Raw genomic sequence first — 57,671 nt, forward strand, 5'->3', positions numbered from 1 at the left:
AATTTGTTAAATTCCCATCGATTCCTGTAAAAGTAACTCTTAACGAATATTTAGAGATTGCAAAAGAGTATTCTACTCCAAAAAGCAGTATTTTTATCAACGGAATTTTAGATAATCTGGTAAAAGAGCTTACAGCTAATAAAAAGATGCTGAAAACTGGAAGAGGATTAATGTAAAAGTGAAGAAATTCCAATTTTAGAAAAGACAAATTCCAAAAAATATTAATTATAAATCAAAAACAAATTTAAATTATGGAACAATTAACTCAATTTGCGCCATTTCTTTTAATGTTTGTGGTTCTTTATTTTTTCATGATCAGACCACAGCAAAAAAGAGCGAAAAATGAAAAAGAATTCGAAAACAGCCTTAAAGTAGGTGACAAAATAGTGACAAAAAGTGGTTTCCATGGTAAAATTGCTGAATTAGCAGAAACTACTGTTGTAATCGAAACAATGTCAGGAAAATTAAAATTAGAGCGTTCTGCTATTTCTTTAGAATTGAGTGCTGCTTTGAATAAAAAAGCATAAATTTTAAATTACAATATTTTAAAAATCCCAAATTCCAAATAGGAGTTTGGGATTTTTTTTGTCTTGTTTTGTCATCCTGACGAAGGAAGGATCACGCTCGGGAGTCTACAAAGATTTTCTGCCATACTTTGCGGAGTTTCTAGTGTGATCCTTCCTTCGTCAGGATGACAAAAAAAGAAATTCCTTGTCAAAGTTTTAAACTTTGACAAGGAATTTCTTTGTATAGATTGGAATTTGGAATTTTAAAATTTGGAATTTCAATTACCTATATTTATCATTCAGTCCAATATTCTGCAAAATCATTGGAACAACTTTCTCGATTCGGGCAAGTTTTGTTTTTTCCTGTTTAGCCGATTCAATATATTCTAGAAACTCATATTGTTTGTAAGGTTTGAAATTTTCAAAAGCTTCTTTTAAGGCAGGATTTTGTTCCATTTCTTTATTTAGCAATTCAGAAATAATAGCTTCTTTTTTAGCAGGTTTTATTACTTTTCCCTGTTTTTCGTTTTCAATGGCTTCATAAATATATTCTAAAACTTCTTTTTCATTTACTTCCTCTTTAGAAGTAAAACGCCATTGTCTTAAAGATTTTGTTATGTCTTCCTGAGCATTTACCAGTTTCTTTTTAGGGTCTTTCAGGAAAACGCCGTTGAAAAACCAAATGGTAAAATAGTCTTTAAAACCACCAATTCCTACGACATTCTTTTTTCCGTATACATAAACCGGACCGCCCCATTTTGTGGTTTCGGTTAGTTCTGTTTTGTCAAGGATAGCTTTAAGAAGAAGTAATTCTTCTTCCCATTTCTCACTGTACTTCCAAATGCCTTTATTTTCGGATTGATTTCCCAAATTATCTTCTTTTTTTAGTTTTTTCTGGTGCGTCAAAAATACCCGGAATCGCAGTTAATTCAGCAATTTTTACAATTACATCAGTTGCTTTTTGGATGCTTTCTGCCGGTACATATTCGTATTTTCCATGAAAATTATGTCCGCCCGCAAAAATGTTCGGACAAGGTAATCCCATAAAAGATAATTGAGAACCATCAGTTCCACCTCGAATAGGTTTAATGATTGGCTTGATGTTTAATTCTCTCATTGCTTTTTCTGCAATATCAACAATATGTTTTACAGGAAGAACCTTTTCTTTCATATTGAAATATTGGTCTTTTACGATAGGAATTACAATATCTTCACCGAATTTCTTGGCAAATTTCTTATTGAATTTTTTAGCAATTTTATGAATCAGTTCTTTTCGTCTTTCGAATTTCTTTTTGTTGTGATCACGAATAATCAATTCTAAGACAGTTTCTTCGATATTTCCTTTGATATGGTGAACGTGAAAAAAACCTTCGTAACCTTTTGTTTCTTCAGGAGTTTCGCCTTTCGGAAGTTCATTAATGAATTCGTTAGCCAAAAGCATCGAATTGATCATTTTTCCTTTGGCATAACCAGGATGAACGCTTTTTCCTTTAAAAGTAATTTTTGCTCCGGCAGCATTGAAATTTTCATATTCTAATTCACCAATCTGACTTCCATCCATGGTATAAGCCCATTGTGCTCCGAATTTTTCAACATCAAAATGATGTGCTCCGCGTCCGATTTCCTCATCTGGAGTAAAACCGATTCTGATTTTTCCGTGTTTAATTTCCGGATGCTGGATTAAATATTCCATTGCTGAAACAATTTCTGTAATTCCGGCTTTATCATCAGCGCCTAACAAAGTTGTTCCGTCAGTAGTGATGATCGTTTGTCCTTTATATAGTAATAGGTCTTTGAAATAGTTTGGAGACAAAACAATGTTTTTTTCAGCATTCAAAACAATATCTTTTCCGTCGTAATTTTCAACGATTTGCGGTTTCACATTTGCACCGCTGAAATCTGGTGAAGTATCAAAATGAGAAACAAAACCAATTGTAGGAACTTCATGATCTACGTTGCTTGGAAGCGTCGCCATGATATACGCTTTATCATCTATAGTTACTTCTTCAAGTCCGATTGCTTTTAGTTCTTCAACTAATTTATTGGCAAGATTCCATTGTTTTTGAGTACTTGGTGTTGTTTGTGAATTTGGATCTGATTCAGTATCAATTGTTATATAACTGATAAAACGATCTATGATATGTTGCATTTTTTTAGATTTTTAGCAAATATAGAAAAAAATATCTCTCGCGAAATTTAGCTTTAATGATCTGATTCAATAAAAAAAGGGATTCTGTAAAGAATCCCTTTCGAATATTTTAAAGTTGTTAAATACTTTTTACACATCTAAAACCAACATGATTTGCGGCAGATCTGATTTCGCCTTTTCCTCTTGTTCCTACCATATATCGGGTGCAATATTGATCGGTACATAAAAATGAACCGCCTCGGTGTACACGTTTTACTTCTGTTGGATCGTTTGGATCGTAGTAAGCATCAGGACCTTGTGGATTTTTAATTGTTTTACCGCTTTCAGCTAACGATTTGTAATAATCTACACTGTACCAGTCGTTAACCCATTCCCAAACATTTCCCGCCATGTCATATAAACCGTAGGCATTTGGTGCAAATTGAGCTGTCGGAGCAATTCCTTTAAATCCATCTTCTCCTGTATCGCCATCTTTTATAGGAAAGTGTCCCTGATAGATATTAGCCTGAAATTTTCCATTCGGTTTCAATGTATTTCCCCAAGCGTATAAATTTCCTGTTTTTCCACCTCTTGCAGCAAATTCCCATTCAGCTTCAGTCGGAAGTCTTTTTCCTGCCCATTTTGCATAAGCAGCAGCATCTTCGTAAACCACATGAACTACAGGGTATTTTTCTTTTCCTTTAATAGTGCTTTGTGGTCCTTCAGGATGTCTCCAGTCTGCACCGGGTTCATAACGCCACCATTGTAGAAAGTTGTTTAGATTTACTGCCGATGGAGTAGGAGTAAAAACAACAGAGCCTGTAACTAAATCTTCTTCGCTGGCTGTTGGAAATTCCTCTTTAGTCGGTTTTTGCTCTGCAACTGTTACATAACCTGTAGCTTTCACAAATTTTTCAAATTCTTCGTTAGTCACTTCTGTTTTATCCATATAATAACCATCAACATACACACGATGAATTGGAGCTGCATCTTTGGTAACACCTTTAATACTGCATAAACTTTCATCTTCAACATTACTTCCCATGGAGAATTCACCGCCGGGAATCCAAACCATTCCTTCTGGTGTTTTTCCGGTTGGTTTGTTTTTGTTTTCGATGGTTGGTTTAAAAACTGAAGGTTCAGAGGTATTTGGAGTTTCATGACATCCTGCAGCAGCTGCTATTTCTTTTTTAGGCACCATTAATTTGGTATAACTGTAAGCAAGCGAAATGATGGAAATTGTCAGTATAGCAAAAATCCAAAAAGTTTTATTTTTCATGGTTAATAATTTTAATCTGATATTATGGTTGTCAAATAGATGGGATAAAATTATAAAAAATAACTTTTAATAGTATAGTAATTTTATAGAATTAATAAAATTAAAATCATTCTTTCTCAACCTGAACTACTTCATATTTGTCTTTTCCATCTATTTGTACGGGTTGATAATAGGTTTCGCCAAATTTTACATATTTAGCGTCTCCAATAGTTACTTCTTCGCCGCCTTCAGGTAATTTCTCTACAATGGTTCCGGCAGTAGGAGCAACAACGGTGTATTTCCCTCCGTCTTTTTCGTAATAGGTTCCTCCGTAGTAATAATTATTTACCGTTCCTGTATTAACCGTTTCTGCTCCGCTTGGAATATTGTTTACTGTACCGCCAACTGGTGCCGGAACTGCCGTATAACCACCGCTTGTCGAAGTGTACCAAACTCCCTGATCATAATGATATTGTGTGCTTTCTACACTGACCACGATTGCTGTAACTGCTAAAGTTGCCACAAAGAAGCCCCACGGATGCCAAACAGGTCCCCAATAAAAAGGAACATAAGGACGAGGATAATAAGGATGATAACAATTGTATCGGTAACCACCATATACATAAGGCGGACGTACGTAAGGTCTTGGTCCGGGTCTAACGATAGTGTTGCGATTGTTGCGAACATGAACACTATTGTTAACATTAATGTTTACATTATTTCGGTTTCTGTTAACGGTATTGCCGCTTATGTTTGTGTTTCTGTTGCCGGTTCTATTGTTATTGTTTCTATTCCCGGCTGTTGCAGGTCTCGCCGTTTTATTATTGGAGTTGGCTGGTCTTGTTATTTTATTGTTAGAATTAGCCGGTCTGGTTACCTTATTGGCAGAATTAGTTGGTCGTTGTATACCTCCTCCATTTGAGCCAGGTCTTGTGGTTTGTGCGGGTCTTGCGGTTTGCGCAGGTCTTGTATGTGTCGCACCGCCAATGTTGCCGCCTCTGTTTCCTCCTCCGCCTCTGTGAGCAGCACCTCCTCCTCCGAAACGTTGTGCAAAACTATCTGTTGAAATAAGGAAAAATGTTCCAATCAAACACATCAGTGCTGATTTTCTTACTGTTTTGGATATGTTTTTCATTTTCAGTGATTTATATGAATTAAAGTTATAAAAAAAAAATGTCTCGTTTATCGAAATAAAGGAAAAGTTTGTGTGTCCTTTTTTAGTTTTTAGAGTGAAATATCCCACTGAATTCTAAAACGCCAGCCTTGTTCTAATGGCAACGTTTTGTCCTGAAAACTGAAATAACTGACTTCTGAAGTAAGTTTGTTTTTATGTCCTTTAAAAAACCAGTTAAAAGCCAGTGTCGATTCGTCTTGCCGATTTTGTTTAATGGAATAGTCAGGTCTGTAAGCTGCATGTCGTACTGCCATTTCAAGATGTTGTGGCCACCAATGAAAAACATGATGGAAGAAGTATCCGGCCTGAGCGTAATACCCTTTCATGACGGTCATATCATTGTTGTTGTATTTATCTATAATTTCTTTGGTATGCCACTCGCTCTGCCATGAAAAACCACGGTACATAAACGCGGTTTCCAAATTCCACTGATTTACTCTGTATTGTCCGGCTAAACCATTTTCAAATCCGTCAAGCGAACCGCCTCCTGCTTGAGAAAAACGGGTATAAGGACTTCGGTTTGTTATAGCTGAAAAAGCAATAATAGGAGTTAGTTTTTCGTGAAATTCCAAATCACAGCCTTCAAAATCGAGAAACCTTCCTAAGAAATTCCATTGTGCCCTTCCAAAATACATTAAATTATTATCATCATTTGAGGTGCTTCCACGTCCAGTTCCTGTTAAGGCGGCAAACCAATAATTAAAATCGGCGATTCCTTTTCCTTTTAAATGACCGTAAACTTCGGCTCCTAATTGTCTGTCAACTGTAAAAGGTCTATTGATAAGAGATCTTTCTACCATTTGTTGTTCGCCACTGCTGATGAAACGTTCCCGTGTAAACTCAGTTTTCCATTGTCCTACTTTAAAACTCAGAAAATCCCATTTCTCAATCATTAATCTAAAATCGAGCAAGTTGGACTGACTTAATTCGTATTCCCAATAATATTTCAGCCAGGGTTCAAAGGCATGACCACCTATTTTTAATCTCGCTCGATTTATTTTAAAAGTGGTTTTGGCATCCTGACTGTAATCGTCATAAGTTAGAGGATCGGTATCGTAAGGTGTCGAAAAACGAAATTGAAGTCTGCTATGTAATTGGAACAAAAACTTATTGTCATTTGTTCGCAATTCAAATCCTTTATCTCCATATCGGACACTCATTATTTTTGTAGTGTCTTTTTTTACTTCTTCTTGAGAAATTCCTTTTAAACCAATAAATAATATTCCGAACAAAAGAAAATATTTCCAGATCTGTATTTTATTTTGATGGCTAAACATAGGCTTACGGGTTGTATTGTTTTTACTTGCTTTTAAAGCTTATTTTCCTCCAAAGTTTTTTGCAATTCCTAAACCAATTCCCCAGCTGTCATAAGCATTCCATTTGAAGTCATAACTTGTGGTACCGAAAATTTCCCAGCCCTTTGGTAATTCGTACCCATATTCTACGCCCGCGCGAGTTAAGAAGAAGTCTTCTTCTTTGGCAAATTCACCACCAAATCCTAGTAGAAAACTCCAATGTTCATTAGGTTTATAAATTCCCACTAAAGCAGGAGCAATGGGGTAACTTCTTTCAACAGTTTCTTTGTCTTCTCCGCTGGCAAGATTTTTTTCGACTTTAAATTTTTCTATAATAAAGTCGGTATGAAGCCCGATTGCCCATTTTTCTTTGAACTGAAAAGTATAGTCTAGTCCCCATGCAGGAAGACTTAAAACTTCCCGGTTTCCTTCGTCATCGCGGCCTTCGAAAACATGAACATGATTAATAGAAAGTCCTATCTGGTGATGTGGACTAAAGGCTTTTTCTTCACTTTCCTGAGCTTCGATTTTGTTTTGAATGATTAAATAAAAAATGGCTATCAGAAAAAGTGTTTTTTTAAGATGGCTTGTACTAGTCATTGTGATTTAGTTTTAAATCTTTAATAAAAAAGAGGTATTTTATTCACTTTTTTCAGGATAGAAATACCTCTTTAATTTTGTTTTATATAGACTACTCGCTTTTCATAATTCTTAAAGCTTCTTTATTAAGGTCTTCATAGCTTTGTTCGCTAATATCAACACCAACACCTAAGATTTCTCCACCTTTAAAAGTACCTGGTGATTTATATTGATGACTTACAGCGTCACCACTATCGAATCCTACACAAAGACCATCACCAGAAAGTGTGAATTTACCTGGTTGTGTTTTCATAGGGCCTTTGGCTACTTCTTTGCCGTCAATGTATAAATGACCTGTACCAATTTGTTCTCCGTTTTTACCGGTACTTTCTCTCACAAATTCAAATCCTAAGGCATGTTTACCAGGAGTTAAGGTAGAAGATGAAACAAAAGTTTGTTCTGGCTGAATTCCTAAGAAATTATAAACATAGTATAGTTTATTGTCTTTGATGAATAAAGTATGTCCTCCAAAGCGCGATCCATGAGCAAAAACTACTCCCGAAGCTCCCGATTTAATATCTACATCGCCTACAATTTTGAATGAACGACCACGTACATTTACCGCAACACCTTCAGGAACTGCCGATGTGCCTGGATAATATACATATCGGGTTTTTGGCTTTTCTTGTGAAGGACGCTCGGTACCTAAAATTTCAACTGCAGAACGGTCATCTAGTGGTAATACCAAGTTTTTATCAGCTTCGTCAAACCACGCTGCTACTAATTCTTTTAATTTATCTGGATTTTTTTTAGCCAAATTATTAGTTTCGGATCTATCCACAGCTACGTTGTATAGTTCCCAAACATCTTTGTCAAATTTGCCTGTTCCTGTTAGCGGAGCGTGAACAGCAACAGCTTTCCATCCATCTTTCCATATAGCTCTTGTGCCTAACATAGTATAATACTGAACATGTTTTTGTGTTGGTGCATTTGCTTTGGCATCAAATGTATAACGCATAGAAACTCCAGAAAGTGGATATTGGCCAACACCATTAAATGTTTTAGGCATTTCTACTCCACAAATGTCTAAAATAGTTGGCACAATGTCTGTCGAATGGTGGTACTGGTCACGTACTTCACCTCTTGCTTTAATACCTTTTAGCCACGAAATTACTAATGGATCACAAGTTCCTCCGGCATAATTACTATAACGTTTAAACATTTTGTATGGCCCGGTAAATCCTGCGGCCCATCCTGTAGGATAATGTTCGTAAGTGTCTGGTCCTCCCAGTTTATTTAAGTATTTCAAGTTTTCTGATAACTCATCAGGGTAACCATTGAAGAATTTGTTCTCGTTTACTGAGCCAGATGGAGATCCTTCTCCAGAAGCCCCATTATCAGCGGCATAAATAACAACAGTGTTTTCTAATTGGCCTGTTTTTTCCAAATACTCAATTACGCGTCCTACTTGTGCATCTGTATATTCTGAGAAACCAGCATAAACTTCAGCTAGTTTAGAGAATAATTTTTTCTCATCAGCACTTAATTTATCCCATGGTTTTACGTAATCTGCTGGATTAGCAAGATTTGGAGGTAAAAAATTTAGGGGACTATTTTTGGTGTCTTTAGGTAAAATTCCTTTAGCAATCATTCGAGGTAAAACCCAATCGCGGTATGCTTCATAACCACTGTCAAATTTTCCTTTGTATTTAGCAATGTATTCCTCTGGAGCGTGATGCGGTGCATGGTTTGCACCAGGACAGTACCACATATACCATGGTTTTGAAGGGTTAGTCGCTTTTTGATCTTTGATGTATTCAATTGCTTTATCTGCCAAATCTTTAGATAAGTGATAACCTTCTTCTGGAGTGTATGGCGGCTCAATAAAGTGATTGTCTTCTGCTAAGTCTGGATACCATTGATTAGTTTCGCCTCCAATGAAACCATAATAGCGGTCAAATCCCATTTGAGTTGGCCATTGTGATCTAGAGCCACCTGAGGCAACATCTTGCTCAGGAACATTATGATTTTTTCCGATCCAAAAAGTACTCCAGCCTGCCTCTTGTAATACTTGCCCAATTGTCGCACATTGTTTAGGGATACGTGCATTTGCTCCTGGATAACCATCTGCTGTTTCGGTAATAGATGACATACCATTTAAGTGATGATTACGACCTGTTAATAAAGTAGAGCGTGTTGGAGAACATAATGCTGTAGTGTGCCATTGTGTATAAATAATACCGTTATCAGCTAATTTTTGCATTGTTGGCATATTAATACCTCCGCCATAGGGAGACCAAGCGGCTTGCCCTGTGTCATCATATAAAATAAATAGAACATTCGGAGCACCTTCTGGTGCCGATTTTAATGTATAGGGTTTCCAATCGGCTTTAGAATTCCTTACATCAAGTTCAATGACGCCTTTAAAGTTCTCTTTTCGGACTTCTCGTGGATCTGCCTGAGCTATTGATTTTGATACTAAACCAAATGACAGAAATGCCAAGAACAGAAAAAGACTTTTCTTTAAAAATAAGTTTGTACTTGTTCGCATGATTATAATTATTTAGGATTTAATATTTGTTTTATTTTTTGATTGAAAAATCTTAAGTAATTCAAATTTAGATCTTAAGAAAATTGATAAGGTTAAAAACTGACCTAAATAGGTTTCATTTTATAATTTGCAACCAAAAAAAAACTGCTTTTTGAATAATCCCTAGGATTTTTTTAGAATCTTTTTAGTTATAAGCAGTATAATCAAACAAAATAGAATTTATTTGTTTAGGTAAAAAAAGCACCTTTTTAAACTATATTATTTAAATTTGCATCCGAAAAAATAACAACACAACTCTTATGTATAAATTGATAATTCGTCCGATACTTTTTTGGTTTGATCCTGAAGAAGTGCATTACTTTACTTTTTCATTTGTTAAATTCATTTCAAAAATCCCGGGAGTTTCATCAATCATAAGAGCAATCTACGAAGTAAAAGACAGCCGATTAGAAAGAGAAGTTTTCGGAATTAAATTCAAAAATCCCGTTGGACTGGCGGCAGGATTTGATAAAGACGCAAAACTGTATAAAGAATTAGGTGATTTTGGTTTTGGTTTTATCGAAATTGGAACGGTAACACCAGTTGGACAAGAAGGAAATCCGAAAAAACGTTTATTTCGCTTAAAAGAAGATCAGGCAATTATTAACCGAATGGGATTTAATAATGGTGGAGTTCTGGAAGCTGTTGAACGTTTGAAGAAAAATTCAGGGGTTTTAATTGGAGGAAATATAGGAAAGAATAAGGTCACTGACAACGAAGATGCAGTTAAAGACTACATCATTTGTTTTGATGCTTTGTATGATCATGTTGATTATTTTGTTGTAAATGTAAGTTCTCCAAATACGCCAAATTTAAGAGCGTTGCAAGATAAAGAACCTTTAACGGCTTTGTTGCAAACTTTACAGAACAGAAATGTTGAAAAACAAAAAACAAGTACCCTAAAAGTAAAACCAATCTTATTGAAAATTGCTCCGGATCTTACAGATGAGCAATTATTAGATATCATTGATATTGTAAAAACAACTCAGATTGCTGGTGTAATTGCTACCAATACCACAATTTCGAGAGAAGGTTTGCAGTCTTCAAACCAAACAGAGACTGGAGGTTTGTCCGGAAAACCATTGACAAAACGATCTACAGAAGTAATTCGTTTTCTTTCGGAAAAAAGCAATAAAGCTTTCCCGATTATTGGAGTAGGAGGAATTCATTCTGCTGACGATGCCATTGAAAAACTTAATGCAGGTGCAAGTTTAGTGCAATTGTACACTGGTTTTATTTACGAAGGGCCAGCGTTGATAAAAGCTATCAATAAGAAAGTTTTAGGACAATTGTAATAACATTTGAACTAATAATCCGGCAAGAATCGCGATTCCAAAACTGATTAAAGTGCCAATTAAAACATATTCGGTTAATTTTCTGTCTTTTGCTTCTTTTAAATCTCCAAATCTGAAAATAGATTTAGCGGCCAAAAGAAATCCGATGGCTTCAAAATGATTGGTTAGGATAAATCCGAAAACAAACAGACGTTCCAGAATTCCGATATAATTTCCAGCGGCTACTAAGGAATTATCCTGATTATTGAGTTTACTTTCAGGTGCCCATATTGAGATAATTGTTTTGATAAAAATGGATGTTGGTTTGGTAAGCAGTAAAATACCGGTTAAGTAAATCCAAAATACATTTTCCTGCCAAAAAGGAGGGATATTTTTATTTTCATATAAAAGTACAACACCAATCAAAACGAGAATATGAGCAATTTGGTCAACGACAAACCAGGTGCGTTTGTTTTTCTTTTTCTGAAAATTTAATTTGATCAAATCGATAATACCATGCGTTACAGCAATTAAAATCGCATAAGGTATAAATCGGATTTCTCCTGCCAGAATTGCTGCTAGAATTCCATGAAGAATAATATGGATATATAAGTAAATACTTTTATGTTTTTTAGTTTCTTTATCGGTTACCCATGATCCAGGCTGCCATATAAAATCACCTAACAAATGCGCTAAAAGGAGTTTTACGAATAAAATCATAATATTGAGAGTTGTTTTATCTGAGTTCTAAAATATCGATCTAAATGCATGACCAGTTCAAATTGAGCTCGTTTTTGTCTTCTGCTTACGGCTGCCTGATTGATACCTAATTTTTGTCCCAATTCTTCTTGTGAAAGTGTTGGATTTTCTATTGCAACAGCAACAAATTCTGCAGATTGAACCAGCCAGCTGTCCATAAAAGTTGACGCCAGTTGTAACATTAAATTGAGTTTTTCATCAAAATTGGTGTCGCCGGTTCGTAATGCTAAGGTGACTTTCTGTTTTTTTAAGGTTTCAAAAAGTTCACCGGAATGTATAAATGCAGAACCATTACTTTCAGATATTTTTTCGGCATCATGTGTTTTATCTCCAAAACCAATGCTCATTCTGGCATCCGATTTTATGGCTCGCAGACGAGCTTTTATCAAAATAGCAGTAATTAAAGCTTGTTCAGGATTTGAAACTTCAACCTGAAATTCATCACCACGATAGATTTCCCATTGACTTGGCGTAGCGCCAAAAGGAGCTAAGATCCTTTTTAAATCCTCAACCCAATGTTCTGATTCCTGTTGTCGTGAACCAATTATGTCTCCTGTTATTACACTAGTCATAACCAAATATACTTAAAATTATAAAGTTTCTATTACAAATATAAGTAATAAGTTTATTTATTACACTTTTCGGTAATATTTTAACTTATTACATATTTGTGTAATAAAATAAAGTATTACGATATTGAGTAATAATGTCATTCAGTAAAATTCTCTTTTATTTCATTAAAAAAGAAACTAACTTAGCCTTTACAAATGAATACGCTTTGAATAAAGAAATCAAAATCATTGAATGTCCCAGAGATGCCATGCAAGGCATAAGAGATTTTATTCCGACCCAAAATAAAGTTTCCTATATACAGGCTTTGCTTAGAGTAGGTTTTGATACTATTGATTTTGGAAGTTTTGTTTCTCCAAAAGCTATTCCGCAGATGCAGGATACTGCTGCTGTCTTAGAACAACTGGATTTGTCTCAAACCACAAGTAAACTGCTTTCTATTATTGCTAATACACAGGGAGCAGTAACGGCTTCAGAATACGAGCAGATTCAATATCTGGGATTTCCATTTTCTATTTCAGAGAATTTCCAGATGCGTAATACACACAAAACTATTGCAGAATCTTTGGTGACTTTAGAAGAAATTCTGGAAGTGGCCGATAAGAAAAAGAAAGAAGTTGTAACCTATCTTTCAATGGGGTTTGGAAATCCTTACGGAGATCCGTGGAATGTCGAAATTGTAGCAGAGTGGACAGAAAAACTTGCCGGTATGGGAGTAAAAATTCTATCACTTTCGGATACTGTTGGAACTTCTACACCAGAAGTTATTACCTATTTGTTTTCTCATTTAATTCCGAAATATCCGAAAATTGAATTTGGAGCCCATTTGCATACTACACCAGATACTTGGTTTGAAAAAATTGATGCGGCAGCAAAAGCTGGTTGTGTACGTTTTGACGGAGCCATTCAGGGATTTGGAGGCTGTCCGATGGCAACTGATAAACTCACAGGAAACATGCCTACAGAAAAACTGGTTTCTTATTTTACTGCAAACAAAAAATATACTGGTTTAAATTCTTTAAGTTTTGAAAGTGCTTACAATGAAGCTTCAAAATTGTTTGGAAAGTTTCATTAATTAATAGTTATATTTACCTACCTTCGATAAGGATTATAAACATTAAACGTTATATTTAGTGTTGAAATACTATTAGCCATGATACCATATTCTAAACGCAGCCTCTTAAGTGTACTTCTTTGTACTTTTTTATTTTTTTCCTGTTCGAGTGAATTAGATTTTGATCAGATAAAAGATTTAAAATTAGAGCCTGTTGTGGTAGCAAATCTTGCTTACTTCGATATTCCGGCAAATCAGCTTATAGATGACGGAAGCACAAATATTGCCTATGATGTAAGGAATTTTACTGTATTTAGAGATAAGTTTTTTAATGAACGATTAAAAAAAGCAGAATTCGATTTCGAAATCGAAAACACCATTGAACGCACTTTTGCTCTAAACATGCTTTTGATGAATGACCAAAACGAAATCCTGCAAACTATTTCTTACACAGTTCCTGCCTACACAGGAGGTTCCAATGTTATAAAATATCCCACAGAAGTTTTTGAAAATGAGCGTTTGAATCTTTTAAAACAAACTACTAAAATTGGATTCGTAGTTTTAGTAGCTTCAGGCGACCCTTTAAATAGTCAAAGTTTAGGAAATCTAAAATTAAGATCAAGTGCAACAGTTTATTTAGTAATCGAATGAGAAAGTTAAGTCTGATTTTCTTTGCCGTTTTTCAGTTTTCTTGTTTTGCTCAAAATAAAGAAGTACTGTATAATTTTACACAAATTCCACAATCTTTGCTTGTTAATCCAGGTGCAGATGTTTCTTATAAATATTATTTTGGCTTTCCTGTTTTATCCGGAATTTCAGCTAATGTAGGATCGAAAGGTTTTACTGCCTATGATTTATTTGCAGATAATGGTGTAGATTTTAATCAAAAAGTTCGAAACGTACTTAATAATACATCTCGAAACGATAAAGTAATGACCAATCAGCAGTTGGAAATTTTTTCAGGCGGATTTAGAGTAGGAGGCAGAGAAAGCCGTTCTTATGTTTCATTTGGAATGTATCAGGAATTTGATTTTTTTATGTACGTTCCTAAAGATCCTGCCTTACTTGCTTTAAACGGAAACAGAGATTATATCGGCAAATCTTTTAATCTGGGAGATTTAAGTGCCAGAGCTGAGGTACTTTCGGTATTGCATATCGGATATCATAAAAAAATAAACGATAAGTTTGTCTACGGCGGACGTGCTAAAATCTATTCCAGTGGAGCAAATGCAACTTCAACAAAAAATTCAGGATACATTTATACAGGACAGAATGCCGGAACCCCGAATGTTTACAATCAGGTAATTTCTTCTAATTTAGAATTAAAAACTTCCGGTATTGCTAAGTTTACAAAAGACGAATACGACGGAAATGTAGCCAGAGATCTGGTAAATAATACTTTTTTCGGCGGAAGTTTAGGTTTAGGAGTAGATGCCGGAATTACCTATTATATAAAAGATAATTTGCAGCTAACAGCGAGTATAATTGATTTAGGTTTTATAAGACAGTCTAAAGACATTGAAACACTCACTTATAAGGGAACTTATCAATATAACGGTGTAAATCCTGATTTTATGGGTAACGATGATCCGGAAGATGTTTTTGATGAGTTCGAAAAAGCCATTCCACGAGATACATTGTATAATAAATACACGACCTGGCGTCCAACTAAGTTCTATTCTTCTATTCAGTATTCATTTGGAGAAGCCCGACCGGATGATGAATGCAATTGTCGGGGACAAATCAATAAATATTATAAAAATGCGGTAGGTGCACAAATTTTTGCCATGACAACGCCACGACAACCTATAGCAGCATTAACAGCTTTTTACAGAAGAAATATTTTTAGAAAATTAGATGTAAAAGCCACATATACTTTTGATTCGTTCTCGAACAAAAATATTGGTTTAGGACTTGCCGGAACAATCGGAAAAGTAAATATTTATGCACTCGTAAATAATATTCTGGAATATAGAGATGTTTCAAAAGCCAACGGTGTAGCATTTCAGTTCGGAATAAATTTCATCGTTCCGGATTCAGTTGATTAATCAGGAGCTATTCCAGCTGTACATTTCAAGTACTCGAGCCAAAACACTTTTTTTCAAGGCTTAAAAAGAGCTTCCGTTGGTCGCTTTTTTAAACCAGAAAAAAATGTTTTTTGGCTTTTCGTAGCTTTCCATTTCCATCTGGGCTAGGCAACATGATTTTGTAAGACGATTCGTGTAAGGATAAATTTATGAATAACTTAGTATTCAAGTTAGCAATTTATTCACTATATTTGCACGCAATTCAACTAGAAATTGCACCATGATAGCACACAACTCCAAGATTATCGGCGAAGGTTTAACTTACGACGATGTATTATTAGTACCTAACTACTCGAATGTGCTTCCCCGCGAAGTGAGTATCAAATCAAAATTCTCAAGAAACATCACATTAAACGTTCCAATTGTATCTGCTGCTATGGATACAGTTACCGAAAGTGCAATGGCAATTGCTATGGCACAAGAAGGAGGAATCGGTGTTTTACATAAAAATATGACTATCGAACAACAAGCAGGAAAAGTTCGAAAAGTAAAGCGTGCAGAAGCTGGTATGATTATCGATCCGGTAACTTTACCAATGAATTCAACTATCGCTGATGCTAAAAACGCTATGAAAGAATTCGGAATCGGTGGTATTCCAATCGTTGACGAAAATAAAATACTTAAAGGTATTGTGACCAACCGTGACTTACGTTTCGAGAAAAACGGAGCAAGACCAATCGCTGAAGTAATGACAAGCGAAAATTTAGTAACTGTTTCTGAAGGAACTTCTTTAGAGCAGGCTGAGGTGGTTTTACAAGGTCATAAAATCGAAAAATTACCAGTTGTAAACGATAAAAACGAATTAGTTGGTCTAATTACGTTTAGAGATATTACAAAACTGACTCAAAAGCCAATCGCAAACAAAGATTCTTTTGGTCGTTTAAGAGTTGCAGCTGCAATTGGAGTTACCGGAGATGCAGTTCAAAGAGCTGAAGCTTTAGTAAACGCTGGTGTAGATGCGATCATTATCGATACAGCTCACGGACATACCGAAGGTGTAGTGAATACATTAAAAGAAGTAAAAGCAAAATTTCCTCAAATAGACGTAATTGTTGGAAACATCGCAACGCCGGAAGCTGCTAAATATTTAGTAGAAAATGGTGCAGATGGTGTAAAAGTTGGAATCGGACCTGGTTCTATCTGTACTACACGTATCGTTGCAGGTGTTGGTTTTCCTCAGTTTTCAGCAGTTTTAGAAGTTGCTGCAGCGATTAAAGGAACAGGAGTTCCGGTAATTGCAGATGGTGGAATTCGTTATACAGGAGATATTCCTAAAGCTATCGCTGCAGGTGCTGACTGTGTAATGTTAGGTTCATTATTGGCAGGAACAAAAGAATCTCCGGGAGAAACAATCATTTTTGAAGGAAGAAAATTCAAATCTTACCGCGGAATGGGATCTGTTGAAGCAATGCAAACAGGTTCAAAAGATCGTTATTTCCAGGATGTTGAAGACGACGTGAAAAAATTAGTTCCGGAAGGAATCGTTGGACGTGTTCCTTACAAAGGAGAATTAAACGAAAGTATGCTTCAGTTTATTGGTGGTCTTCGTGCAGGTATGGGATACTGTGGTTCAAAAGATATTCCTACTTTACAGGAAACAGGACGTTTCGTAAGAATCACTTCAAGTGGAATTACAGAAAGTCATCCGCATAATGTTACTATTACAAAAGAAGCTCCAAATTATTCTAGATAATTAAGTTTTAATATAAAATGAAAAAGGCGTAAGATTTAATTCTTACGCCTTTTTTTTAAGCTTCGGAGAAGCAAAATATTTATAGTAAGAATGGAAGTTTACAATATAAAAGCTCCAGCGGAGCGACATATTAATTAAGATCTAATATATGTCGCTCCGCTGGAGCTTTTTCAATTTGTTTTTAATATATTTCTATAAATAATTTACCCCGCTGGGGTTTTTTACGTGCAAAATAGCTTTTTAGGCAGTCTTTTTTATAAGTCTTTAAACGTTAGTCCATTCTTGTTTAATTCTTCCAAAAGTTTAGGCAGACTACTTGGTCCAATTCCATGCAGAGACAAAATTTCCCTTTGAGTATATTGAGATAAATCTGCTACAGTTTTAATGTTTTTACTTTCTAAAGCCCTTCTGGCCGGAGCAGATAAAACAGCTAAAAGTCCGAAATCTGGTTTTCGTTCCGCTTCGCAAATTGGGCAGGTAGGACAATCACTGGTTTTAAAATAGTGATGTCCATTTTTACAAGTTCTCTTATTTTTAGAAATAGCTGTCATAACTATAATAAAGCTATGAAATTTATTTTTATTCGTAACGGCTGTTTAAAATATCTTCGGCAACGATATCAGAATGCAGTAGATCTTCCATCTTCTTCGTCATACATTGTGCCTCTAAAGCATAACCAAACATTTTTTGCTCGTAATCAGCGATTGCTTCATCAATGGTTTCAAATTTTCCGTTGGTTAAGTTTTGGGTCAAATGAAAAGCATCAAATAATCCCATATTGACTCCTTCGCCTGCAAATGGTGGCATTAAATGTGCTGCGTCTCCAACAAGAGTAATATTGGAATGCTCTTTCCAGGGTTCTTCCAAAGAAAATAATCGTAAAGGCAGGCCGGAAAATTCTGTAGAAGCAGCGAAGAATTTTTTGTAATCGTTTCCCCAGTTTTTAAAAGTTTCATTTAAAAAAGTAATTACCACTTTGTCATCTTCAAAGTTGATTCCGTGATTTGCAATCCAGTTTTCATCGGCTTTAAAAGAAACGCCAAAATGTAAAGAACCGTCGCGCATAGTATGTGTATAAAACATTTTGTGTTCGCCCATTGCCATCACATTTCCGTTTCCGAATTTAGGTTTGAATTCAGGATAATTCTGATCCGGATTTACAATTTCACCCTGAATAATATAAGTTCCGGAAAGCTGCGGTTCCTGGTCGCTTACAAATTTTCGTGCATTAGATCTTCCGCCATTTGCTACAATTACGAAGTCGGCTGTTACTGTTTTACCGTTTTTGAATTCCAAAACATAATGGTTTTCTGTTTTTTCAAGATTTGTTAACTGACTATCCCAAACAACAGTACCTTCTTTTAGATTATCTAACATAATTTTTCTAAGATCATTTCGGTCAATTTCCGGACGAGAAAAAGCGTTGGTTTCATCAGGCATTTCGTCAGAAGTAATATTTCCATCTATATCAGCCATTTTTTCGCCAGTTGGTCTCGCATATTTATAGAATTCTTCCATTAAACCCGCTTTCTGAATCGCATATTGACCAGAATCAGAATGAATGTCCAGAGTTCCTCCAGAAGTTCGAGCCTGTGCATTACTATCTCTTTCGTAAACCGTGACATCAGCGCCATTTATTTGTAAAATTCGTGCAGTTGTCAATCCAACAGGACCACCACCAATAATGGCAATTTTTTTATTATCTATAATTGAAGTTTTCATTTTATTGAAATTAATATTGTAATTGTATTTTGAATTTGCTCTTCGACTTCGCTCAGAGTGACAAATTATTCTAAAGTTTGGAATTTGTGATTTAGAATTTGTAATTTGAATTATGGAGTAAGTGCTTTTAAAACCAAATTAAAAGCTTCGTTCTTAAGTTCATTAGTAAATACGAAAGGCTTTCCAGACATAGATTTACCTTCTCTGTGAAGTTCTAAAAGAGAGTATAATGAACCATAAGCAATGCTCCAAAAAACTTCGAAAGTAACTGGAATAAGCTCTTTTCTTTCGATAGTAGAAAGGATAAATTGTGACATGGTTTGTTTAAAATCGCCCGTAATTTCTTCAATAATCGCATCCCCATAAGTAGATTGTTTTAAGATTTCAAAACACGTCGCTTCCTGTGTAAAATTAAGAGTGAAATAAATACGATTTTCCCATTGATTTTCAAGTCCATCCTTAAAAGACATTTCAGGAGAAAAACCATCCAGCATTTTGTCAAAGAGTTTCCGGCCAATTTCGATTCCTATTTTTCGAATCAGATCTTCTTTGTCGGAATAATAAATGTAAAGCGTTGCAACAGATATACCGCATTCCTTTGCAAGCCGATTCATTCCAAAACCTTCTACACCTTGTGTAACAATCATTTCAATTGCTTTCTGTTTTACAATTTCTTCTTTATTTATATCTCGTGTTCTCATAATTTTAAATAATTATGCTACAAAGGTATAAAAAATAATAAATGAACGATCGCTTATTTATATTTTTTTTAAGATTCTAAGGAGCTAAGGTTCTGAGATACTAAGTTTTTTTAGACGCAAAGGCTCAAAGCCGCAAAGGGACAAAGATTTTGAAATTGAATTGCCTCCAGCTTTAGCTGGAGGGTTCATAGGAATAAAGTGGAATGGCTTTAGCCAAACAAGCTATGTTTTTTATTAAAAGTGAAACACCTTTGAGCGGCGTGAAAAACTATGTTTCTGTGTGTTCAAAAAAATTAAGCTGAAACAATCGAAATCATTTCAGCTTATCATATAGTTAAGAATATATTTTATAATGTGTTTTTAGGCTCAGCTTCTCTGAGGTTTTGGTTCTCTAAAATCTCTTTCAGGAACGGTTGTGTCTGCGTTTCAATTTCAGATTCTGAAATGTTCAACGCTTTTGGATCGGATGCAAGTTGCAACCAAGGTTTTTGTCCATCAAAATCGTAGCTTCCAAAAACAACAACCGGAGTTCCTTTTACTTTTACATTTTCTTTGTCTTTCAAAATCCATTCATCTGCAAATTTGTAAAGGAATTTAGCATCCTTTTCTAATAAGCGCAAACAAGAATGAGAAGCCGGATAGCCTGGTAATTCATATTGATGAAAACCAACTCCTAATTTATTTTCGATATTAAAATTCCATTTTAATTCCCATTCGTCATTAAATGTGCTGGTTGTTTTTTCTGCTTTCCAATTAGTGAAAAACAATCCGGTTGGAGTAGGGTCTTTTTTTCTTCCCATATTGGTTGGGCCCGTACGAACCAATTCGCCATTTTCATAAGCAGCAAATGTTTGCGTTGGATAAGAAAATAAAATTATTTTAGAAACTTCCTGTAATGCCGAAACATGGACTGGAAAAGGAAGATAATACACTAAATCACCGCTGAAATCAGCAGGAATAACAACTGAATCCAGTTTTTTTAAATTGGCTTTGTCCGTTCTGTTTACGGCATAAACAATATTCATTTTAGTGCTGTCGGCTTCATTTGCTTTCAGCCAGTCTTTGGTCTTTTGAAACTGATAAGAAACTGCTGTTTCAGGTTCTTTGTATTCAACTACTTTTTTAGTGGTTTTATTTTCTGTTATTTCAATAGTATCTGTTTTTTTACAGGAAACCATTAAAACTAATATCAATATAAGTAGGGCGTTTGCGGTGTAATATAACTTTTTCATAGGTAGTTAATTTTATGAAAATAAAGTTATAAATATGATAGCTGAAAAGGGTTACATAATTTTTTGAATTGTTTTCGGGATTTTCATTTAGAGCTTTTAAATTACATTTCTAATTTTAAAGTTTGTCCTTCGACCAATATTCCTTGTGAAGAAGTTATTTTGATTTTTTGATCCATAGTATAGCCAAGTGTTTCTCCATTTTTAAAAGTAACATCACTATCAATTACGTAAGCAATTATATTGGAGATGAAACCATATAATTCTTCAAGTGGTAATTGAGAATTGATAACTTCCATTTCTTGTTTTCCAAATTCCTTTAATCCATAAGTATAAATGCTGTTTCCTTGATCAGAAGTTCTAATTCCAATATAAATCCATAAATGAATTGGAGATTTTTGTTGCTGTAAATCGGGAATGTATTCTAAATACTGCGATTTAGGTATTAATAAGGTTTGACTACCTTGATAAATCCCTAATGAATTTGATGTCGAAAGAATAGAGCATAATAATTTACTTAAAATGGTGAACCTTTCTACCTGACTTTGTTGTCCAGACATCACAGAAACGATAGCATGTCCGTCAAGATTTTTCAAATCTCCTTCAGCTGTCTGCCAGCCATAAGTATATTTAGCAGTTCCTGAGATATCTTCCCAAGGAATGTGTGCTCCTACAAATGCAACAGCTATTAATTCATCATTTATTTTAAAAATCGCTGAATTATCATCTCCAGTGAAATCTGTCACAGATAATCCCCAAAAATCCTTTAGGTTCTGTATTACACTTTCTATACTGTAACGCTCGTTATTTTCGAACATTGGCATAGCAAGTAGTATGTTGCTTTCTGTTTTTTCTGAAGTTCCTTTTTTCTTAAAAAAGTCAAATAATCCCATTATTTAGGTTTTTGGTTAAGTTAATTTATTTAGGTTCAATTAATTTCAAAGTATATTCCAATTGTGTGTCTTTATTTTGCATAAAATCCTCAAAGGTCTGTTTCACTGCATGATCAGGAATAATTCCCCTACCAAAAATCTGATTTGACTTTTCAGGCACATCTTGGTCCAGACTTACAATCGAAAATTGTGTTTTGATTTTAGTGTTTGGCAATTCATATTCAATAGGAGTGTGCCCATTATGTCCAAAATAACCGCCCATGGTTTCTTCGCCAATAACAATTGCTTTTGTGTTTCCGGCAACCAAAGAAGCAAATAATGATCCTGCAGATGCAATTCGTGGACTTATTAATAAATAAATCTGTCCTTTGAAATTGTTTGGATTTGGTTGTAATAACGGATTGAATTTTTCATCCTGATAATATTTCCCATTTTCCAGTCTCGGAAATTCTTCCTTTAATTCATCTTCAAAATCTTTTTTCTCTTCCTGTTTTTTCTGGGGTTCTGTTTCTTCATAAACTAAATATTCTGGAAACGGAATTTCCTGAAAGTTAACGTAAGCTGATGAATTTTCACGATACGATTTTTGTGTTAGATAAGAAAAAGTCAAGATGTCATTCGGATCTGTCCCACCTCCATTATTTCTAACATCAACAATTAAATTTTTTATTTGAGAATTTTTAGAAAGGTATTGGAAACAACTGTCGAGGAATTTTTTATAAATTAAATGCTCTTTATCTTTTGCATTTCTTCCAATTGCAAAAGTATTAATAGTAAGTAACCCGATGTTGGGCGAAATAACTTTAAAAGCATATTTACCTTTTATTGTTCCATATTGCAAACTGTCAATAGGAAGGGAGTGACGTTTTTTGAAATTCTCTTTTCGGGAATCATTAGAAATCCCTGAAACTGTTTTAATTATTTTTTCAGTTTTGTTTGGAAGGGAATATTCTACTACAAATTTCTTCTTAGATCCATATTCCATTTCAAAATATTTAGCGAAAGAACTCCCAATTCCAATTGATTTCCCTGTTATGTTATAACCGTCAGTTGTATAATATTTATGGAAAGAGGAAAGTAGTTTTTTGGTTTTAATTCCGTTTATGCTCAGGATTTGAGAACCTAAAAGAATTTCGTTGTTTTGAAAATTAACAATCAGTTTATCTTCAATTAGTTTAACAGGATAAGGGAAGAAAACATTTCCTGATGAATATTGTTTTTCGAAATCATCGGGAAGTGTAGTGTCATTATGAAGACTTCCTTCGAAGTCCGTTATTTGCAGAATTATTTTGTAGAATTCAATTAATTCTTTGGGTTTGTTTAATTGTTTGAGTGCCCAAGAATAAATGCTGTCAATCTGCTGTTTTGTTCTGTATTTGTAAAGACCGGAATTGGCTTTTTCTCTTATTTCTTTAAAAATAGTAAGATCCTGTTTTAGTTTTTCAGCCGATAATTTTTCATTCTGGGAGAATAATAAAATCGGCAAGCAGAAAAGAAGTACTATTTTTAATTTGAGCATTTTAGATTTTTTAGTGAATCTAAAATACTCAAAAAAAACTTACTTATAGCAAACCTTTAATTTTTGCATGCTGTAACAACATAATAGTTTTAGCATCGGTAATTTCTCGTGATTCAATCATAGCGTATGCCTGATCAAAAGTAAATTCCAAAACTTCAATATTTTCCTGTTCAGCATCCAATCCGCCGCCTTCACTTACTTTCATACTTTCATCGTATTCTCCAACAAAAAGATACAAAATTTCGGTTACAGCACCTGGAGACATGTAGGTTTCAAATACTTTCTCCACTTTAGAGATACGATACCCTGTTTCTTCTTCGGTTTCACGAATAATGGCAGTTTCCGGATTGTCTTTGTCTAAAAGTCCGGCACAGACTTCAATCATCATTCCGTCTTTATTTCCGTTAAGAAAAGTTGGTAAACGAAACTGACGCGTTAAAATGACTGTTTTTTTAGTTGAATTGTATAATAAAATTCCGGCACCATTACCACGGTCATAAACTTCACGAGTGTGAATTTCAGATACGCCATTTTCTTTTTGATAATCGAAAGTAACCCGGTTTAAGATATACCAATTGTCTGATAATAATTTAGTTTCTTTAATTTCAACTTTTGGGTTTTTCATAAATGAAATGATTTGTATAAAAAAAACGCTCTGATTATCAGAGCGTTTAAATGTATTATTTTGTTATTGTTTGCTTTCTGTCTGGTCCAACCGATACAATTTTGATTGGCACTTCGATTTCTTTTTCAATAAACTCAATATATTCTTTTAGCTCAATTGGCAATTGATCGTAAGTTGTCAATCCCGTTAAATCTTGTTTCCATCCTTTAAATTCTTTGTAAACCGGAGTAACATTTTCCGGTTCAATGTTGTAAGGGAAGTGAGAAATGTTTTGTCCTTTGTAGTTGTACTCTGTACAAACTTTTAGAGTTTCAAATCCAGAAAGAACGTCACCTTTCATCATCATTAATTGTGTAACTCCATTAACCTGAACAGCATATTTCAAAGCTACTAAGTCTAACCATCCGCAACGTCTTTGTCTTCCTGTTACAGAACCAAATTCGTTTCCAACTCTTGCCATTGTAGCACCCACTTCGTCAAAAAGTTCAGTTGGGAAAGGTCCGCTACCAACACGAGTCACATAAGCTTTAAAAATTCCGTAAACTTCTTTGATTTTGTTAGGAGCAATTCCTAAACCAGTACAAGCTCCTGCTGCAGTAGTATTTGATGAAGTTACAAAAGGATAAGTTCCAAAATCAACATCTAATAAAGATCCCTGAGCACCTTCACAAAGAATAGATTTTCCAGCTTTTTGAGCCTGGTGCATGTATTCTTCACTATCAATAAAATCTAATTTTTTCAATTCTTCGATAGCTTCAAAGAATTCTTTTTCTAGTTCCGCTAAGTTGTATTGAATATTAACATCGTAAAAAGCAATCATCGCTTCGTGTTTGTCAGCCAAAGCTCTGTAACGCTCTTTGAAATCTTCTAATTCGATATCTCCAACACGTAAACCATTTCTACCCGTTTTATCCATATAAGTTGGTCCAATTCCTTTAAGAGTAGAACCAATTTTAGCTTTTCCTTTAGATGCTTCAGAAGCAGCGTCAAGTAAACGGTGAGTTGGTAAAATTAAATGTGCTTTTCTTGAAATGATTAATTTACTTTTTATATCAAGGTTGAATTTCTCCAAACCTTCAATTTCTTTTTGAAAAACTACCGGATCAATTACAACACCATTTCCGATGATATTTACTGAGTTTTTATGAAAAATTCCAGAAGGGATAGTTCTAAGTACGTGTTTAATTCCGTCAAATTCTAATGTATGTCCTGCGTTTGGTCCTCCTTGAAAACGTGCAATAATATCATAATTTGAGGTAAGAACATCTACAATTTTTCCTTTACCTTCATCTCCCCATTGTAATCCTAGTAATAAATCTACGGTCATTCTTTTTTAATTTGCGTTGGGACAGTCTAAGCCATCCTACTGATTATGTAGTTAATTTTCTTTTTTTTGTCTTTTTTGAAAAAGTCTGATTTTTCAGACTATGAATTCGAATTCTGCTTTTTGTTTCCGTAGAAATAAAGCGAATGATTTGTAATTTCGATATCAAATATTTCTTCGATCGTTTTTTTGATCGTTTGAATTCTTGGGTCGCAAAATTCAATTACTTCTCCAGAATCAGTCATGATAATGTGATCGTGCTGTTTGTCGAAATAAGACTTTTCGTAGTAAGCCTGATTTTGCCCAAATTGATGCTTTCTAACCAAAGCGCAGTCTAACAATAACTCAATCGTGTTGTATAAAGTAGCTCTACTCACACGATAGTTTTTGTTTTTCATTTTGATATACAGATTTTCGATGTCAAAATGTTCCTCGCTGTCGTAAATTTCCTGAAGTATAGCATAACGCTCAGGAGTTTTGCGATGCCCTTTTTGCTCAAGATACATTGTAAAAACGTTTTTTACAATTTCTTGATTTCTAGTGTTGTCAGTTGAAATGAGTGTCATATCCGGCAAAGATAAATTTTTATTTTCAATCAATAAAAGTTTCGGGTTTAAAGTTTAGTTATAAATCCCTTATAGATAGGTTAAAAAGTTAGGTTCTATATTCTCTTGTGACCTTGTCAACACCGTCGATTTTCTTAATTGCATTGATCATTTTCTTTAAAATGGTATTATTTTTTACAATTACTGCAATCTGGCCGTGAAAAATTCCGGCATCGGTACTCAACGAAATGCTCTGAATATTTACACTCATGTTGTTTGAAATTACTCGCGTTAATTGGTTGGTAAGTCCTAAAACGTCCATTCCGGTAATATTGATAATGGCTTTGAATTCTTCCTGAGAAGAGTCAATCCATTTGGCACTCATAATTCGGTACGCATAATTGGACTGCATTCCAATTGCGTTTGGACAATCTTTTTTATGTACTTTAATACCTTCGTTGATAGTCACAAAACCAAATACATCATCACCTGGAATTGGATTACAGCATTGCGATAACTTATAATCCAGCTTGTCATGTTCTGTTCCAAAAACCAGCATGTCGTAATTACTGCTGATAACTGGTTTATGAATGTCCTCGGCTGCAGTAGTGTCTTTGTTTCGCTTAATTTTATTTTTAAAGAAATTGATAAACGAATTGCTTTTCTGAGCAGCATAGTCTTTCAACTGCTGGTTTTCAATCGCACCAATTCCAACTCGGTAAAATAAATCTAAACTTGTTTTTAGTTTGAAGAAGTTGACTAATTCATTGGTTACTTGTTCGTTAAAAGTGACTTTTAAGTGTTTTAATTTTCTAACAAGTAATTCTTTTCCTTCTTCTGCAATCTTTTTAGTATTCTCGTTGAGAACGTTCTTGATTTTATTTTTCGCTCTCGAAGTCGTTACATATTCTAACCAGTTGACTGTTGGTTTTTGGTTTGGAGATGTAATAACTTCAACCTGATCACCACTTTTCAGTTCGTAGTTTAATGGGACTAAGCGGCCATTAACACGGGTTCCTCTGGTTTTGATTCCGATTTCAGAGTGAATGCTGAAAGCAAAATCGAGAGAAGTTGCACCTTTTGGTAAAGATTTGATTTCTCCTTTTGGGGTAAAAACAAAGATTTCTTTAGAATATAAATTCATTTTAAAATCTTCAACAAAATCTACCGCATTGGTTTCAGGATTTTCTAATGCTTCGCGAAGTAAATTCAGCCAAACATCTAAACCGCTTTCTTCTGTTGCTCCATTTTTGTATTTGTAATGAGCAGCATAACCTTTTTCGGCAATTTCATCCATACGTTCGCTTCGAACCTGAACTTCAACCCAACGTCCTTTTGGTCCCATAACGGTAATATGAAGTGCTTCATAACCAGTTGATTTTGGAGAAGAAATCCAGTCACGTAAACGGCTCGGACTCGGTCTGTAATGATCTGTTACAATCGAATAGATTTTCCAGGCGATAAATTTTTCGTCATGCGGATCAGCTTTATACACAATTCGAAGCGCAAATTTGTCGTACACTTCATCGAAGGTTACGTTTTGAGCACGCATTTTTCTTCGAATCGAATAGATAGATTTTGGTCGGCCTTTGATAATGTAATCAACGCCTTCATTATCTAAAGATTTCTTCAGAACATCCGATATATCCTTAATGTAAGCATCTTGTTCTTCTTTTGTTTCACGAATTTTGCTTACAATATCATTATAAATGGCAGGTTCGGTATATTTTAAACCTAAATCTTCCAGTTTGGTTTTAATGTTGTAAAGCCCCAAACGATGGGCAAGAGGCGCGTAAATGTATAATGTTTCAGATGCAATTTTGGTCTGTTTATATTCCGCCATCGAATCCATAGTCTGCATATTATGAAGACGATCGGCCAGTTTAATTAAAATTACACGAACATCATCATTCAGTGTCAGAATCATTTTTCTGAAATTCTCCGCCTGCATTGACGCATTTAAGTCTTTTTGAACTAAGGAAATTTTAGTAAGACCTTCAACCAATTGCGCAACTTTCGGATTAAATAAGCGTTCAATATCTTCAACTGTAATGGGAGTGTCTTCTACAACATCGTGAAGTAAGGCCGCAGCGATAGAGGTTGCACCCAGACCAATTTCTGAGGCAACAATTTTTGCAACTGCAATTGGATGAAAGATATAGGCTTCTCCCGACTTACGTCTTTGTTCTTTGTGAGCATCAACGGCAACGTCAAATGCTTTCCGAATTAATTTTTTGTCAGTAGGGCTTAAAGTTTGGTAACTTATTCGAAGTAATTCCTTGTATTCGTGAGCAATAGCTTTGTTTTCTTTTTCGATATCTATTTCTGTCATAACGGCATAGTTCAAGTACTAAAAATAAGAATTAGTTTGAATATACACAAGGCTTTATGATTGCTGATTTTTTCAGAAATAAATTCCAATTTTTAAATTCCAAATATCAGTGTCAATATCAAAAATCAATATCAATTAAAATGATCTAAAGCACTCTAAACAAGTAAAGAGAAGCAAATTTCAAAAAAGGAGCACAGCGACTTTTAGAAAATCTAAAATCTAAAATCTAAAATCTAAAATCTAAAATCTAAAATCTAAAATCTAAAATCTAAAATCTAAAATCTAAAATCTAAAATCTAAAATCTAAAATCTAAAATCTAAAATCAGAAACCTCTTTGTCTTTTCGCCTCAAAAATCAAAATAGCGGCAGCAACAGAAACGTTCATGCTGTCAATTTCTCCCTGCATTGGGATGATGATGTTTTGTGTTGCTTCGTCACGCCATTGTTGCGTTAAACCAGTTGCTTCTGTGCCTACAACCAACGCGGTTGGAGTGGTGAAATTTTGAGTATGATAGGAAGTTGAATTCTGTAAAGTAGCGCTGTAGAAATTAATTTTTTTTTCTTTTAAAAAGGCAATAATTTCTTCAGTGGTTCCCGTTGCAATCTGATTGGTAAAAAGGCAACCAACACTGGAACGCACAATGTTTGGATTGTATAAATCGCTTTTTGGATTGGCGATTAAAACAGCATCTAAATTAGCTGCATCGGCAGTACGTAAAACAGCACCAATATTCCCTGGTTTTTCTAAAGATTCAACTACAAGAATTAATGGATTATCTGATAATTTTAAATCTGATAATTTTAAAGATTTGGTTTTGGCTACAGCCAAAATACCTTCGGTTGTATCACGATAAGCCAGTTTTTGATAAACTTCTTTATTGATTTCTATCAGTTGAAAGGAATTCTGAATTAGTTTATTGATTTCGTTTTCAGTGACTAATTCAGGTAAAAATAAAACAGTTTCTATTTCATAACCGCCTTTAATAGCTAATGAAATTTCACGTTGGCCTTCAATCAAAAATGTTCCGGTTTGTTTTCTGGCTTTGGCTTTTTCTTGTAGTAAAACCAAAGATTTTATAAACGGATTTTGAACTGAAGTAATTTGTTTCATTTTTTTTAAGCGACTAAGATTCTAAGGTGCTAAGGTACTGAGTTTTTTTCTTCCTGCAAGGTTTTTAAAACCTTGTAGGTTTACTGAAAAAAGGTTAGCCACGAATTTCACGAATTTTCACGAATTTTTTTCATAGATAAGAAAGAAAAACAATTCGTGAAAATTCGTGAAATTCGTGGCTAACAATAAATAGTTACTCCTCTGTAGAATTGTTTTCTTCTAAAAGAGCAGTTTCTTCAGCAGGTTTTGTTACTATTTGGTCTTTTTCTCCAAAAAGGAATTTCTTAATTGCGGCAAAAGCAGCGATAATCCCAATTACAATAAACTTTCCGAATTTTGCTAAAACAGCGAAGAATCCAACTTTTGCTAATACTTTTCCGGCCACTAAACCGCCAATTGTCCAGGCTGCAACGGTGTCTGTGTCTGCATCAAAATCAAGATATTTATGTCCGTCATTGAATTCAACACTTTTGATGATTCCCGGAATACTTGCTTTTACTTCTTCCAATTGATCTACACCAGCAACAGCCGAAATATTGTACATTCCTTTTCTACCTAAAACTCTTAAATCGTAATTTAAAGTATGATTTTTATCAGCACCAAATTGTAATTCTTTTGCCCAGTGCAATACTTTTAGATTGTTATCATAAAATGGTTTAGATGCCCATCCAATTAATTGAACCTCAGGATAGCCTGCCGTTTTTCTTTCGGCATTTGCGGCAGCAACATCTTCTTTCATAGTTTTAAGAAGATCGTCGTAATCAATATCGTCGGCATCATCATCTTTTACATAGCCATCACCCTGATAGCTGATTACAAACATCCAGCTGTCTGCATGTGTAACACCTTTTCCGTCAGGAACAAGCGAACCTAATATGGATTTGTCTTCAGGATTTCCCCATAAATTAGTCAGCACATTTTGAGTTTGCTCAGCATTTAAAAATTTAAATCCCTTTGGGACATTCAGAACTCCGTTTCCTTCAGTAAGTGTAATTTTTCCGGATTCGTAATGAAAAGATTTGTCAATTTTGTCATAATATGCCTTAAGTGTATCTGGTTCACTTGCAGATAATTTAGTAATCGAAATCGTCCATAACAAGACAAATAATAATGTTTTTTTCATTGGATTGGTTTAAACGGTTAATTATTTTGGTTTATTGGTTACTTAAAATAGCTCTGAAATCTCTTTCTCAACAGGATGATTGGTTTTGAAATTATATCCCATTAGTTTCGCTAAAGTCTGCGCAAACTGTTTTTGATAAAGTTGAGATTCGGTTTTAATCTCTCCTTTAGGTGCAATTTCCGGGCCCATTGCGGCAAACCAGATTTCAGATGCTCCCGGAACGTCAGAACCGTGATCTGTCCATTGCGCTTTTATTTTGTCACCACGTCCGTGATCTACGGTTATGAAAAGAGTGGTTTTATTTTTATACTGAGGATCATTCTGAATAAAATTCCAGATTTCCTGAATCCATTTGTCAACCTGATTTGCCGCATCAAGATACGAACGGTATTGTGCATGATGCGCCCATTCATCGGTTTCACCGTATGCAATATAAAGTACTTTTGGCTTTTTATTTTTCAGTTCATCTAAAGCCTGATAATGGGTAAAAACATCCAGACATTCATCCATATGAAAGGGTTTGTATGAATTGTCACGCATTTCATTTAATAAGTTTTGAGCTGCAGTTGGTTTGTTTCCTCCGACTTTATCAAAAGAAGAAATTACAGGAAATCCGCTTCTTTCTTCATTTAAAATTCGGTCAAAAGCATCCCAGGCACCAAAAGCAGCAACTTTTCCTTTTAGCTTGGATTGCTGATTTAAAAACTCGAGAACGTTTACATTCGGATTGGGTTTGTAGCTATTTGAATTGACTTTCAAATCCACATTTCCAGTCATGATTTCGCTATAACCGGGATAACTAAACCAATACGGATTAGCAACATCGACTTTATTTCCTAAATCTCTATTGCCATAAATCTGTCCTTTCGAAACGATTTCAGTCCAGAAAAAAGGCATGAGTTTTTTGCGGGCTTCTTTAACATCGACATCAGCGTATTTTTTATAAATGTAAGCGCTGTCTCCCTGATTGAATTTTTTGTTATTGGCAATTGCAGGATCAATTCCTTTAAAAACTTCCTGCCATCTAAAACCATCAGTAGTGATAATGATGATGTTTTCTGTTTTTTGAGCTATGGATTTAAGACTCAGTAGAATGATCAGAATAAAAAAAGCTTTTTTCATTACTTATTAATTTGAAATAGAATTCAAAACTAAGTAATTTAATAAAGCAATTTTTACGTGATAACGTAATGTAACTATAAATTAATAGACGGAGAAAAAAATCAGATTATTAAAATGAGGGACAACTAGTCCGCTTAAATTTTACAACTTTTACAAAATCCCTCTCGACTTAATTTCTAAATATTTATTAATTGCGTCAAGCGTAAGATTTTCAGGTTGTGTCAAAACGGAATGGATTCCGTATTTCTTTAATTCATTCACAATTAAACGTTTTTCAAACATGAATTTTTCGGCAATCACTTTATCGTAAACTTCCTGAATTGTGGTTGTTTTTTTATTGATGATGGAGTTTAATTCTGTATTTTGGAAGAAAACCACAACCAGTAAATGGCTTTTTGCAATTCCTTTTAAATAAGGCAACTGACGATTTAAACCATCCATGGTTTCAAAATTGGTATACAGAATAATCAAACTTCTCTGATTGATGTTCTTTTTGATATCAACATACAAACGACTATAATCGCTTTCGAAGAAATTTGTTTTTATATTGTATAAAGTCTCCAGAATTTTTTGCATCTGCGAACCTCTTCTTTCTGCAAAAACTCTGTTTTCGACTTTTTTAGAAAAGGCAAAAAGTCCGGCTTTATCTTGCTTTTTTAGAATAACATTAGATAAAACCAAAGACGAATTAATAGCATAATCCAGTAAACTCAAACCATCAAAAGGCATTTGCATAACACGTCCTTTATCAATTGCCATATAGACAGATTGTGATTTTTCGTCCTGAAACTGATTAACCATCAAAGAATTTCTTTTTGCGGTTGCTTTCCAGTTTAAGGTTCTCAAATCATCACCCTGAACATATTCTTTAATTTGTTCAAATTCCATTGTATGTCCTATTCGGCGTATTTTTTTAATTCCGTATTGAAACAAATTGTTTGAAAAAGCAAGTAAATCGTATTTTCTTAACTGAATGTAAGAGGGATAAGTTGGAACCATTTGGTCTTTATCAAAAGTAAATCTTCTGGAAATTAATCTCAACGGAGAAGAAACATAGACATTTAAGGTGCCAAAATGATATTCTCCACGCTCTGTTGGACGAAGTTCATAACTGATTTCTTTTTGTGTGGAAGCTTTAATCGATTTTATGATTTTAAAATCACGAACCTGAAACTGAAACGGAATTTCATCAATTATCTTAACCAAAACTGGAAAATTGTAGTGGTTTTTTAAATTAATTTTGATCGGATTTAAATCTCCATTCGATAATTTTTCAGGTGTAATTCGTTCTGCTTCCAGTCCGGTTTTGGCGACGTAGAGAATTAAAAGATCAAGAACTAAAAATGTACCTAAAGCCAAAACAATCAGCCAGACCGCATTATATATGTTTGGAAAAATAAAAGCACAAACAAATAATCCTATTATGCCAATTAGCACATAGAAGAAGAAATTATTCAGATATAGACTTTTTATGAATTTCAAGTTTTAAATGTTTTTAGTTCCTGCGAGGTTTTCAAAACCTTGTAGGTATGAATTACTTAGAATGAAAAAATACCTACGAGGTTTTGAAAACCTCGCAGGAGATAAAAAATTATCTTGGAATTTCTACAGTTTCGATAATCTGTTTAATGATTTCAGAGCTTGTAATTCCTTCCATTTCACGTTCAGGCGTTACAATAACACGGTGCTGTAAAACCGGAATTGCAGCTTCTTTAATATCCTCGGGAGTAACAAAATCACGTCCTCGGATTGCGGCAAAACCTTTGGCAGCGTTCAAAATTGCAATCGACGCACGAGGCGAAGCTCCTAAATACAAAAAGGCATTTTCTCTTGTGTTTACTACAATTCTGGCAATGTACTCCAATAAATTTTGTTCTACTCTGATTTGTTTTACTAAGCCTTGATATTCTTTAATTTCTTCAGAAGAAAGGATTGTTTTTATCGCATCCAGTTTGCCATGATCCTGTAAAGAATGCTCTCTTTGAATGATTAAAATTTCTTCATTCAATTTTGGATAATCAACAGTTATTTTGAAAAGAAAACGGTCTAATTGCGCTTCCGGAAGGCGATAAGTTCCTTCCTGTTCAATTGGGTTTTGTGTTGCAATTACCAAAAATGGAGCTTCTAATTGGTAACCGGATCCGTCAATTGTAATTTGGCGTTCTTCCATTACTTCAAAAAGTGCCGCTTGCGTTTTTGCCGGGGCACGGTTGATTTCGTCAATTAAAATTAAATTAGAAAAGATTGGTCCTTTTTTGAATTCAAACTCAGAACTTTTCAGATTAAATATCGAAGTTCCTAAAATATCTGAAGGCATTAAATCCGGTGTGAACTGAATTCTGCTAAAACCAATATTTAAAGTTTTAGACAATAATTTGGCAGTAATCGTTTTAGCAACACCCGGAACTCCTTCCAAAAGAACGTGTCCGTTTGATAAAATAGCGACCAAAAGCTGATCCACCATTTTATGCTGCCCGACAATTACAGTTTCGATCTCTTTTTTTATCGTGTTTACATGTTCTAAAAGAGGTCCGAGATTGATTCGGGTTTCAAAATTCACATTTTCGTTTGTGATTTCACCTGATGTTGTATTGATATCGTCCATAATTGGTGTGTTTTGTTTTTTTAGCCACAGATTTAAAGGATTAAAAAAGGATTTTAGCAAAATGTAATAATCTGCATTAATCTTTTAAATCTGTAGCAAATATTTCTAGTTAATGTAAAATCTTTTCTATTGCTGTATTTATTTTAATCAAATCTTCTTCAAGACTTCCGTGATAACTATTTCTGTGATCGTTGATTAGTCTCACGAGATCTTCAATATCCTTTTCATCTTTTCCTGTTTTATAATGCAATTTCTTGATAAATTCTTCATCTAATTTTGAAGTATCAATCAAATAATCGGTTCTGATTTTTTCTAAGAAATAGATAATTTTTTTGTCAATAATATTGGTATGATCGCCTTCCTGATAATATAAATTCCCAATGGTTTTGGTGAAATCGACAGTCAGATTCTGTAAAGGTTTTATAATTGGCACAATACGTTGTTTGCGTTTTGCATTAAAAATCATAAAAATAAAAATACCTAAAAGTCCTAATAACCAAGCCGATTTCAAAGCCGGCTGACTGAAAATATAACGCAGTGGAGAATTTGAAATTCTTTTGTCATTTAAGCTTTTATTATACCAGAAAATATTTCCTTTTGTAAAATACGAGAGTACATTTTCCGCATATTGATAATGATCTTTTTTTAGCAGATTGTAATTAGTAAATGCCACAGGCTGTGTGTGTAAGTACAAAAAGCCGTTTTTGTACGGAACTTCAATAAAGTTAATTTGTCTTTTATTTTTAGCACTGTTTTGATAACCTAAAACTTTTGTATTTAGCGTATCTATTTTAGAAAAATAGTCACTTAGACCTGTATTGAAAGTATATTTTTTTGAGCTAACATTTTTATTGGCCATCCAGACAGAAACATTTTCAGAAGGCATAAAATCGGTTTGCAATTCAATTTTCAAAGAATCTAATAAGACTTTCGGGAATGCGCGCATGCTCAAAAACGCTTTGTTCCCATGCGAAACAAAATACAAAACCTCTTTCATAGATTGTTCATCAATATTATTGGCCTCAGAAATATTGATAAAAGTACCTTTAATTTTATAAGTTTCTACATTTTCATTACCATCATATTGAGAATCTAAATACTCATATGGTGTCTGATTGGAGATTTTTTCTACTTTCTGATTCTTAAAAAAATCTTTGATTTCGTGATCGAAAATATATAATCCAAACGGAATTTTATCATTTACAGAATAAGTAGGAGTCCAGTCAATAGGTTTTGGTTTTCCTTTGTCTGTCAGCAGTACTAAACCGAATATGAAAACGAGAATAGCAATGTATATTTTAACATTTTTATCCATTGCCAAACATTTTTAGAGCATTCTTAAATCTATTTTCGGTCTTTCTGAACACAATATCATCAATTTCAAATTCGCCGTACCAAATGTAATTATACAAATAAGAAAGATACATAAATTCTTCTTTATGAGCAGGTTGCTGTAACTCGTATAAATAATCTGAGTTTGTTTTTTCGATATCCCATTCGATATAATTACGCTGTGCCATCACTTTTAAAAGCCATAGATAATAATAACGGACAGCGATTCTCTTTTCGCCCGCTTCGATACTTTCTTTTATTAGTTTCTCGAAATCTAAAAGATGAATATTTTTCTCAGCATCAGAATAAAAAATAGTTTTTTTATTGGCACTTTTTCCAAAAATCCATCTTCCTTCCTGTTTAGTCAGAGCTTTTGCAATGAAATAGATTAATGCCACAATAATCAAAACCATTAAAACTCTGAATAGAATAACAACGAAGTCGAGTGAGCTTTTAACACTTTTAAAATTGAACATTTTTGCAAACAGGTTTGCCAGCCAGTGCTTAAAATGATCCCACCAGTTTTTTTCAGGTTCTTTATATTCGTATACAAATTCAGGATCAGTATATTTTTTCTTGAAATTTTTATCGAAATGTTTAGCTGTAACAGGTCTGGAATCAATTTGAATATCCTTTTCCGTATATTTAATTGTACTGATTTTTGGCGGATCTATAGGTATAACAAGAGAGTCCTGAGCTTTAGAAACACAGCAGCAAAAAAGAAAAGATAAAATAAAAAAGAATCTTGTCATTACTTGGTCTTACAATTTTTCGGCGGTTAAAGAATGCATTTTTTTGTGTACAATGAAAGGATAAACCAGGTAATAAAATGAAATAATGGCAAGTGTAAATAAAATGATAAAAATACTTAGCCAATTGGGCATATCGATAGAATAACGTGTAATAAAACCTTCCAGAAATCCGGCACTTATAGTAAACGGAAAAGTACTCAGGAAAATTTTGAAACTGTTTTTGAAACCAATTTTAAAAGAGTTTAATCTGGAGAATGTTTTAGGAAAAAGAATAGAAGCTCCTAAAATAAATCCTGCAGTAGTTTCGATTACAATTGCAAAAATCTCCATAGAACCATGAATCCAGATACCGCGAACGCTTTTCCAGAAAACATTTTGTTCATAAAAGAAATATTGGAAAGAACCCAACATAATACAGTTTTGAAGAAAAATATAAAAAGTGCCTATTCCTGCAAAAATGCCATTAAAATAACATTTTGCCCCTACAAAAAGATTATTTACAGTAATACCAATAAAGCTTCCCCAGTTACTTCCTGAACCGTATACGGCCATAGGATTGCCTTTTTTGATGTTTTCTAAAGTCATATTTACATAATCATCTCCCAAAATCAAACGAACAAAATCGGCATCATAACGGGCTGAAAGTACTCCAATCCCAACGGTTACAAAAAATAAAGCAAAAGCATAAATAAGATATCTTCTGTACTCGTAAACCAGTAAAGGCACATCGATTTTAAAGAAATCAATAAACTGATTACTGTCGGTACGTTTGGTTTTATAAATTTTCTGATAAATCTGAGAAGCCAGATGATTTAAATAAATAACCGTTTTACTTTTAGGGTAATACGTTTGGGCATACGCTAAGTCATTCATCATTTGAATGTACAAATTAGCTAATTCATCAGGATTTTTTTTAGCTTTACCGAAAATTGCCAGCTCGAATTCGAGCCATTTTTCTTTGTTTTGTTTTATAAAAGCGATTTCTCTCATTGTAGGCTAAAATATAAAATATGTCAGAATTATCTATTAATACGACACAAAATGTCAAAATAAATTTTATCGCCGCAAATGTGGGCGAACGAATAGGGGCTTTTTTCATTGATATTGCTATCATTGTCTCCTATATTTACACTATTTCTTTGGTTATTTTTGACTGGCTTCGGGTGGAACGTTTGATGTTTAATCTGGACGGATGGTCCAAAGGGGCTATTTATTTAATTATATATTCGCCCGTTATTGTCTATTCGCTGGTTTTAGAAAGTGTTTTTGAAGGACAGTCGTTTGGAAAAAAACTGATAAAAATTAAAGTCGTAAAAATTGATGGTTATCAGGCAGGTTTTGGAGATTATTTAATTCGCTGGTTTTTTAGAGTAATCGATTTTTTTAGTTTTTTCGGACTTCCGGGACTGGTAAGTGTGATTACAAGTAAGAAATCGCAACGCTTGGGTGATATGGCAGCGGGAACGGCGGTTATTACTTTAAAAAACAGAATTAATATCAGTCATACTATTTTGGAAGAAATAGGCGATTCGTATGTGCCAACGTATCCTTTAGTCATAAAACTTTCAGATAATGATATGAGGATTATTAAAGAAACTTATCAAAGGGCCAAAGCCCAAAATGATCATGAAATCATTTATAAACTGGTAGCCAAAATAGAAAGTGTAACAGGTATTAAAAATCAGTCAGGAGATAACAGTGATTTTATACGAGTAATTTTAAAAGATTACAATTTCTATACACAACATATGTAGCAGCCTGCAGGAAGAAGAATTGAAAATGTTTTTCAATTTGAAATTATAATTTTTATATTTAACTGATTATTAGTTTTTAAGATGGGAAATTAAACTTCAAAAACATGAAAAATAGAAAACTCTTCCTTGTTGTTTTAATGTTGTTTGCATTTATTTTTAGTTTCGCTCAGAGCGGAAAAAAGTTAGATAAAATAATAAAAAGAGATTATCAGATTATTGAATGTACTATTTCAAAAATGTCTGATTCCACTGTAGAATACTCGCTTCCCGGTGAAACATTGCAAATTTCGCTTGACGTTTCTAAGATTGCCAGAATTGAATTTGCCAGCGGAAGATCACAGAATTTTGATGTTAGTTCGGGAAATACTTCTGCATCATCGGGTACTTCAGAATTTGTTTCGTCCGAAATGAAAACCAATACCATAGCAGTGCTTCCGGTTCCATACCTAAATTCAGATACACAGGAAAGTTCTGAAGAAATGGCAAAATTTGCCCAAAATGATCTTTACAATAAACTTCTCGATAAATCTTCCAATATTCTTCCGTTAACGGTTCAGGATTTAAGAACTACAAATAGTTTGTTGCATAAGGCAGGAATAGATTATAAAAATATTGATGAAACACCAATTGCTGATTTAGAAAAAATACTTGGTGTAGATAATATTATTGCCGTAAAAGTTTCCTATAACATAAATTCCGGAACTACAGCAACTACTTATAACAGCGGAAATGCCAAGGTAAGCAACGATAATAAGAAAGTGAAAACCAATGATATTTCGACTACCACTTCTAGTCAGCAGCTTTATTACTATTATACTGTTTATTTTGATATGTATAAAAATACCACCAAAATATACTCACAAACACGAAAACCATTTTTGGCAGTAAAAGACAGCTGGATGGAGTCTGTTACATATTTATTAAAAAGAAGTCCGATTTATGTTAAAAAATAATTTAGAAAAACAAAATGGAAAAATTCAAATCTAAAATTGACTTATGGCTGGCATTGCTGTTAATTATAATTTTTGGGTTTGCATTGATACAGTTTGCTTATGTTAAAAATTGGATAGGTTTTTCTTTTATGTTTTGTATCAGCGCTTTCATTATACATATGTTTGCTACTACTTTTTATACAATCGAAAGAGACAAACTGCGAATAAAATGTGGCTTTCTTATTGATTTTTCGATTGATATTAAAAATATAAAAAGTATTTCTCAAACGTTCAATGTTATAAGTTCGCCAGCGCTTTCATTGGACAGATTAGAAATTATATATGGAAAAAACAATTCGATACTAATTTCCCCAAAAGATAAAAAAGGATTTTTAGAAGTAATAAAAAGAGTAAATCCTGAAATAGAAATAGTATTAAAAAAATAGGAAGAATACTAAAATCTCTGCACCTTTGTACCTTTACATCTTTGTAATTTAAAAGAAAAATGTTTCATTTACTTGATATTATTGGGACAATGGCGTTTGCTATGTCCGGCGCTTTAACGGCAATGCATAAAAAACTTGATCCGTTTGGGGTTTTTATTATTGCTTTTGTGACAGCGGTAGGAGGCGGAACGCTGCGAGATGTCCTTATTGGAAGAACTCCCGTTGGCTGGATGCGAGATATGCAGTATGTTTACGTGATTATTTTGGGTTTTTTCCTGGCGATTCTTTTTAGAAAAAGCTTTGATAAACTAAGAACTTCCTTGTTTCTATTTGATACGATTGGTCTTGGCGTCTTTACTTTAATTGGTTTGGAAAGAGGGATTTTAACGGGACTTCATCCTGCCATTTGCATTGCTTTGGGAACAATGACAGCTTGTTTTGGAGGCGTAATCAGAGATATTTTGTGTAATGAAATTCCGAACGTTTTTAGGGAAGAAATTTACGCTACAATCTGTATTTTTGGCGGAATCATTTTTTTTGGTTTAAGAAAATTAAATCTGAATGACGATATTTTATATCTCGTTACTTCACTTGTAATTATTATAATTCGTTTGATGGCAGTAAAATACAAATGGCATTTAAAAGCATTCGATCATAAATAATCGGGAAATGAGAAAGTATACCATAAAAAAATACAATCATGATTATTTTTCGATCTGGAACGATTTTATTGATCAGTCAAAAAATGGTACTTTTTTGTTTCATCGTGATTTTATGGAATATCATAAAGATCGTTTTGAAGATTTTTCGCTTTTAATATTTGAAGAGGAAAAACTAAAAGCCATTCTTCCTACCAATATAAAAGGAAATATAGTTTATTCTCATCAGGGACTTACGTACGGCGGATTGGTTTTTTCTTCTAAACTGAATGCCGAAAAAGTAGAATTGATTCTGGATGAAATTTTACTTTTTTTGAGAGGAAATAAGATTGAAACTTTTTATTATAAACCAATTTCTGATTTTTATTTTTCTAGCGGAAATAAAGAAACAGAGTTTTTTTTATTGAAAAGAGGAGCGGTTTTAGAACGAAAAGAAATGAATTTGGCGGTTAATTTGTCGGTTCCATTAAAAATTTCTAGAAGTAAATTAAAGCACTTTAGAAGAATTGAAAATCTTGACTTGGATATAATTGAAGAAGAAGACTTTAATCCATTTTGGGAAAAAGTTCTTGAACCCAGATTGCTAGAAAAGCACAATGCTAAACCAGTTCATTCCAAAGAAGAAATGGCATTTTTAAAGTCTAAATTTCCGAAGAATATAAAACAGTATTCTGCTTACAGAAACGATGAAATTATTGCTGGTATAACCATTTTTGAAACTAAAAATGTAGTAAAATCACAATACGGGGCAACTTCAAAAATCGGGGAAGAGTTTAGAGCGCTTGATTTTTTATTCATCAATCTCATTCATAAATACAAGCGAAAAGGGAAACATTTCTTCGATATGGGAATTGTAAATTCAGATACCGAAGATTATAACGCAGGACTTTTAAAACAAAAAGAAGAATTAGGCTGTACGGTTTACAGTCAGGATTTTTATAAAATTGAAATCAAGTGATACCATTTCTAGATCTAAAAAAAATAAACGAACCGTATGAAACTGCTTTTCAGGAAAAACTGAAAACGGTTTTAAATAACGGCTGGTATATTTTAGGAAAAGAAGGGGAAACATTTGAAAAAGCTTTCGCTGAATATTGCAAATCCAAATATTGTATTGGAGTAGCAAACGGATTGGATGCTTTAATTCTTATTTTTAAAGGCTATATCGCTTTAGGGAAATTGCAAAAAGGCGATGAAGTTATCGTTCCTGCGAATACTTATATTGCCAGTATTTTAGCCATCTTACAGGCAGATTTGGTTCCGGTTTTAGTCGAGCCAAGATTAGAAACTTACAATTTAAATCCGGATTTAATTGAAGAAAAAATTATTTCAAAAACAAAAGCAATTTTAGCTGTTCATCTCTACGGACAATTGGCTGAAATGGAAAGTATTTCTCAAATTGCACAAAAAAACAATTTAATCATAGTTGAAGATTGTGCTCAATCACACGGAGCAATTAGTAATCTAAAATCTACAATCTATAATCTAAAATCAGCGTCAGCATTTAGTTTTTATCCAGGAAAAAATCTTGGTTGTCTGGGTGACGGTGGTGCCATTACAACAAACGATGCTGAATTGGCAAAAATACTTTTCTCACTAAGAAATTATGGTTCCGAAAAAAAATATCAGAACGAATATGTTGGCGTAAATTCGAGATTAGACGAATTGCAGGCAGGTTTTTTAAACTTGAAATTACCCAATTTAGATGTAGATAATCAGAAAAGAAGAATTATTGCAAAGCGTTATTTATCCGAAGTAAAAAACGATAAAATAACATTGCCGTTTTGGGATTTTTCAGAGATTCATGTTTTTCATTTGTTTGTTATTCGAACAAAAAACAGAGAAAAGTTGCAAGAATATCTAACCCAGAATAATATTCAAACCTTAATTCATTATCCAATTCCTCCGCACAAACAAAAAGCTTTTCCGGATTGGAATCATTTATCTTTTCCTATTACCGAAAAGATTCATAATGAAGTTTTGAGTTTACCAATGAGTCCTGTTTTAACGGAATCGGAAGTAGATTTTATTATCGAAATTTTAAATCAGTACTAATTTGAATTTCTATAAAAAAATAATTCAAACCAGTTTGTTTAAGATTACTTCTTTAAACAGTTTAAGTGTTGCATTAAAAATCGGAATTGGGTTAATTACTTCCAAAATATTAGCCGTTTTTGTTGGCCCGGGCGGAATGGCTTTGGTTGGAAATCTTCGTAATTTTTTAACTTCATTAGAAAATATTTCAACCTTAGGTTTCCAAAACGGAATTGTGAAATATGTAGCCGAAAATGAAAAAAGCCAAGCAGAATTTCAAAAAATAATAACGACCGTTTTTATAAGTTTAATTGTTGTCGCTTTTCTTTTAAGCTGTATTTTATTCTTTGCAGCCGATTATTGGAATAACAGAATTTTTGGAAATAATAAGGAGTACTTAGTAGTTTTTGAAGTTGTGGCTTTGGTTTTACCGTTTTACGCTGTGTCGATTTTTTTTGTTGCTGTAATTAATGGTTTGGGTAAATTCCAGAAAGTAATCTGGATTAATATCATCGGGAATACAATTGGGTTGTTGGTTTCGGTTTTTATGATTTTTGAGTACAAAACCATTGGCGCTTTGCTGGCTATTGTAATTGCGCCGGCGTTATTGTTTTTGGTCACATTTTATCTAATTCAAAAAGAGATTAAAGTTTTTCAAATCATAAAACTTCATTTATTTGATTTTCAGGTTTTAAAAAATCTTTCGTCATATTCCTTAATGGCTTTGGTTTCATCCGTTTTTGGACCTTTGGTATTTCTTGCTATTCGAAATCACATTATGCAGGATTTAGGAGTTGTACAGGCCGGATACTGGGAAACCATGACACGAATTTCTTCTTATTATCTGTTGTTTGTCAGCACAATTCTAACAGTTTATTTTTTGCCTAAATTAGCAAAAGCATCAACAAATGAAGAAACCAAAAGTATTTTTTGGCAATATTATAAATTTATTTTGCCGCTTTTTGTTGTGGCTTTAACGGTGCTTTATTTTTGCCGATATTTTACTGTACAATTGCTTTTTAGTAAAGAATTTTTGCCTGTAACCAATTTGTTTTTATGGCAGCTTTTAGGAGATATTTTTAAAGTCTGCTCACTCATTTTAGGTTATCAGTTTTTTGCCAAAAAATTGACTTCGGCTTTTATCATTACAGAATTATTTTCTCTGTTGCTTTTATATTTTGCAAGCTTGTTTAGTATTAAAACATTCCAGATCGAAGGAGTGGTAATAGCTTATGCTTTTCAAAATTTAATTTACCTAATTGTACTGTCTGTATATTTTAGAAAAAGTCTTTTTTAGTTATTATTCCACTTTTCCATATATTGCTGAGCAATTTTTATATAATGATGTTCTCTTTCAATAAAAGCTCTCGCACTTTTTCCAATAGCAACAATTGCTGTAGGATTTTCAATTAAAAAAGACAATTCGTTGACCAGATAATCAACATCCGGAATTGCATTGATACAGATTTTTTGAGAAAGATTGTAATGTGACATAAATTCATTTTCGGCATTCGTAAAAACAACTTTCCCTTTTGCCATAGATTCCAACGCATTGTAACCCTGATCATATCCGTAAATTTGGTCTAATAAAATATGCGAACGATTGTACAAATTGATATATTCGGAATACGGAACACTGCGAACAGTGATTATTTCTACTTTTTCAGCATATTTTTCGTGAATAATTTCTAAAGCTTTTTCAAAGTAATCATTTCCTTTTTTTAGATAATTGTCATTATTGATACCATGAAAAATAATGATTTTATCCTCAATATTGATTGGTTCAAATTGAAGTTTATCAATGTTTATGGGGTTCGGAATTAATCCCAAATATTTATTATTTGCTTGTAACGGAAGATGATAATCTAAATCGGAAGCAATAATTCCGTTGCAGTTTTTATAAATAAACTGATGAAGTTTCAAAAATGATTTACGGCGAAATTTTAAAACATTCGCAAAAGATTTTTCGTCAATTTTGTTGTTTAGATATAACTGAATTACAGATTTAAAAAAAGGATTTTCAAAACAATATTTCACATTCAGATAATCGAACCCGCAACTTAGCAAAAAAAGCTTTTGATTGTTTTTTAAAAGACTGGAAATGATCTTTTTTTCAAAATAAGGAAGACAATAAAAACTATTTTCGTTAATCAACTGAACGACATCAAAACCGGAACATTTTTCTTCGAATTTCAGGTATTGACGATAAGTTAAATAAGAGCTGATATCAAATCCAGTCAATTTATAAACGGCAACTTTTATCTTTTTAAGAAAACCGCTGTCCCATTTTTTTTGAATCGGATAATCGACAGGAAAATTTTTAAAACCGTCATTCTGACCAATAATAAAAACATCATGGCCTAATGCAAGCAAACCATCTTTTAAAGAATTGTGCAGATGACTGTATTCTCCTACCAGTAAAATTTTCATTTATATGTATATTTGACAAATATATTTACTTTTTTGGTCAAAACATGAATAAAAAGAAAGTTGCAATAATTTCAAATTCTTTAGGAAAAGGAGGAGCAGAACGTTTTGCAGCTTTATTGACTTTTATGTTGGAAGATTCTGATTTCGAAGTGCATTCTATTATTGTAAATGACGTTGTAGATTACTCGTTTACAGGAAATTTGTTCAATTTGGAAAAAGAAAGTTCTCGATATTCTTTTCTTTTTAGAAAACTAAAAAAAGGGATTTTACTTCGTCGCTATTTAGTTCAGAATAATATAGAAATTGTAATTGATAGCAGAAGCAGAAACGTCTTGTTTAGAGAATTGATTACAAGATTTATTTATCGAGGTCTAAAAATTAATTATATCATTCACAGTTATAATTTTCAGAATTATTTTCCTGCTTCAAAATTTTGGTCAAGAATCATTTATAAAAATGTAGAAGTTTTAATTTGTGTTTCAAAAGCAATCGAACAGAAAGTAAATCAGCTTTACAAGCTTAAAAATACAGTCACGATTTATAATCCGTTTTTTATTGAAAAAAAAGAACTTGAAAAAGTTTTGGAACCTCAAAATGTCATTTTATTTTTTGGAAGATTTGACGAAAAAGTGAAAAATTTTACCTTGATGCTGGAAGCTTTTTCAGATTCTAAAATTTATCTCAAAGATTATAAACTTCACCTAATGGGTTCCGGAAATGATGTAGATTTTATTCAGCAGAAAATTGGAGATTTGAATTTGCAGGATTATGTTGAAATTCTTCCTTTTAAACAAAATCCGTATAACGAAGTTCGTGAAGCAAAATTTACACTATTGACAAGTCATTATGAAGGTTTTCCCATGTCTGTTGTAGAATCTTTGGCTTTAGGAACTCCGGTTGTGGCGGTCGATTGTAATTCCGGACCGGGAGAAATTATTCAAAATGAATTTAATGGTCTGCTTGTTGAAAATTATAATAAAGAAGCATTGGCATTGGCAATAAATAGATTTGCGGATGACGACGAATTATATCATTTTTGTAAAAAGAATGCTGCTGAAAGTGTACAACATTTGTCTTTAAAAAATATTTCTGAACAATGGAAAACTCTTCTAATCAATCAAAAATAAATACTGTTTCGGATATTCGTTTGATCGAAATTCCGAAGATTCAAGATCGAAGAGGTAATCTTTCAGTTGTTGAAGGAGATACCATTCCGTTTGTTTCCAAAAGGGTTTATTATCTGTATGATGTTCCAAGCGGAAGTAAGAGAGGCGGGCACGCACATATTGAGCAACAAGAATTTTTAATTTCTTTAAGCGGTAGTTTTGATGTGGTTTTAAAAGATGGAAAAAACACAAAAACGGTGACTTTAAATAAGCCCAATATGGGTTTGCTTATTGTTTCAGGTATTTGGCGTGAGCTTAAAAATTTCTCTTCCGGAAGTGTTTGTCTGGTCTTGTCTTCGGGTGAATTTAGCGAAGAAGATTATATCAGAGAATATAAAAATTTCAGGTTATTTAAAAACAGATGAACCTAATCCTAAATTAGCAAGTATAGTTTTTACTTTAATTAGAAAAACCAAAGAAAAAGCGGGAAGGCGCAGTAAAAAACGTTTTTTGAAGCCTAAATCTTTCAGGTCAATTGGCTGGTAATATTTAGTAAAAAGCTCTTTCTCTCCGGCTATTTTACTTTTTACGGCTAATGAAAATCGGTTTAAATCGAGAAGTTTTTTCAAGTCAGGATTGTTCTTTTCTATTGCTTCATATTTCGAAAAATCCATTTTCTCTTTGATCAGTTTTTTATTTTTCGAAAGGCTTTCCGAGTCGTAAACATAACGCGCTAATATTTTCCACGAAAAAACTACGGGGTAAATAAGTCCAATTCTAATCCATAAATCGGTATCCTGACCACTTTTTATTTTGGTGTCAAAATTTCCGGCTTCCTTAAAAACAGTTTTATGAAAAACAGCACACGAAGTACAAAGAACAGTTTCTTTTAAACTGGCTTTGAAATAATTTACAATTTCAGTTTTGTTATCAGATTTTGAGATAGAATATTGTGCTGGAATTGTTTTTTTTGAAGTATCAAATTCAATGGCAGCTGAAAAAACTTTTTGTTCCGGAAATGCCTGAATATTATTAAACATCGTTTCTAAAAACGTTGGATACCAATAATCATCTGCGTCAAGAAAAGTTATGAAATCAGAAGAAGCTTTTTCGATTCCGTAATTTCTTGCCGTTGAAGCGCCTTCGTTTTTTTTGCTGTAATATTGAATTCTCGAATCTTTAAACTGCAGTATTTTTTCTTCGCTTTTGTCGGTAGAACCATCGTTTACAATAATGATTTCAAAATCCTGAAAAGTTTGATCCAGAATACTTTGTATCGTATTGCCGATAAAATTTTCTTTATTGTAAAGTGGAATTATGATAGAGAAAAAAGCCATTTAGTTGTCTCGAAAAAAGTTTAAAACTATGCACTTTAGTACATTTCGCAAAAAAAGTTTTAACCGCAAATATAGTTATGAATAGTTTTTTTTTGCCACGAATTTCACGAATTGACACTAATTATTTTTCTTTATCAATTTCACAAATTAAAAAATTCGTGAGATTGCAGTATAATAGACAAAGTTTGGATTAGTGTAATTTGTGGCTAGATTAAGGTTTTGTTTTACACTGGTTTATTTTGATTTTAAAGAGCTGAAATACCCCAATTTATAAATATCAAACAGAAAGAGTGAAGGATTTTTCGAAACTAAATTTCGTTCTATTTTTGATTTTAATTTTCGAAAAACAAAATAAAATACAGAAAACAGTTTTGTCATTTTTAGCAGTTCAAATGAGGCAATAATTCTGCTTTCATTTGTTGAGATCTTATTTTCTTTATTTAGAAATGCCAGATTTTCTATAGCAGTTTTCGTTTTATCCAAAAACACAATCGAAGTTTCCAGATTTAAATGAAAGACAGGATTTTCGATATGTTTTATTTCAATATTATTAGATTTTAAAACAGCAAAAAAGAGTAAATCTTCATAACCATATTGCGTTATGGTTTCATCAAAAGGAAAACGAATTACAATTTCTTTTTTGATTAATAAATTGGAAGCCAAAGCCGATTCAGGCGGATTCTGATTTCTTTGAGAAATACTTAATGCTTCTCTGTTTTTACCATAAATCCAGCGTAAGAGAAATTCTTCGGTTGGTTTTTTATCTTCATATAAAATTCCGCCAAAAACTACTTTTGGATTGTTTTTTAATGCTGAAATATAATTCAAAATAAAATCGTGATGTACAGGAATTGTATCGGCATCTAAAAAAAGCAGGTTTTCAAAAATTGCTTTTTGTGCCAATACACTTCGAATCGCACTTCGTCCGATATTTTTTTCTAAAATAGAAAAGGAGCAGTTTTTAAATTGATTAATTCTTTGGTTTTCAATTAAAAACTCTTGCGAAGCATCGTCCAAACAGATAATCTCAAAAGGAATGTCACAATCCGAAATTTGATTATACAGGATTTCTACAAGCTTAAAAATATTGTAATTGTAAACCGGAATTAAAACGGAAAGCATTACACGCTTCTTTGCACCACTTCGAAGATTCTTTCATCTTCGCATTTCAATGTTTTAGAAGGGAATTTCATCAATAAAGCATAATCGTGTGTTGCCATGATAATGGTTTTTCCGTTGGCATTGATGGTTTTTAATACTTCTAAAACTTCAGAGCTCGTTTGCGGATCAAGATTTCCGGTTGGTTCGTCTGCCAAAATAAATTCCGGATCATTAAGCAGTGCTCTTGCAATAGCGACACGTTGTTGTTCACCACCCGAAAGCTGGTGAGGCATTTTGTTCAGGAAGTTGATCATTCCAACTTTATTCAAAACTTCATCGATTTTATGTTCCATTGCTTCCTTTTCTGTCCAACCGGTTGCTTTAAGTACAAAAAGCATATTGTCTTTTATGGAACGGTCCGGTAGCAGTTTGAAATCCTGAAATACAATTCCGATTTTACGTCTCAGGTACGGAATGTCTTTTTCTTTTAAAGTTGCCAAATCAAATTCAACAATATGTCCTTCTCCTTCAATTAGCGGTAAATCAGCATATAAGGTTTTTAAGAAGCTACTTTTTCCGGAACCTGTTTTCCCGATTATGTAGATAAATTCACCGTGATTAACATCCAAATTAATGTGAGAGATAATTTTTCTTCCTTCTTGATATATAGTGACTTCTTTAAGAGATAGTACGGTTTGTGACATAATATAATTGATTTGATTGGTAAAAGTAATAAGTTAACGGTTCTATTCAAAATAAATTTCAATCAATTCTGTGAGAAATTTCAAAAATTGAAAATACTTTCAGGCAGCAAGAAAAAATGGAATAATAGTTGTGAAGGAGAAAATTTCATTTTAGAAAGTTTGAGAACCAATCTTTTGGAGTTTTCGAGCAGCAAAAATCACAGCAGTTTAAATTTTTGTTCATAATAAAACGACAAAACGTTTCGTTATAAACCGTATAAAATGATACATTTGAATACTAAATATTACTAAAATGCGTAAACTTTCCTGGTTCTTTTTATTCCAAATCATCCTTTTATCGACGACAGTTTCGGCACAAAAATCAGCTATATATACTTACGATTTAAAGGATTTTGACAAAGCACTGGCTTTATATAATGATAAACAATATGCTTCGGCACAGCTTATTTTTGAGCATGTTAAAAATACTGAAGTTACTGAAGAAGTAAGGTCAGACTGTGCGTTTTACATTGCCAATTGTGCGATAAGAACCAACAAAGCAAATGCTGATGCATTGGTTGAAAAATTCGTTAGCGATTACCCGACCAGCACCAAACAAAATCAGGCTTACATTGAAGCTGCGCAATTTTTCTTCGAGCAGGGAAATTATCCAAAAGCATTGCAATGGTTTGACAAAGTAGACGAAAGTTACATGAGTAAAGCGGAATCGGATAAATTCAACTTTATGAAAGGATACAGCTATTTTAATGCTAAAAAGAAAAAAGAAGCGACAAACTATTTTAATAAAGTGGTAAACTCTAAAGAATATGGTTCTCAGGCCAAATATTACTTAGGATTTATGGCTTATGAAGGCGACGATTATAAAGAAGCAACCAAATATTTTGATGAGGTTTCGGGCGAAGAAAAATACAAAGAGAAACTTTCGTACTATCAGGCTGACATGAACTTTAAATTAGGAAATTTTCAAAAAGCAATTGATTTAGGTCAGACAGCAATGGCTAAATCAAATGAAATGGAAAAATCGGAATTGAATAAAATCATTGGAGAAAGTTATTTCAACTTAAAACAATACGAAAAAGCGATTCCTTATTTAGAAAAATATGCAGGTAAAAAAGGAAAATGGAACAATACCGATTTTTATCAGTTAGGATATGCTTATTATGAGCAAAAAAACTATGAAAAAGCCATTTCTCAATTCAACAAAATTATAGAAGGAAAAGATTTCGTTGCACAAAATGCTTACTATCATTTAGGTTTAAGTTATTTGAATATCGGAAAAAAACAAGAAGCTTTAAATGCTTTTAAAAATGCTTCTGAAATGGATTTTAATGCACAGATTCAGGAAGATGCGGCTTTAAATTATGCTAAATTAAGTTACGATATTGGAAATGCTTATCAGGCTGTTCCTGGAATTTTATTGGATTTCCTTAAAAAATATCCAAATAATTCAAGCCGTGCAGAGGTAGAAAAATTATTGGTAGATTCATATATTTCTTCTAAAAACTACAAAGAAGCTTTAGCATTATTAGAAAAAAACAGAACTGCAGAGAATAAAGCGGCGTACCAAAAAGTATTATTTTACCGCGGAGTAGAGTTGTACAATGAATCAAATTATCAGGAAGCCGGTAAAATGTTTAAAAGCGCTATCAGCGAACAAAAAACGCCTGAATTTACAGCTCGTGCCACTTTCTGGAAAGCAGAAACAGAATATCTAAATGATGATATGCAGAATGCTTTGTTAACCTACAAGCAATTTGCAGGAATGTCTGCTGCAAAAGCTACAGACGAATACAAAAATATTAATTACAATATTGGTTATACTTACTTTAAGTTAAAAGAATACGATCAGGCGGCAAATTCTTTTCAGGCTCAGATTGATAATTCTCCTTCAGATAAAGTACGTTTAAACGATTCTTATTTGCGTTTAGGAGACTGTCGTTTTGTAACTTCAAAATATAGTGCAGCAAACGAGGCTTACGGAAAAGCAATTGCTGCAAAAGGTGTTGATGCAGATTATGCTCAATTCCAAAAAGCACTTTCTTACGGATTTATGTCTAACAATGGAAAGAAAGTCGATGAATTAAATAACTTTCTTCAGATATACAAAAAATCATCTTATCGTGATGACGCTTTGTTCGAATTAGGAAATACTTACGTTGCAGAAAAGAAAAATGATCAGGCTTTGAAAACATACGATCAGTTAATTTCAGAATTCCAAAACGGATCTTTTACTTCAAAAGCAATCTTAAAACAAGGTTTGATTTACTACAACTCAGACCGCGATCAGCAGGCTTTAACGAAATTCAAAAAAGTGGCGGCAGAGTTTCCAAAAACTCCGGAAGCTTTAGAAGCTGTTGCAACGGCAAGATTGATTTATGTTGATTCCGGAAAAGTTGACGAATATGCAACCTGGGTTCGTACTTTAGATTTTGTTGAAGTTTCAGATGCTGAATTGGATAATGATACTTATGATGCGGCTTTCAAACAATACAGTCAAAACAACAGTAAAGCTGCGATTACAGGATTTGCAGGTTATGTGAGTAAATTCCCGACTGGTTTACACGCTTTAGAAGCTAATTTTTATCTAGGACAACTTTATTATGCAGAAGGTTCTGAAACAAAATCAACATCAAATTATCAATATGTTGCAGATCAGCCAAGAAATGAATTTACAGAGCAGGCTTTAAACAGACTGGCTCAGATTTATTTAAAAGCGAAAGATTGCGACAAATCAATTCCGGTTTTAAAACGTTTGGAAAGCGAAGCAGATTATCCTCAAAATAAAACTTTCGCACAGGCAAACCTGATGAAATGTTATTATGATAAAAAAGATTATGATAACTCAGTTATTGCTGCTGATAAAGTTTTAGAAAATCCAAAATCGGATGCAGGCGTAAAAGCCGATGCGCAGATTATTGTGGCGCGTGCGGCAATTCAAACCGGAAATGAAGATAAAGCTAAAACAGCTTACGCTAAATTATTGAGTACTTCTAAAGGAGAATTAGCGGCTGAAGCTTTGTATTATGATGCTTATTTTAAAACAAAAGAAGGGAAGTATGATGCTTCGAATACAGCAGTTCAGAAATTAGCTAAAAGTTATTCTGCTTATAAATATTACGGAGCAAAAGGTTTGGTGCTAATGGCGAAAAACTTCTACGGATTAAAAGACAGTTATCAGGCAACTTATATTTTGGATAACGTAATCAACAATTTTACAGATTATCCGGATGTTGTAGAAGAAGCGAAAAAAGAATTAAGTGCTATTAAAGCTGAGGAGTCAAAAACGAATTCATCGATTAATAGATAGGAATGAAGAGAATAGAAAAAAGAATATAGAAAAAAGAATATAGAAAATAGAGAAAAGAGGTGGAATGAATCAAAGATTGGAAAGTCTATTCTCTATTTTCTGTGTTCTATTTTCTAAAAAATACAAAAATTAGAAAGTCTATTCTCTATATTCTATGTTCCGTTTTAAAAAAAAAAGAAAAAAATGAGTTTACCCTTTTATATAGTTGATGTTTTTGCAGATAAAAAATATGCCGGAAATCAATTGGCGGTTTTTTTGGATGCAGAGAAATTAAGTTCGCAGGAAATGCAGCAGATAGCTCGCGAAATTAATTTTGCAGAGAGTACATTCATCACAAAATTAGATAAAGAAAATAATAAAGCAGAGATTAGAATATTTACTCCGGCTCATGAAATGCAGTTTGCGGGACATCCGATAATTGGAACTTCTTGGGTTTTGATGAATAAGATATTCGAAAATGCTCCGTCAGAAATAAAATTAGAAGTTCCGATTGGACCAATCGCAATTCACAAAACTGAGGATTTGATTTGGTTAAAAGCAGCACAACCAAAGTTTTGGGATGTTTTTGCAAAAGAAGATTTTCCGTTTTTCAGCAACTTAACAATTGATGATTTTGATAATCAATATTTAATACAGGAAGTTACTACGGGAAGTGCATTTGTAATTGTTCCGTTAAATAGCAAAAGGGCTTTAGAAAATCTGGTTTTAGATAAAGATAAAACCGACAAATGGCTTAAACAGCATTGTAAAACCGATCATAGAGGACTGTATTTTTACAGTTTCGAAGATTCGAAGCTAGCGACGAGAATGTTATGTGTAGAAAATAATCAATTAGTTGAAGATGCTGCAACAGGAAGCGCCAGTACCTGTTTGCAGGCGTATCTTTTAAAATATCATTCTCCTGAAATTGAAGTGACAAACCATCAGGGAGATTACATGGGGCGTCCGTCTGAAATCTATTTTAAAGGGAAACTGGAAAATGATCAGTTTAATATTAAAATTGGAGGAAAAGCTCAGTTTGTAGCCAAAGGGGAGTGGGAAGCTTGATTTTTTTAATAAAGCAAAGAGAATAGAAAATAGAACAAAGAAAATAGATTTAGAATATAGAAAGAGAACAAAGAGTTTTTAGATAAGAATTAAGAAATAGCATAAGTCTATTCTCTATATTCTTTTCTCTATCCTCTTTAAAAAGAAGAAATATGAAATTAAATTGCCAGTATAAAATTATCGTTTTACTAGTATTATTTGTAGGTCAGTTTTCGATTGCGCAAGTTAAGAAAAATGAAAGTATCGGAACTGAAACTGTAAACGTTGTAAAACCGTATTCGCCGACTATTTCAGACGCTTTTAAAGTAAAAGAAAATCCTTCGCTTGACGATAGTGGAAATCAGCAGAAAGAAGTAATTAAATATAGTATTTTGTCTGTTCCTGTGGCTTCGACTTTTACGCCTTCTAAAGGAAAAGCGGAAGGAGTTGAAAAAGCTAAAAAAGAGAGATTATTTAATAATTACGCAACTTTGGGTGTTGGGAATTACAGCACTTTGAATGCGGAGTTATTTGTAAATCAGGATTTAGGAAATAATGATTATGTGGCAGGAATGTTTCGTCATCATTCTTCACAGGGCGGAATTAAAGATGTAGAGTTAAATGATGAATTTTACGACACATCAATTAATGTAGGTTATGGTCAGAATAACAGGGATAACAACTGGAATGTTGATTTAGGATATCAAAACCAAATCTACAACTGGTACGGGCTTCCGGCAGATTTTGGTTCAACAATTCCAGCACAGCGTTATGATTTAATAAACAGCATCAATCCAGATCATTCTTACAATACAATCTGGCTGGGAGGAAATGCTGAATTTACAGAAAGTATTTTTAGCAATCTTGCTGCAAAATTTACTCACTTTTCAGACAGTTATTCTTCATCAGAAAACAGATTTTTTGTAAAGCCGACTTTTACTGTTGATGTAATGGATCAGGCAATTAAAACAAATGTAATTGTAGATCATGTAAGCGGTTCTTTTAAAAACAATTATTTACAGGATAATACGGAAGCTGTCAAATACGGTTTTACAAATGTTGGAATCGAGCCAAGTTTTGTTATTCATGAAAATGACTGGACTTTAGAATTAGGAGCTGGAGTTTTCTACAGCGGAGATACGGAAAATAGTGGGAATAAATTTTATTTGTATCCAAAAGTAAATGCTTCTTATAAACTGGTTGGCGATTTAATGATTTTTTATACTGGAGTAGACGGAGGTTTAAAGCAGAATTCGTATGCTGATTTTGTGACTGAAAATCCGTTCTTGTCTCCAACTTTAAACATGCGTCCTTCAAGTACACAGTATAATGTTTTTGCAGGTTTGAAAGGAAAACTGGCAAACAATGTAAATTATAATTTGACGGGTTCTTATATGAACGAAAAAGACAAAGCTTTGTTTAGAGCAAATGATTATACAGAAGTAATTACAAATGAAGATTATGCTTTTGGAAACTCATTTGGTGTCGTGTATGAAGATATTAGAACATTACGTTTTTACGCAGAATTAAAAGCTGATTTTTCTCAAAATGTAACTTTTGGAATCAACGGAACTTTTAATAGTTACAATACTGATAACGTTGTTGAAGCATGGAATTTGCCAACCATGAAATTAAGTTCAACTTTAGACGTTAATATTACAAAGCAGTGGTATGCGGGATTAAATGTGTTTTATGTGGGAGAAAGAAAAGATATGCAATCCAATACTTCTCTTATGACAGACCCGGAAGTGATTACATTAAAAAGTTATTTTGACGCTAATGCTCATGTTGGGTATAAATTCAGCGACCGCTTAACATTTTTCTTAAAAACGAATAATATTGGAAATCAGGCTTATCAGAAATGGTTGAATTATCCGGTGCAGGGATTCCAGATTTTAGGAGGAGCAAATTATAAATTTGATTTTTAAAGGTTAACAGCCACGAAGGCACTAAGGTGCAAAGTTTTTTTGCCACAAAAGTACCAGGGCACAAAAACATTTTAAATGAAAGTGCCTTTTTTTTTCAGCCATGAACTCATGAATTTTTTGGAGTAGATTCGTGAATTCGTGGCTGTTTTTTTAATTTTATAAAATGGAAATTAAACTACGTCAGGAGAATAAAAACGATTTTGAAAGTGTTTTTCACTTGATAGAAAAAGCTTTTGAGAAAGAAGAATACAGCGATCATAAAGAGCAATTTCTGGTAGAAAGATTAAGAAAATCTGAAGCATTTATTCCGGAGTTGTCTATTGTTGCCGAAAGTGAAGGCAAAATCGTTGGACATATTTTATTTACTAAATTAAAAGTTGTAAATGATGCTGATTCATTTGAGTCGTTAGCCTTGGCACCGGTTTCAGTTTTGCCGGAGTTTCAGGGAAAAGGAATTGGGGCAAAGCTTATTCTTTATGGACATGAAATAGCAAAAGAATTAGGATGTAAATCTGTTATTTTGCTAGGACATCAGGATTATTATCCAAGATTCGGATATGAACTCTGTGAAAAATACAATATCAAAATGCCGTTTGATGTGCCGGCTGAAAATTGTATGGCAATAGCGCTGACAGAAAATGGTTTAAAAGGAATAAGCGGAGAGGTAGTTTATCCAAAAGAATTTTTCGAATAAGATTAGAAAAAAAATCACTTATCTTAGCGCCTTAGTGCCTTTGTGGCAAAACAAAAAAACTTAGCCACTTAGAATCTTAGCATCTTTAAAAAAATGACTTTCAAAGAAAAAATATACACGTACTACATACAAATGGTTCAGGACAGAATAGATGTTTTTAAAGACATGATTTCCGGCTTGACCGAAGATTCAAAAAACGACGCAAAAGGTTCTGCCGGCGACAAACATGAAACCGCTTTGTCAATGATGCATATTGAACAGGAGAAGTTGACAAACAAACTAAAAGAAGCGATTGAACAAAAAAGCATTTTAGATAAAATTGATCCGCTCAAAACTACTGAAAATATAGTTTTGGGAAGTTTGGTAAAAGCGAATGGAATTTATTTGTATGTAAGTGTTGCACTTCCTAAAATTGCAATTGACGGAATTAATGTTATTGCGCTTTCTCCGCAATCTCCTTTAGGAAATCATTTAATGGGGAATAAAACCGGATTTGAGTTTGAAATTAATAAGACGCATTATACGATTCAAAGTGTTGAGTAATCTTATTTACTAAGTCTGGAACTTTTCCAAAGTTTTAAACTTTGACAAAGTTGAATTAACCTCATTTTTTGTCATTCTGAGGAACGAAGAATCTTCGTAAGTAACTCGCCAACGTGTATCGCCAATCTTTATAGAGCTTCTCGCGAGGATTCTTCGTTCCTCAGAATGACAAGATTGAGAGTAAACTTTGCTTAAAAAATAATTCCAGAACAATTTTTTGCCTTCTCTTTACGAATTTTTCATCCATAATGAAATAACTCAAAAATTAATTCAAAAAATCATTCTAAACTTTCAATTTTAAAGCAGTTTTTGACTCTAAATTAAAATTTTTAAGTTTGAAGCTTATTTTTACTTCTAAATTTTACATTTTATATGTAAAAAGATTGTTTTGATTAATAATTGTAATTGATATTGTAGTTTGTGTTTTTCAATTGTAACTAATACTGCATCTTTGCCTTATCAAATTAAAAACTTAAAAATTAAAATATAGAATATTATGTGTGGAATTGTATGTGCCTTTGATCTTAAACAAAAAGCCGAAGCGTTAAGACCTCAAGTATTAGAAATGTCAAAAATCATTCGTCACCGCGGACCAGATTGGAGCGGAATTTACAGCAATGATAAAGCAATTCTTTCTCACGAGCGTTTGGCAATTGTAGATCCAGCTTCAGGAAAACAACCGTTATTTACAGAAGATAAAAAATTGGTTTTAGCTGCAAATGGTGAAATTTACAATCACAGAGATTTGCGTAAACAATTTGAAGGAAAATATAACTTTCAGACAGAAAGTGACTGTGAAGTGATTTTAGCGCTTTACAGAGAAAAAGGAGTTGATTTTGTTGACGAATTAAACGGAATCTTCGGATTTGCAATTTACGATGTAGATAAAGATGAGTATTTCGTAGCTCGTGACCACATGGGAATTATTCCATTATACATTGGATGGGATCAACACGGAACTTTCTACGTAGCTTCTGAATTAAAAGCATTAGAAGGATATTGTACAAAAATCGAATTATTCCCTCCAGGGCATTATTTATCAAGTAAAGATGGTGAATTTGTACAATGGTACAAAAGAGACTGGACAGAATACGATGCAGTTAAAGATAACGAAACAAGTATTCCGGAAATCAGAAAAGCACTTGAAGCAGCGGTTCACAGACAATTAATGAGTGACGTTCCTTATGGAGTTTTACTTTCAGGAGGTTTAGATTCTTCTATTACTTCAGCTGTAGCTAAAAAATTCGCTCAAAAAAGAATTGAATCAGATGATACTACAGATGCATGGTATCCGCAATTACACTCTTTCTCAGTTGGTTTGGAAGGTTCTCCGGATTTAGCTGCGGCAAGAAAAGTAGCAGATCATATTGGAACGATTCACCACGAAATCAAATTTACAATTCAGGAAGGTTTAGATGCTGTTCGTGATGTAATTTACAACTTAGAAACGTATGATGTAACTACAGTAAGAGCTTCAACTCCAATGTGGTTAATGGCGAGAGTAATCAAATCAATGGGAATCAAAATGGTTCTTTCAGGAGAAGGTGCAGATGAACTTTTTGGAGGATATTTATATTTCCACAAAGCGCCAAACGCTAAAGAATTCCACGAAGAAAACGTTCGTAAATTAGGAAAACTTCACATGTACGACTGTTTACGTGCAAACAAAAGTTTAGCGGCTTGGGGAATCGAAGGTCGTGTACCGTTCTTAGATAAAGAATTTATGGATGTGGCAATGCGTATCAACCCGCAAGATAAAATGATCAA

Annotated in this window: 53 protein-coding genes (2 of these 53 only partly in view); 22 read left to right on the top strand and 31 right to left on the bottom strand. The window is 33.4% G+C overall.

All coding sequences use genetic code 11. The features are described 5' to 3' along the window. Positions 1-176, top strand: partial view of a transcription antitermination factor NusB gene (gene nusB / locus HYN56_RS12175; protein WP_109194785.1) — the 3' portion only. The gene continues 736 nt to the left of window position 1, outside the view; 176 of the gene's 912 nt are visible here — the last part of the coding sequence; the start codon falls outside the window, past its left edge; its stop codon occupies positions 174-176. A gap of 75 nt (positions 177-251) precedes the next feature. Beyond that, complete coding sequence (gene yajC, locus HYN56_RS12180) at positions 252-527, top strand: preprotein translocase subunit YajC (protein ID WP_109192422.1); 276 nt, start codon at positions 252-254, stop codon at positions 525-527. A 261-nt stretch (positions 528-788) separates the two neighbouring features. Here the strand turns inward: yajC and HYN56_RS12185 are convergent, their stop codons facing one another. The 7 genes from HYN56_RS12185 to HYN56_RS12215 all read right to left on the bottom strand — a co-directional run bounded on the left by HYN56_RS12185 (position 789) and on the right by HYN56_RS12215 (position 9,491). Beyond that, a complete protein-coding gene (locus HYN56_RS12185; RefSeq protein ID WP_109194786.1) occupies positions 789-1,376 on the bottom strand; it encodes a YdeI/OmpD-associated family protein in 588 nt (195 codons plus the stop codon). Between the two features lies 1 nt (position 1,377). After that, positions 1,378-2,655: a peptidase T gene (pepT, locus tag HYN56_RS12190; protein ID WP_109192423.1), complete on the bottom strand. Its 1,278-nt coding sequence runs from the start codon at positions 2,653-2,655 to the stop codon at positions 1,378-1,380. Between the two features lie 118 nt (positions 2,656-2,773). Continuing rightward, positions 2,774-3,913 (bottom strand): formylglycine-generating enzyme family protein, encoded by a 1,140-nt coding sequence (locus tag HYN56_RS12195; RefSeq protein WP_109192424.1) that lies wholly within the window; start codon positions 3,911-3,913, stop codon positions 2,774-2,776. A 106-nt stretch (positions 3,914-4,019) separates the two neighbouring features. Then, positions 4,020-5,027, bottom strand: coding sequence for a DUF6515 family protein (locus tag HYN56_RS12200; RefSeq protein ID WP_109192425.1), 1,008 nt, complete (start codon positions 5,025-5,027; stop codon positions 4,020-4,022). A gap of 89 nt (positions 5,028-5,116) precedes the next feature. Continuing rightward, complete coding sequence (locus tag HYN56_RS12205) at positions 5,117-6,343, bottom strand: OprO/OprP family phosphate-selective porin (RefSeq protein WP_109192426.1); 1,227 nt, start codon at positions 6,341-6,343, stop codon at positions 5,117-5,119. A gap of 39 nt (positions 6,344-6,382) precedes the next feature. Next, entirely contained in the window at positions 6,383-6,961 is a 579-nt protein-coding gene (locus HYN56_RS12210; protein WP_109192427.1) for a hypothetical protein, read from the bottom strand. Between the two features lie 91 nt (positions 6,962-7,052). After that, positions 7,053-9,491 (bottom strand): arylsulfatase, encoded by a 2,439-nt coding sequence (locus tag HYN56_RS12215; RefSeq protein ID WP_109192428.1) that lies wholly within the window; start codon positions 9,489-9,491, stop codon positions 7,053-7,055. A 299-nt stretch (positions 9,492-9,790) separates the two neighbouring features. Between HYN56_RS12215 and HYN56_RS12220 the strand changes: the two genes are divergently transcribed. Then, positions 9,791-10,825 carry a quinone-dependent dihydroorotate dehydrogenase gene (locus HYN56_RS12220; RefSeq protein WP_109192429.1) on the top strand — a complete coding sequence of 345 codons (1,035 nt, stop codon included), beginning with the start codon at positions 9,791-9,793 and terminating at the stop codon, positions 10,823-10,825. Here HYN56_RS12220 and HYN56_RS12225 read toward each other — a convergent pair. Together HYN56_RS12225 and HYN56_RS12230 are read right to left on the bottom strand one after the other, a co-directional pair. Next, on the bottom strand, positions 10,811-11,524 hold the full coding sequence (locus HYN56_RS12225) for a DUF3307 domain-containing protein (protein ID WP_109192430.1): 714 nt from the start codon (positions 11,522-11,524) through the stop codon (positions 10,811-10,813). The genes HYN56_RS12220 and HYN56_RS12225 overlap by 15 nt on opposite strands. Continuing rightward, positions 11,521-12,135, bottom strand: coding sequence for a SatD family protein (locus tag HYN56_RS12230; protein ID WP_109192431.1), 615 nt, complete (start codon positions 12,133-12,135; stop codon positions 11,521-11,523). Before HYN56_RS12230 ends, HYN56_RS12225 begins: the two co-directional genes overlap by 4 nt. Before the next feature lie 206 nt (positions 12,136-12,341). Here HYN56_RS12230 and HYN56_RS12235 point away from each other — a divergent pair, with 206 nt between their 5' ends. From HYN56_RS12235 to guaB, 4 genes are all read left to right on the top strand, one after another. Beyond that, entirely contained in the window at positions 12,342-13,208 is an 867-nt protein-coding gene (locus HYN56_RS12235; RefSeq protein ID WP_109194787.1) for a beta/alpha barrel domain-containing protein, read from the top strand. Between the two features lie 78 nt (positions 13,209-13,286). Beyond that, positions 13,287-13,838 carry a hypothetical protein gene (locus tag HYN56_RS12240; RefSeq protein ID WP_109192432.1) on the top strand — a complete coding sequence of 184 codons (552 nt, stop codon included), beginning with the start codon at positions 13,287-13,289 and terminating at the stop codon, positions 13,836-13,838. After that, a complete protein-coding gene (locus tag HYN56_RS12245; protein ID WP_109192433.1) occupies positions 13,835-15,235 on the top strand; it encodes a DUF5723 family protein in 1,401 nt (466 codons plus the stop codon). Before HYN56_RS12240 ends, HYN56_RS12245 begins: the two co-directional genes overlap by 4 nt. Positions 15,236-15,494: 259 nt before the next feature. Next, a complete protein-coding gene (gene guaB, locus HYN56_RS12250; RefSeq protein ID WP_109192434.1) occupies positions 15,495-16,967 on the top strand; it encodes an IMP dehydrogenase in 1,473 nt (490 codons plus the stop codon). Positions 16,968-17,221: 254 nt separating this feature from the next. Here guaB and HYN56_RS12255 read toward each other — a convergent pair whose 3' ends face one another. The 18 genes from HYN56_RS12255 to HYN56_RS12340 form a co-directional block, all read right to left on the bottom strand. Continuing rightward, positions 17,222-17,518 (bottom strand): RNA polymerase alpha subunit C-terminal domain-containing protein, encoded by a 297-nt coding sequence (locus HYN56_RS12255; protein ID WP_109192435.1) that lies wholly within the window; start codon positions 17,516-17,518, stop codon positions 17,222-17,224. Positions 17,519-17,546: 28 nt separating this feature from the next. Further along, positions 17,547-18,689 (bottom strand): FAD-dependent oxidoreductase, encoded by a 1,143-nt coding sequence (locus tag HYN56_RS12260; protein WP_109192436.1) that lies wholly within the window; start codon positions 18,687-18,689, stop codon positions 17,547-17,549. A gap of 110 nt (positions 18,690-18,799) precedes the next feature. Continuing rightward, entirely contained in the window at positions 18,800-19,390 is a 591-nt protein-coding gene (locus tag HYN56_RS12265) for a TetR/AcrR family transcriptional regulator (protein ID WP_109192437.1), read from the bottom strand. Positions 19,391-19,737: 347 nt separating this feature from the next. After that, positions 19,738-20,622 (bottom strand): L,D-transpeptidase, encoded by an 885-nt coding sequence (locus HYN56_RS12270; RefSeq protein WP_109192438.1) that lies wholly within the window; start codon positions 20,620-20,622, stop codon positions 19,738-19,740. A gap of 101 nt (positions 20,623-20,723) precedes the next feature. Then, positions 20,724-21,512, bottom strand: a complete 789-nt coding sequence (locus HYN56_RS12275; protein ID WP_109192439.1) for a DUF4261 domain-containing protein — start codon at positions 21,510-21,512, stop codon at positions 20,724-20,726. A 25-nt stretch (positions 21,513-21,537) separates the two neighbouring features. Continuing rightward, complete coding sequence (locus HYN56_RS12280; RefSeq protein ID WP_109192440.1) at positions 21,538-23,031, bottom strand: S41 family peptidase; 1,494 nt, start codon at positions 23,029-23,031, stop codon at positions 21,538-21,540. Between the two features lie 43 nt (positions 23,032-23,074). Then, on the bottom strand, positions 23,075-23,656 hold the full coding sequence (locus HYN56_RS12285; protein WP_109192441.1) for an NUDIX domain-containing protein: 582 nt from the start codon (positions 23,654-23,656) through the stop codon (positions 23,075-23,077). Positions 23,657-23,711: 55 nt separating this feature from the next. Further along, complete coding sequence (locus HYN56_RS12290; RefSeq protein ID WP_035649096.1) at positions 23,712-24,983, bottom strand: adenylosuccinate synthase; 1,272 nt, start codon at positions 24,981-24,983, stop codon at positions 23,712-23,714. 98 nt (positions 24,984-25,081) lie between these two features. Continuing rightward, positions 25,082-25,546: a Fur family transcriptional regulator gene (locus HYN56_RS12295; RefSeq protein WP_091496313.1), complete on the bottom strand. Its 465-nt coding sequence runs from the start codon at positions 25,544-25,546 to the stop codon at positions 25,082-25,084. Between the two features lie 88 nt (positions 25,547-25,634). Then, the gene (locus HYN56_RS12300; RefSeq protein WP_109192442.1) at positions 25,635-27,857 is read right to left on the bottom strand and encodes a RelA/SpoT family protein; all 2,223 of its coding nucleotides are present in this window, start codon (positions 27,855-27,857) and stop codon (positions 25,635-25,637) included. 323 nt (positions 27,858-28,180) lie between these two features. Beyond that, positions 28,181-28,969, bottom strand: coding sequence for a TrmH family RNA methyltransferase (locus tag HYN56_RS12305; protein WP_109192443.1), 789 nt, complete (start codon positions 28,967-28,969; stop codon positions 28,181-28,183). Between the two features lie 193 nt (positions 28,970-29,162). Further along, positions 29,163-30,092 carry a DUF2167 domain-containing protein gene (locus HYN56_RS12310; RefSeq protein ID WP_109192444.1) on the bottom strand — a complete coding sequence of 310 codons (930 nt, stop codon included), beginning with the start codon at positions 30,090-30,092 and terminating at the stop codon, positions 29,163-29,165. Between the two features lie 42 nt (positions 30,093-30,134). Continuing rightward, positions 30,135-31,214: an alkaline phosphatase family protein gene (locus HYN56_RS12315; protein WP_109192445.1), complete on the bottom strand. Its 1,080-nt coding sequence runs from the start codon at positions 31,212-31,214 to the stop codon at positions 30,135-30,137. 150 nt (positions 31,215-31,364) lie between these two features. Next, the gene (locus HYN56_RS12320; RefSeq protein ID WP_109192446.1) at positions 31,365-32,696 is read right to left on the bottom strand and encodes a DUF58 domain-containing protein; all 1,332 of its coding nucleotides are present in this window, start codon (positions 32,694-32,696) and stop codon (positions 31,365-31,367) included. 109 nt (positions 32,697-32,805) lie between these two features. Further along, positions 32,806-33,819 carry an AAA family ATPase gene (locus HYN56_RS12325; RefSeq protein ID WP_109194788.1) on the bottom strand — a complete coding sequence of 338 codons (1,014 nt, stop codon included), beginning with the start codon at positions 33,817-33,819 and terminating at the stop codon, positions 32,806-32,808. Positions 33,820-33,928: 109 nt separating this feature from the next. Next, positions 33,929-35,134 (bottom strand): DUF4350 domain-containing protein, encoded by a 1,206-nt coding sequence (locus HYN56_RS12330; protein ID WP_109192447.1) that lies wholly within the window; start codon positions 35,132-35,134, stop codon positions 33,929-33,931. Further along, a complete protein-coding gene (locus HYN56_RS12335; RefSeq protein ID WP_109192448.1) occupies positions 35,127-35,903 on the bottom strand; it encodes a DUF4129 domain-containing protein in 777 nt (258 codons plus the stop codon). Before HYN56_RS12335 ends, HYN56_RS12330 begins: the two co-directional genes overlap by 8 nt. A gap of 9 nt (positions 35,904-35,912) precedes the next feature. Further along, entirely contained in the window at positions 35,913-36,893 is a 981-nt protein-coding gene (locus HYN56_RS12340; RefSeq protein ID WP_109192449.1) for a stage II sporulation protein M, read from the bottom strand. 20 nt (positions 36,894-36,913) lie between these two features. Between HYN56_RS12340 and HYN56_RS12345 the strand changes: the two genes are divergently transcribed. The 7 genes from HYN56_RS12345 (at position 36,914) to HYN56_RS12375 (ending at position 43,025) form a co-directional block, all read left to right on the top strand. Further along, on the top strand, positions 36,914-37,657 hold the full coding sequence (locus HYN56_RS12345; protein WP_109192450.1) for an RDD family protein: 744 nt from the start codon (positions 36,914-36,916) through the stop codon (positions 37,655-37,657). Between the two features lie 104 nt (positions 37,658-37,761). After that, positions 37,762-38,610: a hypothetical protein gene (locus tag HYN56_RS12350; RefSeq protein ID WP_109192451.1), complete on the top strand. Its 849-nt coding sequence runs from the start codon at positions 37,762-37,764 to the stop codon at positions 38,608-38,610. A 14-nt stretch (positions 38,611-38,624) separates the two neighbouring features. Continuing rightward, positions 38,625-39,035: a PH domain-containing protein gene (locus HYN56_RS12355; protein ID WP_109192452.1), complete on the top strand. Its 411-nt coding sequence runs from the start codon at positions 38,625-38,627 to the stop codon at positions 39,033-39,035. Positions 39,036-39,094: 59 nt separating this feature from the next. Then, entirely contained in the window at positions 39,095-39,697 is a 603-nt protein-coding gene (locus HYN56_RS12360) for a trimeric intracellular cation channel family protein (RefSeq protein ID WP_109192453.1), read from the top strand. A gap of 7 nt (positions 39,698-39,704) precedes the next feature. Further along, positions 39,705-40,652 carry a FemAB family protein gene (locus HYN56_RS12365; RefSeq protein WP_109192454.1) on the top strand — a complete coding sequence of 316 codons (948 nt, stop codon included), beginning with the start codon at positions 39,705-39,707 and terminating at the stop codon, positions 40,650-40,652. Then, positions 40,649-41,749: a DegT/DnrJ/EryC1/StrS family aminotransferase gene (locus HYN56_RS12370; protein ID WP_109192455.1), complete on the top strand. Its 1,101-nt coding sequence runs from the start codon at positions 40,649-40,651 to the stop codon at positions 41,747-41,749. Before HYN56_RS12365 ends, HYN56_RS12370 begins: the two co-directional genes overlap by 4 nt. Position 41,750: 1 nt before the next feature. Beyond that, positions 41,751-43,025: an O-antigen translocase gene (locus HYN56_RS12375; RefSeq protein WP_240622695.1), complete on the top strand. Its 1,275-nt coding sequence runs from the start codon at positions 41,751-41,753 to the stop codon at positions 43,023-43,025. Here HYN56_RS12375 and HYN56_RS25330 read toward each other — a convergent pair. Beyond that, positions 43,022-44,158, bottom strand: coding sequence for a glycosyltransferase (locus HYN56_RS25330; protein WP_109192456.1), 1,137 nt, complete (start codon positions 44,156-44,158; stop codon positions 43,022-43,024). The two genes, HYN56_RS12375 and HYN56_RS25330, sit on opposite strands and share 4 nt — an antisense overlap. Positions 44,159-44,202: 44 nt before the next feature. Here HYN56_RS25330 and HYN56_RS12385 point away from each other — a divergent pair, with 44 nt between their 5' ends. Continuing rightward, on the top strand, positions 44,203-45,285 hold the full coding sequence (locus HYN56_RS12385; protein WP_109192457.1) for a glycosyltransferase: 1,083 nt from the start codon (positions 44,203-44,205) through the stop codon (positions 45,283-45,285). Beyond that, complete coding sequence (locus HYN56_RS12390; protein ID WP_109192458.1) at positions 45,255-45,689, top strand: sugar 3,4-ketoisomerase; 435 nt, start codon at positions 45,255-45,257, stop codon at positions 45,687-45,689. The genes HYN56_RS12385 and HYN56_RS12390 overlap by 31 nt, the downstream gene beginning before the upstream one ends. On the opposite strand, the gene HYN56_RS12395 is transcribed toward HYN56_RS12390, so the two are convergent. The 3 genes from HYN56_RS12395 to HYN56_RS12405 form a co-directional block, all read right to left on the bottom strand. Beyond that, positions 45,672-46,601 carry a glycosyltransferase family 2 protein gene (locus tag HYN56_RS12395; protein WP_109192459.1) on the bottom strand — a complete coding sequence of 310 codons (930 nt, stop codon included), beginning with the start codon at positions 46,599-46,601 and terminating at the stop codon, positions 45,672-45,674. The genes HYN56_RS12390 and HYN56_RS12395 overlap by 18 nt on opposite strands. A gap of 234 nt (positions 46,602-46,835) precedes the next feature. After that, a complete protein-coding gene (locus HYN56_RS12400) occupies positions 46,836-47,723 on the bottom strand; it encodes a glycosyltransferase family 2 protein (RefSeq protein ID WP_109192460.1) in 888 nt (295 codons plus the stop codon). Beyond that, positions 47,723-48,406 (bottom strand): cell division ATP-binding protein FtsE, encoded by a 684-nt coding sequence (locus tag HYN56_RS12405; protein ID WP_109192461.1) that lies wholly within the window; start codon positions 48,404-48,406, stop codon positions 47,723-47,725. The genes HYN56_RS12400 and HYN56_RS12405 overlap by 1 nt, the downstream gene beginning before the upstream one ends. 292 nt (positions 48,407-48,698) lie before the next feature. On the opposite strand from HYN56_RS12405, the gene HYN56_RS12410 reads away from it, so the two are divergent. From HYN56_RS12410 to asnB, 6 genes are all read left to right on the top strand, one after another. Then, entirely contained in the window at positions 48,699-51,713 is a 3,015-nt protein-coding gene (locus HYN56_RS12410) for a tetratricopeptide repeat protein (RefSeq protein ID WP_109192462.1), read from the top strand. Between the two features lie 183 nt (positions 51,714-51,896). After that, complete coding sequence (locus HYN56_RS12415; RefSeq protein WP_109192463.1) at positions 51,897-52,760, top strand: PhzF family phenazine biosynthesis protein; 864 nt, start codon at positions 51,897-51,899, stop codon at positions 52,758-52,760. A 152-nt stretch (positions 52,761-52,912) separates the two neighbouring features. After that, complete coding sequence (locus HYN56_RS12420) at positions 52,913-54,667, top strand: TonB-dependent receptor (protein WP_109192464.1); 1,755 nt, start codon at positions 52,913-52,915, stop codon at positions 54,665-54,667. A 163-nt stretch (positions 54,668-54,830) separates the two neighbouring features. Continuing rightward, positions 54,831-55,361, top strand: a complete 531-nt coding sequence (locus HYN56_RS12425) for a GNAT family N-acetyltransferase (RefSeq protein ID WP_109192465.1) — start codon at positions 54,831-54,833, stop codon at positions 55,359-55,361. 93 nt (positions 55,362-55,454) lie between these two features. Next, positions 55,455-55,904: a hypothetical protein gene (locus HYN56_RS12430; RefSeq protein WP_109192466.1), complete on the top strand. Its 450-nt coding sequence runs from the start codon at positions 55,455-55,457 to the stop codon at positions 55,902-55,904. A 496-nt stretch (positions 55,905-56,400) separates the two neighbouring features. After that, positions 56,401-57,671 carry the 5' portion of an asparagine synthase B gene (gene asnB / locus HYN56_RS12435; protein WP_109192467.1) on the top strand. 406 nt of this gene lie beyond the right edge of the window, so the window shows 1,271 of its 1,677 coding nt (coding positions 1-1,271); it begins with the start codon at positions 56,401-56,403; its stop codon lies beyond the right edge, outside the window.

It is taken from the genome of Flavobacterium crocinum (genome assembly GCF_003122385.1).
GTDB lineage: Bacteria > Bacteroidota > Bacteroidia > Flavobacteriales > Flavobacteriaceae > Flavobacterium > Flavobacterium crocinum.

Coding starts and splice junctions, on each gene's coding strand:
- HYN56_RS12395 (WP_109192459.1), bottom strand. CDS start 46,601: ATGGCTTTTTTCTCTATCATAATTCCACTTTACAATAAAGAAAATTTT.
- HYN56_RS12310 (WP_109192444.1), bottom strand. CDS start 30,092: ATGAAAAAAACATTATTATTTGTCTTGTTATGGACGATTTCGATTACT.
- HYN56_RS12295 (WP_091496313.1), bottom strand. CDS start 25,546: ATGACACTCATTTCAACTGACAACACTAGAAATCAAGAAATTGTAAAA.
- yajC (WP_109192422.1), top strand. CDS start 252: ATGGAACAATTAACTCAATTTGCGCCATTTCTTTTAATGTTTGTGGTT.
- HYN56_RS12255 (WP_109192435.1), bottom strand. CDS start 17,518: ATGACAGCTATTTCTAAAAATAAGAGAACTTGTAAAAATGGACATCAC.
- HYN56_RS12245 (WP_109192433.1), top strand. CDS start 13,835: ATGAGAAAGTTAAGTCTGATTTTCTTTGCCGTTTTTCAGTTTTCTTGT.
- HYN56_RS12220 (WP_109192429.1), top strand. CDS start 9,791: ATGTATAAATTGATAATTCGTCCGATACTTTTTTGGTTTGATCCTGAA.
- HYN56_RS12405 (WP_109192461.1), bottom strand. CDS start 48,406: ATGTCACAAACCGTACTATCTCTTAAAGAAGTCACTATATATCAAGAA.
- HYN56_RS12195 (WP_109192424.1), bottom strand. CDS start 3,913: ATGAAAAATAAAACTTTTTGGATTTTTGCTATACTGACAATTTCCATC.
- HYN56_RS12430 (WP_109192466.1), top strand. CDS start 55,455: ATGACTTTCAAAGAAAAAATATACACGTACTACATACAAATGGTTCAG.
- HYN56_RS12400 (WP_109192460.1), bottom strand. CDS start 47,723: ATGCTTTCCGTTTTAATTCCGGTTTACAATTACAATATTTTTAAGCTT.
- HYN56_RS12330 (WP_109192447.1), bottom strand. CDS start 35,134: ATGGATAAAAATGTTAAAATATACATTGCTATTCTCGTTTTCATATTC.
- HYN56_RS12305 (WP_109192443.1), bottom strand. CDS start 28,969: ATGAAACAAATTACTTCAGTTCAAAATCCGTTTATAAAATCTTTGGTT.
- HYN56_RS12215 (WP_109192428.1), bottom strand. CDS start 9,491: ATGCGAACAAGTACAAACTTATTTTTAAAGAAAAGTCTTTTTCTGTTC.
- HYN56_RS12315 (WP_109192445.1), bottom strand. CDS start 31,214: ATGAAAAAAGCTTTTTTTATTCTGATCATTCTACTGAGTCTTAAATCC.
- HYN56_RS12360 (WP_109192453.1), top strand. CDS start 39,095: ATGTTTCATTTACTTGATATTATTGGGACAATGGCGTTTGCTATGTCC.
- HYN56_RS12200 (WP_109192425.1), bottom strand. CDS start 5,027: ATGAAAAACATATCCAAAACAGTAAGAAAATCAGCACTGATGTGTTTG.
- HYN56_RS12280 (WP_109192440.1), bottom strand. CDS start 23,031: ATGCTCAAATTAAAAATAGTACTTCTTTTCTGCTTGCCGATTTTATTA.
- HYN56_RS12260 (WP_109192436.1), bottom strand. CDS start 18,689: ATGAAAACTTCAATTATAGATAATAAAAAAATTGCCATTATTGGTGGT.
- HYN56_RS12410 (WP_109192462.1), top strand. CDS start 48,699: ATGCGTAAACTTTCCTGGTTCTTTTTATTCCAAATCATCCTTTTATCG.
- HYN56_RS25330 (WP_109192456.1), bottom strand. CDS start 44,158: ATGAAAATTTTACTGGTAGGAGAATACAGTCATCTGCACAATTCTTTA.
- HYN56_RS12270 (WP_109192438.1), bottom strand. CDS start 20,622: ATGAAAAAGTTATATTACACCGCAAACGCCCTACTTATATTGATATTA.
- pepT (WP_109192423.1), bottom strand. CDS start 2,655: ATGCAACATATCATAGATCGTTTTATCAGTTATATAACAATTGATACT.
- HYN56_RS12230 (WP_109192431.1), bottom strand. CDS start 12,135: ATGACTAGTGTAATAACAGGAGACATAATTGGTTCACGACAACAGGAA.
- HYN56_RS12265 (WP_109192437.1), bottom strand. CDS start 19,390: ATGAGAACACGAGATATAAATAAAGAAGAAATTGTAAAACAGAAAGCA.
- HYN56_RS12345 (WP_109192450.1), top strand. CDS start 36,914: ATGTCAGAATTATCTATTAATACGACACAAAATGTCAAAATAAATTTT.
- HYN56_RS12205 (WP_109192426.1), bottom strand. CDS start 6,343: ATGTTTAGCCATCAAAATAAAATACAGATCTGGAAATATTTTCTTTTG.
- HYN56_RS12210 (WP_109192427.1), bottom strand. CDS start 6,961: ATGACTAGTACAAGCCATCTTAAAAAAACACTTTTTCTGATAGCCATT.
- HYN56_RS12285 (WP_109192441.1), bottom strand. CDS start 23,656: ATGAAAAACCCAAAAGTTGAAATTAAAGAAACTAAATTATTATCAGAC.
- HYN56_RS12385 (WP_109192457.1), top strand. CDS start 44,203: ATGAATAAAAAGAAAGTTGCAATAATTTCAAATTCTTTAGGAAAAGGA.
- HYN56_RS12365 (WP_109192454.1), top strand. CDS start 39,705: ATGAGAAAGTATACCATAAAAAAATACAATCATGATTATTTTTCGATC.
- HYN56_RS12275 (WP_109192439.1), bottom strand. CDS start 21,512: ATGGGATTATTTGACTTTTTTAAGAAAAAAGGAACTTCAGAAAAAACA.
- HYN56_RS12335 (WP_109192448.1), bottom strand. CDS start 35,903: ATGACAAGATTCTTTTTTATTTTATCTTTTCTTTTTTGCTGCTGTGTT.
- HYN56_RS12290 (WP_035649096.1), bottom strand. CDS start 24,983: ATGACCGTAGATTTATTACTAGGATTACAATGGGGAGATGAAGGTAAA.
- HYN56_RS12300 (WP_109192442.1), bottom strand. CDS start 27,857: ATGACAGAAATAGATATCGAAAAAGAAAACAAAGCTATTGCTCACGAA.
- HYN56_RS12325 (WP_109194788.1), bottom strand. CDS start 33,819: ATGGACGATATCAATACAACATCAGGTGAAATCACAAACGAAAATGTG.
- HYN56_RS12415 (WP_109192463.1), top strand. CDS start 51,897: ATGAGTTTACCCTTTTATATAGTTGATGTTTTTGCAGATAAAAAATAT.
- HYN56_RS12425 (WP_109192465.1), top strand. CDS start 54,831: ATGGAAATTAAACTACGTCAGGAGAATAAAAACGATTTTGAAAGTGTT.
- HYN56_RS12355 (WP_109192452.1), top strand. CDS start 38,625: ATGGAAAAATTCAAATCTAAAATTGACTTATGGCTGGCATTGCTGTTA.
- HYN56_RS12240 (WP_109192432.1), top strand. CDS start 13,287: ATGATACCATATTCTAAACGCAGCCTCTTAAGTGTACTTCTTTGTACT.
- HYN56_RS12340 (WP_109192449.1), bottom strand. CDS start 36,893: ATGAGAGAAATCGCTTTTATAAAACAAAACAAAGAAAAATGGCTCGAA.
- HYN56_RS12225 (WP_109192430.1), bottom strand. CDS start 11,524: ATGATTTTATTCGTAAAACTCCTTTTAGCGCATTTGTTAGGTGATTTT.
- HYN56_RS12420 (WP_109192464.1), top strand. CDS start 52,913: ATGAAATTAAATTGCCAGTATAAAATTATCGTTTTACTAGTATTATTT.
- HYN56_RS12390 (WP_109192458.1), top strand. CDS start 45,255: ATGGAAAACTCTTCTAATCAATCAAAAATAAATACTGTTTCGGATATT.
- guaB (WP_109192434.1), top strand. CDS start 15,495: ATGATAGCACACAACTCCAAGATTATCGGCGAAGGTTTAACTTACGAC.
- HYN56_RS12350 (WP_109192451.1), top strand. CDS start 37,762: ATGAAAAATAGAAAACTCTTCCTTGTTGTTTTAATGTTGTTTGCATTT.